Origin of the sequence: Gordonia araii NBRC 100433 (genome assembly GCF_000241265.1) — a bacterium.
In the GTDB taxonomy this organism is placed as follows: Bacteria; Actinomycetota; Actinomycetes; order Mycobacteriales; family Mycobacteriaceae; genus Gordonia; species Gordonia araii.
Genome location: NZ_BAEE01000067.1, coordinates 1 through 56724 on the forward strand (window position 1 = coordinate 1; position 56724 = coordinate 56724).

At 68.6% G+C, this 56724-nt stretch carries 53 protein-coding genes, 1 tRNA gene and 2 pseudogenes; 31 read left to right on the forward strand and 25 right to left on the reverse strand.

From position 1 onward, the window contains the following. Positions 1-209 (reverse strand): diiron oxygenase (locus tag GOARA_RS15400; protein WP_007323335.1); only part of this gene is annotated, 209 nt, incomplete at its 3' end. Positions 210-359: 150 nt separating this feature from the next. Here GOARA_RS15400 and GOARA_RS15405 point away from each other — a divergent pair. Continuing rightward, a complete protein-coding gene (locus GOARA_RS15405; RefSeq protein WP_040523657.1) occupies positions 360-2003 on the forward strand; it encodes a cation:proton antiporter in 1644 nt (547 codons plus the stop codon). 1 nt (position 2004) lies between these two features. Here the strand turns inward: GOARA_RS15405 and GOARA_RS15410 are convergent, their stop codons facing one another. After that, positions 2005-2310: a hypothetical protein gene (locus GOARA_RS15410; protein ID WP_007323337.1), complete on the reverse strand. Its 306-nt coding sequence runs from the start codon at positions 2308-2310 to the stop codon at positions 2005-2007. A 200-nt stretch (positions 2311-2510) separates the two neighbouring features. Here GOARA_RS15410 and GOARA_RS15415 point away from each other — a divergent pair, with 200 nt between their 5' ends. Both GOARA_RS15415 and GOARA_RS15420 read left to right on the forward strand, forming a co-directional pair. Next, positions 2511-3374 carry a universal stress protein gene (locus GOARA_RS15415; protein WP_007323338.1) on the forward strand — a complete coding sequence of 288 codons (864 nt, stop codon included), beginning with the start codon at positions 2511-2513 and terminating at the stop codon, positions 3372-3374. A gap of 35 nt (positions 3375-3409) precedes the next feature. Further along, complete coding sequence (locus GOARA_RS15420) at positions 3410-5131, forward strand: BCCT family transporter (RefSeq protein WP_007323339.1); 1722 nt, start codon at positions 3410-3412, stop codon at positions 5129-5131. On the opposite strand, the gene GOARA_RS15425 is transcribed toward GOARA_RS15420, so the two are convergent. Then, positions 5114-6640 (reverse strand): dolichyl-phosphate-mannose--protein mannosyltransferase, encoded by a 1527-nt coding sequence (locus tag GOARA_RS15425; protein ID WP_138947732.1) that lies wholly within the window; start codon positions 6638-6640, stop codon positions 5114-5116. The two genes, GOARA_RS15420 and GOARA_RS15425, sit on opposite strands and share 18 nt — an antisense overlap. Positions 6641-6792: 152 nt before the next feature. Here GOARA_RS15425 and rsmI point away from each other — a divergent pair, with 152 nt between their 5' ends. Then, positions 6793-7644, forward strand: coding sequence for a 16S rRNA (cytidine(1402)-2'-O)-methyltransferase (gene rsmI, locus GOARA_RS15430; RefSeq protein WP_040523659.1), 852 nt, complete (start codon positions 6793-6795; stop codon positions 7642-7644). Positions 7645-7901: 257 nt separating this feature from the next. Here rsmI and GOARA_RS15435 read toward each other — a convergent pair whose 3' ends face one another. From GOARA_RS15435 to GOARA_RS15450, 4 genes are read right to left on the reverse strand one after another with little or no spacing between them, the layout of a single operon-like run. Next, on the reverse strand, positions 7902-9056 hold the full coding sequence (locus tag GOARA_RS15435; protein ID WP_007323342.1) for an aminodeoxychorismate synthase component I: 1155 nt from the start codon (positions 9054-9056) through the stop codon (positions 7902-7904). A gap of 6 nt (positions 9057-9062) precedes the next feature. Continuing rightward, complete coding sequence (gene metG, locus GOARA_RS15440) at positions 9063-10628, reverse strand: methionine--tRNA ligase (protein ID WP_007323343.1); 1566 nt, start codon at positions 10626-10628, stop codon at positions 9063-9065. Between the two features lie 13 nt (positions 10629-10641). Continuing rightward, positions 10642-13014, reverse strand: coding sequence for a glycoside hydrolase family 65 protein (locus GOARA_RS15445; RefSeq protein ID WP_007323344.1), 2373 nt, complete (start codon positions 13012-13014; stop codon positions 10642-10644). Beyond that, entirely contained in the window at positions 13011-13772 is a 762-nt protein-coding gene (locus tag GOARA_RS15450) for a beta-phosphoglucomutase family hydrolase (protein ID WP_007323345.1), read from the reverse strand. Before GOARA_RS15450 ends, GOARA_RS15445 begins: the two co-directional genes overlap by 4 nt. Positions 13773-13860: 88 nt before the next feature. Between GOARA_RS15450 and GOARA_RS15455 the strand changes: the two genes are divergently transcribed. The 7 genes from GOARA_RS15455 to GOARA_RS15485 all read left to right on the forward strand — a co-directional run bounded on the left by GOARA_RS15455 (position 13861) and on the right by GOARA_RS15485 (position 20963). Continuing rightward, positions 13861-14700: a PhzF family phenazine biosynthesis protein gene (locus GOARA_RS15455; protein WP_040523674.1), complete on the forward strand. Its 840-nt coding sequence runs from the start codon at positions 13861-13863 to the stop codon at positions 14698-14700. A gap of 68 nt (positions 14701-14768) precedes the next feature. Continuing rightward, a complete protein-coding gene (locus GOARA_RS15460; RefSeq protein ID WP_007323347.1) occupies positions 14769-15818 on the forward strand; it encodes a PHP domain-containing protein in 1050 nt (349 codons plus the stop codon). A 50-nt stretch (positions 15819-15868) separates the two neighbouring features. Next, a complete protein-coding gene (locus GOARA_RS15465) occupies positions 15869-16714 on the forward strand; it encodes a TatD family hydrolase (RefSeq protein WP_007323348.1) in 846 nt (281 codons plus the stop codon). A gap of 112 nt (positions 16715-16826) precedes the next feature. Next, positions 16827-17981 carry a resuscitation-promoting factor gene (locus tag GOARA_RS15470; protein ID WP_007323349.1) on the forward strand — a complete coding sequence of 385 codons (1155 nt, stop codon included), beginning with the start codon at positions 16827-16829 and terminating at the stop codon, positions 17979-17981. Beyond that, a complete protein-coding gene (gene rsmA, locus GOARA_RS15475) occupies positions 17945-18844 on the forward strand; it encodes a 16S rRNA (adenine(1518)-N(6)/adenine(1519)-N(6))-dimethyltransferase RsmA (protein ID WP_040523660.1) in 900 nt (299 codons plus the stop codon). Before GOARA_RS15470 ends, rsmA begins: the two co-directional genes overlap by 37 nt. Before the next feature lie 6 nt (positions 18845-18850). Next, on the forward strand, positions 18851-19768 hold the full coding sequence (locus GOARA_RS15480) for a 4-(cytidine 5'-diphospho)-2-C-methyl-D-erythritol kinase (protein ID WP_007323351.1): 918 nt from the start codon (positions 18851-18853) through the stop codon (positions 19766-19768). A 64-nt stretch (positions 19769-19832) separates the two neighbouring features. Further along, entirely contained in the window at positions 19833-20963 is a 1131-nt protein-coding gene (locus GOARA_RS15485) for a lipase family protein (RefSeq protein ID WP_007323352.1), read from the forward strand. 12 nt (positions 20964-20975) lie between these two features. On the opposite strand, the gene GOARA_RS15490 is transcribed toward GOARA_RS15485, so the two are convergent. Beyond that, on the reverse strand, positions 20976-21797 hold the full coding sequence (locus GOARA_RS15490; protein WP_007323353.1) for an alpha/beta fold hydrolase: 822 nt from the start codon (positions 21795-21797) through the stop codon (positions 20976-20978). 142 nt (positions 21798-21939) lie between these two features. Here GOARA_RS15490 and GOARA_RS15495 point away from each other — a divergent pair, with 142 nt between their 5' ends. Continuing rightward, entirely contained in the window at positions 21940-23745 is a 1806-nt protein-coding gene (locus tag GOARA_RS15495) for an ABC-F family ATP-binding cassette domain-containing protein (protein WP_040523679.1), read from the forward strand. A gap of 234 nt (positions 23746-23979) precedes the next feature. Here the strand turns inward: GOARA_RS15495 and GOARA_RS15500 are convergent, their stop codons facing one another. Then, a complete protein-coding gene (locus tag GOARA_RS15500) occupies positions 23980-25041 on the reverse strand; it encodes a glycerate kinase family protein (RefSeq protein WP_007323355.1) in 1062 nt (353 codons plus the stop codon). Between the two features lie 14 nt (positions 25042-25055). Between GOARA_RS15500 and GOARA_RS15505 the strand changes: the two are divergent. Next, positions 25056-25514, forward strand: a pseudogene (locus GOARA_RS15505) (response regulator transcription factor); the annotation flags it as partial. A 6-nt stretch (positions 25515-25520) separates the two neighbouring features. On the opposite strand, the gene GOARA_RS15510 reads toward GOARA_RS15505, so the two are convergent. Together GOARA_RS15510 and GOARA_RS15515 are read right to left on the reverse strand one after the other, a co-directional pair. Continuing rightward, complete coding sequence (locus GOARA_RS15510; protein ID WP_007323357.1) at positions 25521-26360, reverse strand: aldo/keto reductase; 840 nt, start codon at positions 26358-26360, stop codon at positions 25521-25523. 9 nt (positions 26361-26369) lie between these two features. Continuing rightward, positions 26370-26804: a MarR family winged helix-turn-helix transcriptional regulator gene (locus tag GOARA_RS15515; RefSeq protein WP_007323358.1), complete on the reverse strand. Its 435-nt coding sequence runs from the start codon at positions 26802-26804 to the stop codon at positions 26370-26372. A 68-nt stretch (positions 26805-26872) separates the two neighbouring features. On the opposite strand from GOARA_RS15515, the gene GOARA_RS15520 reads away from it, so the two are divergent. Next, entirely contained in the window at positions 26873-27700 is an 828-nt protein-coding gene (locus GOARA_RS15520) for an amidohydrolase family protein (protein WP_007323359.1), read from the forward strand. A gap of 267 nt (positions 27701-27967) precedes the next feature. Beyond that, on the forward strand, positions 27968-29200 hold the full coding sequence (locus GOARA_RS15525) for an esterase/lipase family protein (protein WP_007323360.1): 1233 nt from the start codon (positions 27968-27970) through the stop codon (positions 29198-29200). A gap of 35 nt (positions 29201-29235) precedes the next feature. On the opposite strand, the gene GOARA_RS15530 is transcribed toward GOARA_RS15525, so the two are convergent. The 3 genes from GOARA_RS15530 to GOARA_RS15540 are packed head-to-tail and all read right to left on the reverse strand — an operon-like array spanning position 29236 to position 32684. Then, a complete protein-coding gene (locus tag GOARA_RS15530) occupies positions 29236-30507 on the reverse strand; it encodes a hypothetical protein (RefSeq protein WP_007323361.1) in 1272 nt (423 codons plus the stop codon). After that, a complete protein-coding gene (locus GOARA_RS15535) occupies positions 30504-30698 on the reverse strand; it encodes a hypothetical protein (RefSeq protein WP_007323362.1) in 195 nt (64 codons plus the stop codon). Before GOARA_RS15535 ends, GOARA_RS15530 begins: the two co-directional genes overlap by 4 nt. 9 nt (positions 30699-30707) lie before the next feature. After that, the gene (locus tag GOARA_RS15540; RefSeq protein ID WP_245548439.1) at positions 30708-32684 is read right to left on the reverse strand and encodes a hypothetical protein; all 1977 of its coding nucleotides are present in this window, start codon (positions 32682-32684) and stop codon (positions 30708-30710) included. Between the two features lie 128 nt (positions 32685-32812). On the opposite strand from GOARA_RS15540, the gene GOARA_RS15545 reads away from it, so the two are divergent. Then, positions 32813-33817, forward strand: a complete 1005-nt coding sequence (locus tag GOARA_RS15545; RefSeq protein WP_007323364.1) for an enoyl-CoA hydratase/isomerase family protein — start codon at positions 32813-32815, stop codon at positions 33815-33817. Positions 33818-33824: 7 nt separating this feature from the next. On the opposite strand, the gene GOARA_RS20285 is transcribed toward GOARA_RS15545, so the two are convergent. The 4 genes from GOARA_RS20285 to GOARA_RS15565 all read right to left on the reverse strand — a co-directional run bounded on the left by GOARA_RS20285 (position 33825) and on the right by GOARA_RS15565 (position 38361). After that, complete coding sequence (locus tag GOARA_RS20285) at positions 33825-34922, reverse strand: hypothetical protein (RefSeq protein WP_007323365.1); 1098 nt, start codon at positions 34920-34922, stop codon at positions 33825-33827. Further along, positions 34922-36550, reverse strand: a complete 1629-nt coding sequence (locus GOARA_RS15555) for a peptide chain release factor 3 (RefSeq protein ID WP_007323366.1) — start codon at positions 36548-36550, stop codon at positions 34922-34924. Before GOARA_RS15555 ends, GOARA_RS20285 begins: the two co-directional genes overlap by 1 nt. A gap of 71 nt (positions 36551-36621) precedes the next feature. Further along, a complete protein-coding gene (locus tag GOARA_RS15560) occupies positions 36622-37323 on the reverse strand; it encodes a hypothetical protein (protein WP_007323367.1) in 702 nt (233 codons plus the stop codon). Positions 37324-37341: 18 nt separating this feature from the next. Further along, on the reverse strand, positions 37342-38361 hold the full coding sequence (locus tag GOARA_RS15565; RefSeq protein ID WP_040523665.1) for a beta-ketoacyl-ACP synthase III: 1020 nt from the start codon (positions 38359-38361) through the stop codon (positions 37342-37344). 388 nt (positions 38362-38749) lie between these two features. Between GOARA_RS15565 and GOARA_RS15570 the strand changes: the two genes are divergently transcribed. The 6 genes from GOARA_RS15570 to GOARA_RS15595 all read left to right on the forward strand — a co-directional run bounded on the left by GOARA_RS15570 (position 38750) and on the right by GOARA_RS15595 (position 42856). Then, positions 38750-39079, forward strand: a complete 330-nt coding sequence (locus tag GOARA_RS15570; RefSeq protein ID WP_007323370.1) for a PadR family transcriptional regulator — start codon at positions 38750-38752, stop codon at positions 39077-39079. A 1-nt stretch (position 39080) separates the two neighbouring features. Further along, the gene (locus tag GOARA_RS15575) at positions 39081-39455 is read left to right on the forward strand and encodes a DUF1048 domain-containing protein (RefSeq protein ID WP_007323371.1); all 375 of its coding nucleotides are present in this window, start codon (positions 39081-39083) and stop codon (positions 39453-39455) included. Next, the gene (locus GOARA_RS15580; RefSeq protein WP_007323372.1) at positions 39452-40258 is read left to right on the forward strand and encodes an ABC transporter ATP-binding protein; all 807 of its coding nucleotides are present in this window, start codon (positions 39452-39454) and stop codon (positions 40256-40258) included. The genes GOARA_RS15575 and GOARA_RS15580 overlap by 4 nt, the downstream gene beginning before the upstream one ends. After that, entirely contained in the window at positions 40251-41015 is a 765-nt protein-coding gene (locus GOARA_RS15585; protein WP_007323373.1) for an ABC transporter permease, read from the forward strand. Before GOARA_RS15580 ends, GOARA_RS15585 begins: the two co-directional genes overlap by 8 nt. A gap of 73 nt (positions 41016-41088) precedes the next feature. Further along, the gene (locus GOARA_RS15590) at positions 41089-42081 is read left to right on the forward strand and encodes a daunorubicin resistance protein DrrA family ABC transporter ATP-binding protein (protein ID WP_007323374.1); all 993 of its coding nucleotides are present in this window, start codon (positions 41089-41091) and stop codon (positions 42079-42081) included. A 13-nt stretch (positions 42082-42094) separates the two neighbouring features. Continuing rightward, a complete protein-coding gene (locus GOARA_RS15595) occupies positions 42095-42856 on the forward strand; it encodes an ABC transporter permease (RefSeq protein WP_007323375.1) in 762 nt (253 codons plus the stop codon). Between the two features lie 62 nt (positions 42857-42918). On the opposite strand, the gene GOARA_RS15600 is transcribed toward GOARA_RS15595, so the two are convergent. From GOARA_RS15600 to GOARA_RS15610, 3 genes are all read right to left on the reverse strand, one after another. After that, positions 42919-43989: a beta-ketoacyl-ACP synthase 3 gene (locus GOARA_RS15600; protein ID WP_040523686.1), complete on the reverse strand. Its 1071-nt coding sequence runs from the start codon at positions 43987-43989 to the stop codon at positions 42919-42921. A gap of 112 nt (positions 43990-44101) precedes the next feature. Beyond that, complete coding sequence (gene pth / locus GOARA_RS15605) at positions 44102-44668, reverse strand: aminoacyl-tRNA hydrolase (protein WP_007323377.1); 567 nt, start codon at positions 44666-44668, stop codon at positions 44102-44104. A 19-nt stretch (positions 44669-44687) separates the two neighbouring features. Then, positions 44688-45335, reverse strand: coding sequence for a 50S ribosomal protein L25/general stress protein Ctc (locus GOARA_RS15610; protein ID WP_007323378.1), 648 nt, complete (start codon positions 45333-45335; stop codon positions 44688-44690). 268 nt (positions 45336-45603) lie between these two features. Between GOARA_RS15610 and GOARA_RS15615 the strand changes: the two genes are divergently transcribed. The 3 genes from GOARA_RS15615 to GOARA_RS15625 are packed head-to-tail and all read left to right on the forward strand — an operon-like array spanning position 45604 to position 47635. Further along, positions 45604-46494 (forward strand): hypothetical protein, encoded by an 891-nt coding sequence (locus GOARA_RS15615; protein ID WP_211599512.1) that lies wholly within the window; start codon positions 45604-45606, stop codon positions 46492-46494. Positions 46495-46505: 11 nt separating this feature from the next. Continuing rightward, positions 46506-47123, forward strand: coding sequence for an ABC transporter permease (locus GOARA_RS15620; RefSeq protein ID WP_007323380.1), 618 nt, complete (start codon positions 46506-46508; stop codon positions 47121-47123). Between the two features lie 50 nt (positions 47124-47173). Continuing rightward, on the forward strand, positions 47174-47635 hold the full coding sequence (locus GOARA_RS15625; protein ID WP_007323381.1) for a limonene-1,2-epoxide hydrolase family protein: 462 nt from the start codon (positions 47174-47176) through the stop codon (positions 47633-47635). A gap of 51 nt (positions 47636-47686) precedes the next feature. Here the strand turns inward: GOARA_RS15625 and arsC are convergent, their stop codons facing one another. From arsC to glmU, 3 genes are read right to left on the reverse strand one after another with little or no spacing between them, the layout of a single operon-like run. Beyond that, complete coding sequence (gene arsC / locus GOARA_RS15630; RefSeq protein WP_007323382.1) at positions 47687-48025, reverse strand: arsenate reductase (glutaredoxin); 339 nt, start codon at positions 48023-48025, stop codon at positions 47687-47689. Positions 48026-48027: 2 nt separating this feature from the next. Next, positions 48028-49005 carry a ribose-phosphate diphosphokinase gene (locus tag GOARA_RS15635; protein ID WP_007323383.1) on the reverse strand — a complete coding sequence of 326 codons (978 nt, stop codon included), beginning with the start codon at positions 49003-49005 and terminating at the stop codon, positions 48028-48030. A 34-nt stretch (positions 49006-49039) separates the two neighbouring features. Further along, positions 49040-50527 (reverse strand): bifunctional UDP-N-acetylglucosamine diphosphorylase/glucosamine-1-phosphate N-acetyltransferase GlmU, encoded by a 1488-nt coding sequence (glmU, locus tag GOARA_RS15640; protein WP_007323384.1) that lies wholly within the window; start codon positions 50525-50527, stop codon positions 49040-49042. 113 nt (positions 50528-50640) lie between these two features. Here glmU and GOARA_RS15645 point away from each other — a divergent pair, with 113 nt between their 5' ends. The 3 genes from GOARA_RS15645 to GOARA_RS19960 all read left to right on the forward strand — a co-directional run bounded on the left by GOARA_RS15645 (position 50641) and on the right by GOARA_RS19960 (position 52914). Beyond that, complete coding sequence (locus GOARA_RS15645; protein ID WP_007323385.1) at positions 50641-51396, forward strand: SDR family oxidoreductase; 756 nt, start codon at positions 50641-50643, stop codon at positions 51394-51396. Between the two features lie 73 nt (positions 51397-51469). Next, positions 51470-51541: transfer RNA gene (locus tag GOARA_RS15650), tRNA-Gln, on the forward strand. A gap of 485 nt (positions 51542-52026) precedes the next feature. Then, a complete protein-coding gene (locus tag GOARA_RS19960) occupies positions 52027-52914 on the forward strand; it encodes a hypothetical protein (protein WP_007323386.1) in 888 nt (295 codons plus the stop codon). A 90-nt stretch (positions 52915-53004) separates the two neighbouring features. Here the strand turns inward: GOARA_RS19960 and GOARA_RS15660 are convergent, their stop codons facing one another. After that, positions 53005-53454, reverse strand: coding sequence for an Hsp20/alpha crystallin family protein (locus GOARA_RS15660; protein WP_007323387.1), 450 nt, complete (start codon positions 53452-53454; stop codon positions 53005-53007). Positions 53455-53708: 254 nt separating this feature from the next. On the opposite strand from GOARA_RS15660, the gene GOARA_RS20765 reads away from it, so the two are divergent. The 3 genes and pseudogenes from GOARA_RS20765 (at position 53709) to GOARA_RS15670 (ending at position 56655) form a co-directional block, all read left to right on the forward strand. Continuing rightward, positions 53709-54476 (forward strand): DUF222 domain-containing protein, encoded by a 768-nt coding sequence (locus GOARA_RS20765; protein WP_280985247.1) that lies wholly within the window; start codon positions 53709-53711, stop codon positions 54474-54476. Further along, positions 54430-55356 (forward strand): annotated as a pseudogene (locus GOARA_RS20770) (DUF222 domain-containing protein). The gene GOARA_RS20765 and the pseudogene GOARA_RS20770 overlap by 47 nt, the downstream one beginning before the upstream one ends. Before the next feature lie 63 nt (positions 55357-55419). Then, positions 55420-56655 (forward strand): oxygenase MpaB family protein, encoded by a 1236-nt coding sequence (locus tag GOARA_RS15670; RefSeq protein ID WP_050947315.1) that lies wholly within the window; start codon positions 55420-55422, stop codon positions 56653-56655. The last annotated feature ends 69 nt before the right edge of the window (positions 56656-56724 follow it).

Consider the following 56724-nt stretch of genomic DNA (forward strand, 5'->3'; position numbering starts at 1 on the left):
GGGTCGTGCTTCGACATGATCCAGCGCTTGTCGTTCGGGACGACGGCCATGTGCGGCGCGTCCCAGTCGATGTCGATGTAGGGATCGAAGTTGCGGTGCACCGAAGCGTCCGACAGATCGTCGAGCACCTGGTGGTAATCCTCGTCGGCGTTCGCCTTGGATACGGGGACGTACTCGTGGACGTCCTTGGGGTTGAGCGTGCTGGTCATCGTCGACCTCCGGGATGCGGGCCTGCGGCTGCGCAAGGGTTGGCGGAACGGGCTATATCTCAATATCCATTGTAACGGTTATCGGTGGCAACGGGAACCTCTGCCACCGACGCCCGGCCTGACCAGGACAGACCGGGCAGAATTGGGCGCGTGGAAGCGATCCTCATCATCACCGCCGGAATTCTGGTCGTCGCCGCCGCTAACGCGCTCGGTCCCCGCGTCGCGATCGCACCCCCGCTGATACTGGTCGCGGTCGGCGTCCTGGTGACGATGATCCCGGCCGTGCCGAACTTGATGGTCGACCCGGAGTGGATCCTCGTCGGCGTGCTCCCGCCGTTGCTGTACTCGGCGGCGGTGTCCATGCCGACGATGGAGTTCCGGCGCAACCTTGCCGCGATCGGCGGGCTGTCGATCACCCTGGTGGTGCTGAGCGCTCTCGTGGTGGGCGTCGTCGTGCACGCGATCATCCCCGAGATCCCGCTGTGGACCGGAATCGCCGTCGGCGCCATCGTCTCGCCGACGGACGCCGTCGCCACCCAGATGGTCAAGAAGCTCGGCGCACCCAGCCGGGTCGTCGCCATCTTGGAAGGGGAGAGTCTCCTCAACGACGCGAGCGCGCTGGTGCTGTTGCGCACGGCGGTCGCGGCGACGGCGATATCGGTGTCGCTGGGCAGCGCGGTCGGCAGCTTCGTATGGGCGATCCTCGCCGCCGTCGGCATCGGCTTCGTCGTCGGCAAGGCGAATCTGCTCATCGCCTCGCGGCTCAGCAATTCGACGGTCGCGACCGCGGTGTCGTTCACCGTGCCCTACCTCGCCTATCTGCCCGCCGAGCATGTCGACGCCTCCGGTCTGGTCGCCTCGGTCACCGCGGGCATCGTCACCGGCGTCGGCGCCGCCCGTCATCTGACCGCCGCGCACCGCATGTCGGAGATGCAGAATTGGCGCACCGTCGAACTGCTGCTCGAGGGCGGCGTCTTCCTTCTCATGGGACTGGAGCTGTCGTCGCTGATCGCCGACGTGCACCGCGACGGCGGGCGGCTCTACACGGCGCTGGGAGTGGCCGCGCTGGTCCTGGTCGTCGTGCTGGCGGTGCGTGCGGCGTTCGTCGGCCCGATGGCCGGCCTCCTGCACCGCCGCGCGCGCCGGGCCGACCTGTTGGCGCCGAGACTCCGCGAGATCGGCGACCAGCTGCCCGACGACGTCTCCCCGAAGGTGTCGCGCCGGATCAACCGCAAGATCGCCGATCTCGACTACTTCATGTCGTCGCCGCTGGGCTGGCGGGAATCGACGATCGTGGTGTGGGCCGGAATGCGGGGCGCGGTGACGGTCGCTGCCGCTCAGACGCTGCCCATCGACACCACGTCGCGATCACTGCTCGTCCTGGTCGCGTTCCTGGTGGCGCTGGGGTCGCTGGGACTGCAGGGGCTGACGCTCGCGCCGCTCGTCCGGCTGCTCGGCGTCACGCCCGACGAGGGTGAGATCGAGGCCGAGCGCCGTGCGCTGCACGAGCGGTTGCGCGGGGTGATCGAGGACGACCTGTCCGACCGTTTCGCCGCGGATCCCGAACGGTACCGGCGGGTGCGCGACGCGGTGGTGACCTCCGAGGACTCCGAGGACGGCACCGTGCGCCACGTCGGGCGCGCCGAATTCGTCGCACTCCGGCAGGCGATGATCGACGCTCAGCGCGGCGAGTTGCTCGCGTTGCGCGACGAGGGGCAGTTCAGCTCCCAGGTGCTCACCGAGGCGCTGGCCCGCCTCGACGCCGAGCAGATCACCGTGAACCTCTATCGGTGAGTCACTCCCGGAAGCCGAGGGCGGCGGGCCCGACCGTCATGAACATCACCAGGGTCGTCATGAGCAGGAACCACACCACCCCGTACCACAGGCGCCAGCGGCCGTTGCTCTTCCACGCCCGATAGGTGCGGGCCACCGCGACGAGCATCCCGACGAGCGTGATCGTCGGGCAGAGAGCGAGCAGCACGGTCCTGGCGGTGCCGTGCACCGCGACCCCGGCGGCCATCGCGGCGAACGCGAGCGCGACGATGACGGCGCCGTAGACGACGGCGTGCCGCATCGTCGGATCGGGCTGGTCGGAAGTCACGTGCGCTCCTCGAATCGGGACCCGTGGAGGGGTCGCCGGTGTGAACAGCCGATGAATTCGGCCTGCTGCGGTGGGCAATTCGTCCCGAACCAGCCTACGCCAGACCCCTTCGATTGACGGTGGTCGCGGCGACGACAACGATGGGACCAAGGGCCGTTCCGCCACCGGGATCGCCGCCGCGCCGTTCGAGGAGAAGCATCATGTCCACAGTCGTCGTAGGGGTCGACAACACCGACACGTCGCTGCACGCGACCCGCTGGGCGGCTTCCCTCGCCGCGCGCGAGGAGTCCGAGCTGCACATCGTCGGCGCGTACGACGCCAGTACGAGTAACTACGCCCCGGGTCTGGTCATCCCGCAGGACGTGGTGGAGGCCATCGCGAACGAGGCCAAGGAAGCCGTGCAGAAGGCGGCGGCCACCGCCCTGGAGGCGGAGCCCGACGTGCGCGTGCGCACCAGCGTCGGCGAGGGCGATGCCGCGCGAACCCTGCTGGAGGTCGGGAAGGATGCGACGGCGATCGTCATCGGCACCCGTCGCCTCGGGAGTGTGAAGGGCCTGCTGCTCGGGTCGGTCGGCGTGACCATCGCCGCGCACTACCACGGACGGGTCGTCGTGATCGGCGACGAAGGCGGCACCGGGCCGGTCGTCGTTGGCGTCGGCGACACCCCGATCAGCGACCCGGCGGTGAAAGAGGCCTACCGGCAGGCGGATTCGTTGCGCGTTCCGCTGCTCGCGGTGCACACCTGGGCGCAGTTGGACGCCGATGCGCTGCACGGTTTCGGGATCGAGCCGGACGCCATCGAGCGCATGAGTTCGGAGGCGACCGAAGCGGTGGCCGAGCGGCTGGCCGGCTACTCCCAAGACTATCCGGACGTCGAAGTGCGGCGCGTCGTGGTTCCCGATGACCCGGGCAAGGCCATCATCGACGCGGCCACCGACGCCAACGCGTCACTCATCGTCGTCGGCAGCCGCGGGCGCGGCGGGTTCAAGGGTCTCCTGCTGGGCTCCACCAGCCAGAAGGTGCTGCAGCACGCCGGGTGCCCGGTGATGATCGTGCGCGAGTAGGCCACGGCTGAGGGATCTGTGCCTATGGTGAGTCGGTGGAAACCGGCCATTTGCAGAACTCGAACACAGACAGCAACGAACTAGACGCCCCGTCGGGCGACCTCGAACCAGACGGGTCGGAGACCTCGAAACCGAGGCTGGACCGCACGGTCTTCGGCGCGACCGCGGCGGTCATCGCGGCCTTCGTCGCCTGGGGCATCATCTCGCCCGGCACTATGCGCAGCGTCACGACCGACGCCATGGAGTGGGTCACCGTCAACGTCGGCTGGCTCTACATCGCCGCGGCGAGCGGATTCGTCGTCTTCGCGCTGGTCATCGCCTTCACCCGCTACGGCCGCATCCCGCTGGGCCGCGACGGCGAACAGCCCGAGTACCGCACGATTAGCTGGATCGCGATGATGTTCGCCGCGGGCATGGGCATCGGGCTGATGTTCTTCGGCGCCTACGAACCACTGTTGCACTACCTGCAGGAACCGCCCGGGACCAACCTGAAGGCGCCGCCGGGGACGTTCGCCAACCACCTGCCGGCCGCCATGGCGACCACCATGTTCCACTGGGGATTCCACCCCTGGGCGATGTACGCGGTCGTCGGTATGGCACTGGGCTACTCGACCTACCGGATGGGACGCGGCCAGCTGTTGTCGGCGGCGTTCGCCCCGCTGCTCGGCACGCGGCGCGCCAACGGGCCGGCCGGCAAGGTCATCGACGGTCTGGCGATCTTCGCGACGCTGTTCGGCACGGTCGCGTCGCTCGGTTTGGGCGCGCTGCAGATCGGTTCGGGACTGGAGGCCGTCGAATGGGTGTCGAACCCGTCGAAGATGCTGCTGGTCGCCATCATCGCCGTGCTGACCGCCTGTTTCGTCGCCTCGGCGGTGTCGGGGGTGGCCAAGGGCATCCAGTGGCTCTCCAACACCAACATGGTGCTGGCACTCGTACTGGCCGTGTTCGTGTTCGTCGTCGGCCCGACGGTCTTCCTGCTCAACGTCATGCCGACGACCCTCGGCGCCTACTTCGACCAGATCATGGCGATCGCGGCCCGCTCGTCGGCGACCGTCGACGAGGCCGGCCAGAAATGGCTCGCGGCGCAAACCATCTTCTACTGGGCGTGGTGGGTTTCGTGGACGCCGTTCGTCGGCATGTTCCTGGCCAAGATCAGCAAAGGACGCACGATCCGCGAGTTCGTCGTCGGTGTGATGGTCGTGCCGACGACGGTGTCGCTGGTGTGGTTCTCGATCTTCGGCGGCACCGCGATCCGGCAAGAGAACGAGGGGGCGAACTATCGGGTGGGCTCGCCGGGCGACGAGGAGGCCCTGTTGTTCCAAGTCCTCGAGCACCTGCCGTGGACCGGATTCGCCTCGCTGCTCGTGATGGTCCTGGTGGCCATCTTCTTCGTCTCCGGCGCCGACTCCGCCTCGCTGGTCATGGGCACGCTGTCACAGCGCGGCGCCCACGAACCGAGCCGGCTGGTCACCGTCTTCTGGGGTGTGCTGACCGGCGGGGTCGCGATCCTGCTGCTGCTCGTCGGGGGCGGCGACGCCGGGAGCGCCGACGCGCTGACCGGCGTCAAACAGATGGCGATCCTCGCGGCGCTGCCGTTCGTGATCGTGATGATCGCGTTGTGCGTGTCCTTCGTGCGCGACATCCGGCGCGATCCTCTGATCCGCCGCCGCGGCGAGCGCATTGCCGCATCGCGTCTCGACGAGGAGGACGACGACCAGCCCGACGGCGCGGAGCCCGCGTCAACCCCAGCTGGGTAACCAGATCTCGCGGTGCCAGTGGATCTTCGAGATCGGCACCCCGGTCAGCACCGGCCACAGCCAGGCGAAGTTGATCACGACCAGCGCGAGATAGCAGGCGACGAAACCGACGAGCAGGAACTGCCGGTCGGGCGGGGAGCCGTCGGCGCGTTTGGGGATCGATCCGGCGTAGCGGAGGATGTCGCCGAGACACAGCGCCAGCAAGATCATCAGGAAGGGCGCCATCGCGGTGGCGTAGAAGAAGTACATCTGCCGGTCGATGTTCGCGAACCACGGCGCGAAGGCGGCGAAGTAGCCGACGAGTGCGACGCCGTAGCGCCAGTCGCGGCGACCGGCGAATGCCCACAGCGACCAGGCGAGTACCGGCAGCGCCAGCCACCAGATCGCCGGTGTCCCGATGAGCATCTGGACTCGTGCGCATTCGTCGGCCCCGCAGCGCTCGGGGCCCATCTGCACCGAGTACAGCATCGGCCGCAACCCCATCGGCCACGTCCACGGCTTCGACTCCCACGGATGGTGGTTGCCCGCGGCGTTGGTCAGCCCCTCGTGGAAGTGCAGAATGCCCGATTGGTAATGCCACAACGACCGCCACGCCAATGGCACCCAGCTCAGGGGGCCGGTGCCCGGATCGTTGACCTCGTAGCGATGCACCGCGGTCTCCGAGGCGAACCACGGTCCGAAGCAACCCAGATAGATCGCGATCGGCATGACGGCCAGGCTCAGCGACGAGGGGATGACATCGCGGCGCAGCACGCCCAGCCACGGCCGCCGGATCCCGTAGGCCCGCCGCGCGGCTACGTCGAACGCCAGCGACATGAGCGTGAACGCGACGACGAAGTAGATCCCCGACCACTTGGTCCCGCAGGCCAGGCCGAGCATGACGCCCGCGGTGAAGCGGTACCACCGGAAGCCGAATCGGGGGCCGAAGGCCGAGGCGGCGGTCACGCCGTCCAGGTAGGCCGCGTGCATCCGGCGCCGCATCTGGTCGCGGTCGGCGATCAAGGCGGCGAAGGCGGCGACGACGAAGCAGGCCTGGAAGATGTCGAGCATGCCCATGCGCGACTGGACGAACAGGACGCCGTCGCAGATGGCGAGCAGTCCGGCGATCGCACCGACCAGCGTGGAACGGGAGATGCGGCGGGCGACGCAATAGATCATCACGACGATGGCGATGCCGCACAGGGCCGGCATGATCCGCCAGCCCATCGGGCCGTAGCCGAAGACGGCCTGGCCGAGGGCGAGCATCCATTTGCCCACCGGCGGGTGGACGACCAGGCCGTAGGCGGGGTTGTCCTCGATCCAGTTGCCGCCGGTCAAGACCTGCCAGCCCTGCGGCACGTAGTGCTTCTCGTCGAAGACGGGGGTGCCCTTGTCGGTCGGATGCGTCAGATCCCACAGCCGGGTCACCGCGGCGATCAGAGCGACGACGATGCCCACCTGAATGCCGAACCGGCGGTCGGGAGCGCCGAAGACCGGATCGGGGATCGCCTTGCCCGGGCGCCTCCCCATCTCCTCGGCGCCGCCGCTCGGTCCGGCGACCGCCTTCGGGGATCGTCTCGACGGGCCGACGACCAGCCAGCTGCCCGTGGCGGAGTCGTCGGCGGTCGTCACCCGGTCGATGGTAGTGGTCGATGGCGGGTCTGCGCCTAGGCTGGTCAACCATGAGTGCCGGTCGGAGATCAGACGAGGGCGCAGGCATGCTGGTGCTGGCCGCGACGCCGATGGGTCAATACGGCGACGCGTCGCCGAGGCTGCGCGAGGCGTTGGGTTCCGCCGATATCGTGGCCGCCGAGGACACCCGCAGGACGAAGGCACTGGCCGCTGCGCTCGACGTCACGATGAGCGGCAAGGTCATCAGCTACTACGACCAGGTCGAGGCGGCGCGCACGCCCGGCCTGGTCGAGGCGATCGAGGGCGGGCAGACCGTCCTCGTCGTCACCGACGCCGGCATGCCGTCGGTCAGCGATCCGGGCTTCCGGCTGGTGGCGGCGTGCGCCGAGCGGGATCTGCCGATCACCTGCCTGCCCGGTCCGTCGGCCGTCACGACCGCCCTGGCCGTCTCCGGTCTGCCGTGCGAGCGGTTCTGCTTCGACGGGTTCGCCCCGCGCAAACCCGGGGCGCGGCGCAAGTGGCTGGCCGAGCTGGCGGAGGAGCCGCGGACAGTCGTGTTCTTCGAGTCACCGCACCGGCTGGCCGAGACACTCGCCGACGCGGTCGGCGTACTTGGCCCCGACCGTCGGGTCGCGGTGTGCCGGGAGCTGACGAAGACCTACGAGGAGGTTCGGCGCGGAACCCTCGCCGACGTCGCGCAGTGGGCCGCGGGCGGAGTGAAGGGGGAGATCACCGTCGTGCTCGCGCCGGGCGTGGTAACCGCGCCGCGGGTCGAGGATCTCGTCGAGCGGGTGCAGGCCCTCGTTCAGGACGGCATGCGTCTGAAGGAAGCGTGCGCGCAGGTCGCCGAGCAGACAGGGGTGTCCAAGCGCGAGCTCTACGAGGCGGCGCACAACGTGTGACTGCTCGCGAGCATGGCATGGCCGCGCGATAGATCGTCGAGATCCGCGTTCGCCGGGGCTGAGACCGTGGGATCTCGATACACCGGTTCGCCTAGCGGCTCACCGGCACTCGACCACCATCGATACACCGGTTCGCCTAGCGGCTCACCGGCACTCGACCACCATCGATACACCGGTTCGCCTAGCGGCTCACCGGCACTCGACCACCACTCACACTGGGCCACCATTGGCGGCGTTGGGTTGCATCGGCATCGAGATCAGCGCACGATGGCCGCGGCCTTGTCCAGGCATTCCTGCCATTCGCGGCTCGGATCGGAGTCGACGGTGATACCGCCGCCGACTCCCAATCGCATCGCGCCGTCGGGGTCGATCTCCACCGTGCGGATCGCCACCGAGAGGTCGAGCGCGTGGTCGGGGCCGGCGAGCCCGATGGCACCGCAGTAGACGCCGCGCGGCAACGTCTCCCACTGCCCGATCAGCTCGGCGGCCCGGATCTTGGGGGTGCCGGTCACCGACGCCGGGGGGAAAGTGGCGTCGAGTAGGGCGTCGTTGCCGACCTCGTCGTCGAGTTCGGCGCGCACGGTCGACACCAGATGCCACACCCCGGGTGCGCCGACGACGGTCAGCAGTTCGGGGACCGTCACCGTACCGATCCGCGCGACGCGGCCGAGGTCGTTGCGAACGAGGTCGACGATCATCACGTTCTCCGCGACGTCCTTGACCGACATCGCCAGGTCGCGGGGATCGGCGTCGGCGGGGATCGTGCCCTTGATGGGTGACGACGTCACGGCGCTGCCGCGCCGCCGCAGGAAGGACTCGGGGGAGAAGCTGGCGAGCGTCCCCCAATCACCTTGCAGGAAAGCCGATTTCACCGGCGCGGTAGCGGCCGCGACCATGCCGAAGAAGTCCAGTGGGGCACCGTCGAGGCGACCGTCGAGCCGCGTGCAGATGCACACCTGGTAGATCTCGCCCGCGGCGATGGCTTCCAGCGCGGAGGCGACGGCGGCGCGATGCGCGTCGTGCCGCTCCCGCGTCGGCGGGTGCCATCGCGCGACGACCGGCCCGGGTGCCGCGGCCGTTTGCAAAGCCTCGGCGACCCAGTCGGGGCGCGCGGCGCCGGTGACGCTCACGTAGGACCATCGCCCGTCGCGCAGCAGCAGCACCGCGTCGGTGAGTCCTCCGGCGACGGCGGGGAACGGCGAGTCGTCGACGCCGACCGGAAACCCGAGGTGGCCGAGCCAGAACCGGTCCGGATCGTCCGGCGGGGCAAGGCCGGCCACGAGCTCCAGCGACGGCGCGATCACCGCGTCGGCATCGAGCCACGACCCGATCAGAGCGGCCGGCGGCGGTAGGCCGGCCCGGCGCGCGCCGTGGTGCAGCGACCGCAGCACGTCGAGCGCGCTGGGGCTCATCGCCGCTCAGTCCTGCGCGGGCGCTTCGAGGCGCGGGAAGACGGGCGTGGGCTTCGGCAGCGCGGTGCCGGGGGAGAGCGGCTTGTCGACGGCGCTGAAGTCGCGGTCGTCGGCGGCGACGGCCAGCTGATCGAGGATGCGGCCACAGGACGTGGGCATCACCGGCTGGGTCAGCAGCGCGACGATGCGCACCACCTCGGCGCAGACGTAGAGCACCGTGCCGGTGCGCGCCAGGTCCGTCTTGGCCAGCTTCCACGGTTCCTGGGCCGAGATGTAGCGGTTGGCCTCGGCAAGTGCCTGCCAGAGGACCTCGAGGCCGAGGTGGATCGCCTGGACGTCGAAGTGGTCGCGCACCTTCGGCAACAGCTGCGCCGCCTGCGCGAGCAATGCCCGGTCGGCCTCGGTGAACTCGTCAGGCTCGGGGATCGCGCCGTCGAAGTACTTCGCGATCATCGACGAGGTGCGCTGCGCGAGGTTGCCGAACTCGTTGGCCAGGTCGGCGTTGATGCGGGCGAACATCGAATCCGCCGAGTAGGAACCGTCCTGCCCGTAGGACACCTCGCGAAGGAAGAAGTAGCGGACCGGGTCGAGGCCGAACGCCTCGATCAACTCGATCGGGTCGACGACGTTGCCGACCGACTTGCTCATCTTCTCGCCGTTGTTGAACAGGAAGCCGTGCGCGAACACGCGCTTGGGCAGCGGGATCCCCGCACTCATCAGGAACGCCGGCCAATAGATGCAGTGGAACCGGATGATGTCCTTGCCGATGACGTGGAGGTCGGCCGGCCAGTACCGGTCGAACAGTTCCGGTTCGTCGGGGAAGCCCGCGCCGGTCAGATAGTTGGTCAGGGCGTCGACCCACACGTACATGACGTGGTCGGGGTTGTCCGGAACGGAAACACCCCAGTCGAAGGTGGTTCGCGAGATCGACAGGTCGGTCAGCCCGCCGCGCAGGAAGCTGACGATCTCGTTGCGACGCGTATCGGGCCCGAGGAACTGCGGGTCCCGTTCGTACAAGTCCAGCAGCTTGTCGGTGTAGGCCGAGAGGCGGAAGAAGTAGGTCTGCTCCTCGGTCCAGGTCAGCACGTGCCCGGTGTCGGCCGCCACCCGCTGACCCTCCTCGTCGACGGTGGTGTCGCCTTCTGCGTAGAAGGTCTCGTCGCGGACGTCGTACCAGCCGGAGTACTTGTCCAGGTAGATGTCGCCGTTGGCCGACATCCGGTTCCAGATCTCGCGCGAGGCGCGCTTGTGGTCCTCGTCGGAGGTGCGGATGAAGCGGTCGAAACTGGAGCCGAGCCGTTCCTGCATCGCCTGGAACTCGTCGGAGTTGCGCTGCGCCAGCTCGGCGGTGGGCACGCCCTGCGCCTGTGCGGTCTGCTGCATCTTCTGCCCGTGGACGTCGGTACCGGTGAGGAACCGGACGTCGAAGCCGTCGAGGCGCTTGAAGCGCGCCAGGGCGTCGGAGGAAATGTACTCGTACGCGTGCCCGATGTGCGGGGCGCCGTTGGGGTAGGCGATCGCCGTCGTCAGGTAGAACGGGCGGTTGTCGCCATGCGAGGGGTGGCTGGCCATAGTGCCAGCCAGATTACTCGGGACGGTTGTACGGTGCGCAGCCCGGCGGTGCCTGCGGCGCGGCCAGCGCCGGCCGGTCCGGGATCGGTTTGGTGATTGGCGCGCCGTCGAGCACGAACTCTTCGCCGTGGTGGGCCAGCGTGATCGGCGGTCCGGATAGCAGCCGGTACGTCGCCGAATCACGGTCCACCGCAACGACGATCGACGAGTCGCGGATGATCATGCGGAACGACATGTAGTTCAGCCGCTTGGGCAGTCGCGGCGCGAACGTGATGTTGCCGCCGAAGTCGCGCATACCGCCGAACCCGGCGACGCAGTCCATCCACGCGCCGGCCAGGGCGGCGATGTGCAGTCCCGATCCGACGTTGGCGTGCAGGTCGTGCAGGTCGGTGAACACCGACTCGCACATCAGGTCGTAGGCGAGATCGAGATAGCCGACCTCGGCGGCGACGACCGCCTCGCAGCACGCCGAGAGCGACGAATCCCGCACGGTCAGCGGGTAGTAGTAGTCGAAGTTGCGCTTCTTGGCCGCGTCGTCGAAGGCGTAGCCGTGCGTATACATCGCGAATACCAGGTCGGCCTGCTTGACCACCTGTTTGCGGTACAGGTCGTAGTACGGGTAGTTGAGTAGCAGCGGATAGCGGTTCTTGGATCCTTCGAAATCCCATTGCCCGAGCAGCGTGAACGACTCGCACTGCTGGTGCACGTTGAGCTTCGTGTCGTACGGGATGGTCATCGCGTCCGCACACGCTTCCCAGCGCACGGTTTCCTCGCCGGTCACGCCCAATCGCCGTGCGACATCGGGCTGGCGACGGGTGGCCGCGACGGCGTCGCGCAGGTTCTGCTGGACGGCCAGGTTGGTGAAGACGTTGTTGTTGACGATGGCGGTGTACTCGTCGGGACCGGTCACCCCGTCGATCCGGAACTCCCCGTTCATGTCGAAGTGGCCGGTGCCGGAGAACAGCCGCGCGGTCTCGACGAGCAGTTCCACGCCGCATTCGACGTCGAACTGTTCGTCGTTCGTGGCGTTGAGATAGCGGGCGACGGCGTTGGCGATGTCGGCGCTGACGTGTACTCCCGCGGTACCGGCGGGCCAGTAGCCGGAACACTCGTCGCCGTTGATGGAGCGCCACGGGAACATGGCGCCCTTCTGCCCGAGCTCGGCTGCGCGGGACTTCGCCTTGTCCATCGTCGCGTGCCGCCACCGCAGTTCCTCGCCGGCCGCCGCGGGCAGCGTGTAGGTCAGCATCGGCAGCACGAAGCTCTCGGTGTCCCAGAACGCGTGACCGTCGTAACCCGGTCCGGTCAGCCCCTTGGCCGGGATGGCTCGCGATTCACCACGGGCGCCCGCCTGGAGAACGTGGAAGAGGGCGAAGCGCACGGCCTGCTGCAGTTCGGGATCGCCGTCGAGCTCGATGTCGGCGTCATGCCAGAAGTCATCGAGGAACGCGGTCTGGTCGGCGACCAGCTCCTGCCACCCGGTGTCGACGGCCAGCGCGAGCGCCGCCTCGACCTGGGCCCGCAGGGCCGGCACGGATCGGCGGGCCGACCATCCGTAGCCGATGTACTTGGTCAGCGTGATCTTCTGCCCGCGCGGGACGGTCGTGGAGATCGTCAGGCGCGCCAGATCGCCGTCGGCGCGGATCGAGGTCTGCGCGTCCGACGGCAGGTCCAGGGTGTGATCCATGCCGGCCGCCATGTGCAGCTGCGAATTGCGGGTGTGGTGCACCAGGACCGCGGAATGCTTGTGGCAATCGGCCAGATCCGCGACCAGCGGCGATTCGAGCGCCGCGGCGAGCCGGGGGTCGTTGCCGGGCAAGGGGATCGGCTCGTTGGCGAGCAAGTCGGACTGCAGGACGATCGTCATGTCCTCGCTGAGCGGCTCCACCTCGTAGTGGATGGCCGCGACGGCGCGTTTGGTGAACGACACCAGCCGTTCGGAGCGGATCCGCACCGTCCGCCCGGTCGGCGAGGTCCACACTGTCTCCCGCCGCAGCGTGCCGGTGCGGAAGTCCAGGGTCCGCGAGTGCGACTCGGTGGTGCCGTAGCGCAGATCCATCGGCTCGTCCTCGACGAGCAACCGGATGATCTTGCCGTCGGTCACGTTGACGACGGTCTGTCCCGACTCCGGATAGCCGTAGCCCGACTCGGCGTAGGGGAGGCCGCGCAGCTCGTAGAACCCGTTGAGGTAGGAGCCGGGCAGCTCGGTCGGCTCGCCTTCCTCGAAGGTGCCGCGCAGCCCGATGTGGCCGTTGGACAGGGCGAACAGCGACTCGGTGCGCGAGAGCATATCGACGCGCAGGCCGTTCCACGTGAGCTGCCACGGGTGGACCTCGAAACCCATTTCGCGCACGGGGCCGTGCGGGTCAGGATGCGGGTGGCTCATTGCGGTGCTCCTTCCGGCGAATCTGCGGTACCCGTGCGCAACTGGTCGAGGCTGGTCACGACCACGGTCGCGCCCGCGCCGGCCAGTGCGGCGGCGTGTGCGCTCGGCTGCGTCTCACCGGCGGTCCGGTCGACGCCGACGACCGTCGCGAAGTCACCGGCGGCACCGGCCGCGACACCGGACACCGCGTCCTCGAAGACGGCCGCCTGGGCGGGGCCCACGCCCATCAGCTCGGCGCCGAGCAGAAAGGAGTCCGGCGCCGGTTTGCCCGCGAGCCCGCGTTCGACGATGACATTGCCGTCGACGCGAACCGCGACGAACTCGCTCAGCCCGGCCGCCTCAAGAACCGGGCCGCCGTTGCGCGACGAGGTCACGACGGCGATGCCGAGCCCCGCATCGCGCGCCGCGTGCAGGTAGGCGACGGCGTCGGGGTAGGGCGTCACTCCGTCGCGGTCGAGGATGGCCAGGAATCGGGCGTTCTTGTCGGCGGCCAGCCGGTCGACGGTCTCGCGGTCGACGGTGAGGTGGCGTGCGCCGAGGAAGCCGTTGATCCCGTCCTCGCGCGGCCGCCCGTCGACGTGGGCGAGGTAGTCGGCAGGGGTGAACGGCGCCGGCGCGTCCCCGTTGTCGTCGACCGCGCCGGCGAGGAACTCGTTGAACGTCTCGGTCCACGCGGTCATGTGCACCGACGCGGTGTCGGTCAGGACGCCGTCCAGGTCGAACAGTGCGACGGTGATGGAATCGTCGAGCCCCAGCATTGGCATCACGCTACGCGAATCTCAGATGCCGCGCGCGCCGGGCACGGGTGACGAAAGTGTGATCTTCGCGCATGTCAAGATTGCAGTCATGCAGCGCGCTTTCGCCCAAGTCGACGTGTTCACCTCGGTCCCGGCCGGCGGGAACCCGGTAGCGGTCGTCTGCGACGGCGACGGGCTCGACGACCAGACGATGGCCGCCTTCGCGCGCTGGACGAATCTGTCCGAGACGACGTTCGTCCAGACCGCGGACGACCCGGCGGCCGACTACCGGCTGCGGATCTTCACCCCCGGAGGCGAACTGCCGTTCGCCGGGCACCCGACGCTGGGATCGGCGCACGCGTGGCTGGAACGCGGCGGCGCGCCGAAGGGTGAGCGCATCGTCCAGCAGTGCGGCATCGGGCTCGTCTCGATTCGCCGCGACGGCGGGCGGCTGGCGTTCGCCGCTCCACCGCTGCGCCGCACCGGCCCGGTGGACGGGGTCGTCGTGGAACAGATCCGGACCGCGCTCGGGCTCACGGCCGACGACATCGTCGACGTCCGGTGGGTCGATAACGGTCCGCCGTGGATCGGCGTGCTGCTGCGGTCGGGGCGCCGCGTCCTCGACGTGACGCCGAACCTCGCGGCGCTCGGCGAGCACATGGTCGGGCTGGTCGGGCTTTACGAGCCCGGCTCCGGTCCCGACGGAGTCGCGGCCGAGGTCCGTGCCTTCGCGCCGGGCGTCGGAGTGCCGGAAGACCCGGTCACCGGGAGTCTCAACGCGGGCCTGGCGGTGTGGCTGCGCGAGACGCATCGTCTGCCCGCGGCCTACGTCGCCGCCCAGGGCACGGCGCTGGGCCGCACCGGGCGGGTGTCGGTCGTCGACGAGGGCGACGAGATTTGGGTCGGCGGCGACACGGTGACCGTGATCGAGGGCACGGTCGCGCTATGAGCACTCGGGCGGATTTCGCCAGCCTCGCCGACCGGTGCGCCGGCTGACCGTCACTGCCGGGAGCTGCGATGCGCACATTGCGCCCACTCGAGAGGGACGTCGACCCGGTCCAGGCGCTGCGGCGGATCGCGTGGCTGCTGGAGATCCGCCGGGAGAGCACCTATCGCGTCGAAGCGTTTCGCAAGGCGGCCGACGCGATCGCCGGCCTCGACGAGCGGGAGCTGACCGACCGGGCCGCGGCGCACACCCTGACCGAGGTGCCGTCGGTGGGAAAGACGACGGCCGAGGTCGTCGCCGAGGCGCTGCGGGGCGAGGTGCCCGAGTACCTCGCGCGGCTGCAGGGCGAACCCGATCCGTACCCGGCCCAGGGCGCCGCCGCGCTGATCGCCGGCTTGCGCGGCGACCTGCACGCCCACACCTACTGGAGCGATGGCGGCGCCTCGATCGACGAGATGGCCACCGCCGCGGCGGCGTTCGGCTACGAGTGGATGGCGATCACCGATCATTCGCCGCGGCTGACCGTCGCGCACGGGCTCAGCGCGGAACGCCTCGTCGAGCAGATCGAGGAGATCGACCGCCGGAACGCGCGTCACGGCGACGTGCGGTTGCTACGGGGCATCGAGGTCGACATCCTCGACGACGGTGCGCTCGACCATCGCGACGACGTGCTCGCCCGGCTCGACGTCGTCACGGCATCGGTGCACTCGAAGTTGCGCATGGAGCGCGACCCGATGACCGCGCGGATGCTCGCTGCCGCCACCGATCCACGCGTCGACGTGCTCGGGCACTGCACCGGTCGCCGCGTCGTTTCGGGCAGGGGGCATCGGCCGCCCTCGGTCTTCGACGCCGAGGCGGTGTTCCGGGCGTGCGCCGACCACGGCACCGCCGTCGAGATCAACTCGCGGCCCGAACGGGTCGACCCGCCCGACGAACTGATCGAGACGGCACGCGACCTCGGCTGCCTCTTCGCCATCGACTCCGACGCCCACGCGCCGGGACAATTGGCGTTCACCCGTCTCGGCGCCGAACGCGCGGTCGCGCTGGGCATCGACGCCGATCGGGTGGTGAACACCTGGCCGGTCGATCGGCTGCTGGCGTGGACCGGGGCCGATGGCTGAGGGAACCGGCCGGCCACGTCGGCGCCGGTTCCCTGTGAGACGGTGAACGGGTGAGCAAGAAGGACAAGCGCCGCGAACCGCCGCCCGATCCGGCGCGGTTGCCCGGGCTCGTCGACGCGCATACGCACCTGGCCGCCTGCGGTGGACGATCGGCGACGGCGGTCGCACAGATCCTCGACCATGCCGCGGCCGTCGGCGTCGATGCGGTGGTGACGGTCGCCGACGACATGGTGGACGCGCGGTGGGCGGTAGCCGCAGCCGAATGGGACGGTCGTTGCTATGCGGCGGTTGCCCTGCACCCGATGCATGCAGGGGAACTGACCGAGGACGCCAAGGCGGAGCTGGAGCAGATGGTGCGGCACGATCGTGTCGTGGCCGTCGGCGAGACCGGTCTGGACTATTACTGGCCGTCGCGATCGGAGGAGTGCGCGTCGCCGCAGGTGCAGGCGGAGGCGTTCGCCTGGCACATCGACCTGGCCAAGCGCGTCGGCAAGCCCCTGATGATTCACAATCGGGAAGCCGATCGGGCCCTGCTGGACATCCTCGCGGCCGAAGGCGCGCCGGACACGGTGATCATGCACTGCTTCTCCGGCGACGCGGAGGTGGCGCGCGAATGCGTCGGCCGCGGCTACGTGCTGAGTTTCTCGGGCACGGTGACCTTCACCAACGCCGCGTCTCTCCAGGAGGCGGCGGTGCTGGTGCCCGACGAGCAGATCCTGGTCGAAACCGACGCCCCGTTCCTGACGCCGCACCCGTACCGCGGCCGCCGGAACGAGTCGTACTGCCTGCCCTACACGGCGCGGTTCCTGGCCGGATTGCGCGGGGTATCCGATACGGTGATGGCCCACACGCTCGGCGGTAACGCCCAGCGTGTGTACGGGATTCCGGCCGGATAATTCGCCGGTCGGTGGCCGATTAGTCGCCGCTTCGATATCATTTCGTGACATGCCCATGTTCGGTGGGCCGCCCGCTGACCCGTCGGCGGGCGAGGAACGACCAGGAATCCCGATGACTCAGAACGTAGAACCGCACGAGCGTGCGGTGGAAAAGCCGAATGTGCTCGCCGCGGTGAACCGATCTACTTCGCTGCGTCCCCGGATCGCCGTGGGCGCCGTGCTGGCGACCCTCGCCGCGGGCGGGATCGTCGGCCTCGCCTCGCACAAGACGGTGACCCTGGAGGTCGACGGCGAGTCGCGCACGGTGTCGACGATGGCTCTCTCGGTCGATTCGGTGCTCCGCTCGCAGGGCTATTCGCCGGTCCAGTCCGACCTGGTGATCCCGGCGGCCTCGTCGAAGCTGCGGGACGGCCAGACGGTGACCTTCAAGCGGAACAAGAAGGTCACCCTCGACGTCGAGGGCGAGAAGCGCACGGTGAATACGACGGCCTCGACCGTCGATGAACTGCTCGCCGAGCAGAAACTGGCCAACGCGTCGACCCCGTCGGATCTCGATGCCCTCCCGCTGGGCGGCGCGGTCATCCCGGTGAGCCTGCCCGTCCCGGTCAGCCTCACCGACGGCGCCGTCAAGTGGCGCCCGGTCATCGGTGCGCAGACCGTCGGCGAGCTGCTCGCCCGTACCGGCAAGCCGCTCGCGCCGACCGACAAGGTCGTGCCGGCCGCCGACACCCCGGTGACCAAGGACATGAAGATCAAGGTGACCCGGATCCGCACCGCGGAGTCGACCCGCGTCGAGACCGTGTCGGCACCGGAGATCGCGAAGAAGGACCCCAATCTGATCCGCGACCGCAAGGTCGTCGAGAAGCCGGGCAAGCCGGGCCAGGCACGCGTCACCTACACGGTGACCGTCGTCAACGGCAAAGAGACCAAGCGCACCAAACGGGCGTCGCAAACGCTGGTGAAGCCGGTGGCGGCCACCGTGCGCGTCGGCACCAAGCCCGGCGCGCCGTACGTGCCGCCTGGGTCGGTGTGGGACGCCCTCGCGCAGTGCGAGGCCACTGGCAACTGGGCGATCAACACCGGTAACGGCTTCTACGGCGGCGTGCAGTTCGACTACGGAACCTGGCTGCGCCACGGCGGCGGCAAGTACGCCCCGCGCGCCGACCTCGCCACGCGTGAAGAGCAGATCGACATCGCGAAGAAGACCCAGGCCGCACAGGGCTGGGGTGCCTGGCCGTCGTGCTCGTCGAAGTTGGGTCTGCGCTGAGCACCGATGTCCCGCCGCGACTGCTGGGCCCGGCCCAGATTCGCGAACTCGCCGCCGAACTGGGCGTGCGGCCCACCAAGACGCTAGGGCAGAACTTCGTCCACGATGCGAATACCGTCCGCCGGATCGTCGCCACCGCCGGAGTCGGCGCCGACGATCACGTGCTGGAGGTGGGGCCGGGTCTCGGCTCGCTGACGCTGGCGCTCCTCGGTGCCGCTGGATCGGTGACGGCCGTCGAGATCGACCCGGTGCTCGCCGCCCGGCTCCCGGAGACCGTCGCTGAATACGCGCCTTCGCAACAGGATTCGTTCACGGTCGTCACCGCGGACGCGCTGCGGATCGACGCCGGCGACCTGGCCGGCGAGCCGACCGCGCTGGTGGCCAATCTGCCCTACAACGTCGCTGTCCCGGTGCTGCTGCACCTGATGTCGGAGATCGACTCGATCCGCACCGCCCTGGTGATGGTGCAGGCCGAGGTCGCCGACCGGCTCGCGGCCGAACCGGGGAGCCGGGTGTACGGCGTGCCCAGCGTCAAAGCCCGGTACTTCGGGCGGGTCTCCCGGGCCGGTGCGGTGGGGCGCAACGTGTTCTGGCCCGAGCCGAAGGTGGAATCGGGTCTGGTGCGCATCGATCGCACCGACGACTACCCCCGCGACGAGGCTTCGCGCAAACAGGTCTTCGCGGTGGTCGATGCCGCCTTCGCCCAGCGGCGCAAGACGCTGCGCGCGGCGCTGGCCGGCTGGGCGGGTTCTCCCGCGGAGGCCGAGCGGCGGCTGCGGGCGGCTGGGATCGACCCGTCGGCCCGCGGCGAGCGCCTCGACGTCGCCGACTACGTCGCGCTGGCGGCGACTGCACTACCCTGACGATTCGTGACCTCCCAACCTCGTGCGCACCCCGGTGCGATCACCGCTCGCGCCGCGGCGAAGATCAACCTGTACCTGGGCGTCGGCGAGGCGCGCGCCGACGGGTATCACGATCTGACCACGGTGTTCCAGGCGGTGTCGCTGTTCGACGACGTGACCGTGTCGCCGTCGACGGAACTCTCGGTGCGCACGTCCGGAGAGGGCGCGGCCGATGTCCCCGACGATCCGGCGCAGAACCTGGCGGCCCGTGCCGCGCGTCGCGTCGATCCGGATGCCCGCGTCGCCATCGAGATTGACAAGTCAATTCCGGTGGCCGGCGGGATGGCCGGTGGCAGCGCCGACGCGGCGGCGGCCCTGGTGGCGTGCACGCGGTTGCTGCGCGTCGACTGGGATCGGGCCGAGCTGATGGCTGCCGCGGCGGAGCTGGGCTCGGATGTCCCGTTCTCGGTGCACGGCGGGACCGCGCTGGGCGTCGGGCGAGGCGAACGGCTGTCCCCGGTCCTGTCGCGCGGCGAGTACCACTGGGTGATCGCGGTCGCCAAGTCCGGACTCTCCACGCCGACCGTCTTCGCCGAACTCGACCGGCTGCGCGCGAAAGCCGATCTCGACGATCCCGCGGTCGGGGAGCCGGAGGAACTCCTGCGCGCGCTGGCGTCCGGCGACGTCGAACGGGTCGCCGGTCTGCTGCACAACGACCTGCAGCCGGCGGCGCTGTCGCTGCAGCCCGTGCTGCGCCGCACGCTGCGCGCCGGCGCCGATGCGGGAGCGCTGGCCGGGATCGTGTCCGGATCGGGTCCTACCTGCGTATTCCTGTGTTCCGACGGGGATTCGGCTGTGCGCGTCGCGGCCGAACTGGCGGGTCGCGGCGTGGCGAAATCGGTCCGCACGGCACACGGGCCGGTGTCCGGCGCACATGTGCTGTGACCCGCGCAGGGGCTTCTGGGGTAACCCCGACTGATCGTTCGGTCATTGACGTAATGTGACGCGAATGCGAACGCTCACACTCTCCGTCGGCGCAGCCCTCGCCGTCGCCGGTTCTCTGCTGACCGCACCGCCCGCATCGTCGGCTCCCGCGACCGGGACGGTCCTGGCGCAGTCGGCGGTGCCGACGGCGAACCTGCCGTCGGGCGCCGCGCGCGGCGTGAAGGTGCTGTACGCGACCCGCGATCAGCGCGGACGTCCGGCGCAGAGCACGGGCGTCGTCTACTACCCGCGCGGCGCTGCTCCAGCGGGCGGCTGGAAGGTGGTTTCGTGGGCCCACGGCACCATCGGTATCTCCGCGAAGTGTGCGCCGAGCGGCCAGCCGGGAAAGCTGCACGACCGCGACCAGCCCGATATCGGTGCCGCGCTGCGGCGCGGGTACGTGGTGACCGCCAGTGACTACATCGGGCTGGGCAGCAACGGGACCGCCGAATACCTCGGTGGCCGGTCCGTCGCCTACAACGTGATCGACATGGTGCGCGCCGCCCGCCGGGTCGATCCGGCGATCGGCAAGCGCTGGGTGTCGCTGGGCCATTCGCAGGGCGGACACGCCGCCATCTGGGCCGCCCGGATGGCACCGCGATACGCTCCCGAACTGCCGATGCTCGGGACCGTCGCCATCGCGCCCGCCAACCAGATCGAAACCCTGATTCCGGCCCTCCAACGGCCGGGCGTGCCCAACCTCGGCTCGTTCAACGCGATGTACGGGTTCGGGCTCTACCTGATGAGCGGACTCGACCACGCGCGCCCGGGTATGCGCATCCTGGACTACCTGACGCCGCAGGGCCGCGCCTGGGTGGCCAGGGCCCGCGGTATGTGCGTCAAGGATCTGGCTCGGGCGCTGAAGCACGTGCTCCCCGGCGACCTGTACCGCCGATCGACCGATGATCCGCGCTTCCTCGCGGCCGTGCGCGACTACGCCGGTTATCCGGCGACGGGATGGCACGGCCGGATCCGGATCCAGCAGGGGCTCGCCGACGTCATCGTCTTCCCGGCGGGAACGGCACTGCTGTCGAGCCAGCTGCGCGCGGGCGGGGCCGACGCGTCGCTCGTCACCTACCCCGGCGCCGACCACATGGCGGTCCCCCGCCGGTCGATGCGGGACACCTACGCGACAGTGGCCGGCTATTTCCGCTAGGTCCGTGCGACGTTAGACGCCCGGCGCCTTGTCCCGCGTGGCGATGCGTGCGTGCGCGGCCGCGATGAACGGTCGCACGCGTTCCAGGAACGCCGAGGGGGCCGAGGCGAAGACGATGTGACCGGTGGGCAGCGCGACGAACTCGGCGCCGGGTATCACGCGGGTGGCCGTACGCCCCCACCGCGCCGCTGCGACGCGGTCGCGCGTGCCCCACACGACCAGCGTCGGCGCGGTGATCGTGCCGGCGCGTCGTCGCAGGTCGTGTTCGGGGTCGGCGAAGCTCCGCCACAGCGAGGTGAACGTCTCCAGACCGGCGTCGGTGCGGATTCGCGACAGTGCGCGGCTGGCGATCGCGCGATCCTCGTCAGAGGCCGCCCGCATGTAGGAGGACACGACCGCGGGGGCGAGCCGGCTGGCGATCGCCGGGCTGCCGAGGAGCCGGCACACGAGGTTGGAAAGTCGATCCTGCGGGGAGAAGCCGCCCGTGTTGACCAGCACCAGACCGGCGACGGCATCGGGCCGCTCGATGGCGAGCCGCGCTGCCGCGTAGCCGCCGACCGAGTTGCCGATGAACACCGCCGGCCCGATGTCGAGTGCGGTGACGATCTCGTCGAGGGCCTTTGCCAGCGATGGTGCGGTGACACCCGCTGCCGGGCCCGCGTCGCCGTGCCCCGGCCAGTCGACGGTGATCACCCGGTAGTCGGCGGCCAGCGGCCCGACGATCTGGTCGAAGTCGTGCCGGTCGTGCAGCGTTGCGTGCAGCAGCACCAGGGGTGGTCCGGACCCTCGGGAATCGTAGGCGGCACGGCCAGCGCTCGTCTCGATCGTCGTCATCGTTTCCTCCTATGACCGACCGGTCGGTCATATTGTTGCACGGCGGTTGTCGCGGCGGCAAGGGCGTTCCGCTCCGCGGATGGACGCGAAGTACAGTGGCGTCCATGTCTTTCGTCGCGTCCCCACGGATCAGGTGCATCGGGTGACCGCGGCCAATCCCGTCCTCATCAACGCCGAGAAGATCAGCAAGAGCTTCGGCATCAAGCCGCTGCTGGAATCGGTGAGCGTCGGCGTGCACGCCGGTCAGCGGATCGGCGTCGTCGGGCTCAACGGGGGAGGCAAGACGACGCTGCTCGAGATCCTCGCCGGCATCGTCGAACCCGATGACGGACGGGTGTCGCGCGCCAGCGACGCGCGTCTCGCAACGGTCACGCAGCGCGGCGAGCTGCCACCCGAGGCGACCGTGGCCGAGGTGGTCGTCGGCTCGCTGGGCGTCGCCGAACACGAATGGGCCGGTGACCCGCGCATCCGCGACGTGCTCTCGGGGATCGGCGTGGCCGGCCTGCTGGACCGCAGGACCTCGGAGCTGTCCGGCGGGCAGCGGCGGCGGGTCGCGCTGGCGGCCGCGCTGGTGTCCGACGCGAACGTGCTGATCCTCGACGAGCCGACCAACCATCTCGACATCGAGGGCGTCGAATGGCTCGCGGCGCATCTCGTCGCACGTGGCGACGCGGTGGTGGTCGTCACCCACGACCGCTGGTTCCTCGACACGGTCGCGCAACGGACGTGGGAGGTGCATTCGGGTCGGGTCGACGAGTACGAGGGTGGCTACAACGACTGGGTGTTCGCCCGGGCGGAGCGATCGCGGTTGGCCGACGCGGCCGAGGAACGTCGCCGCAATCTCGCCCGCAAGGAGCTGGCCTGGTTGCGTCGGGGACCGCCGGCGAGGACGTCGAAGCCCAAGTACCGCATCGACGCGGCGGAGCGGCTGATCGCCGATGTGCCGCCGCCGCGCGACACCGTCACGCTGTCGGCCTTTGCCAAACGGCGGTTGGGGCGCGTCGCCATCGAACTGGAGGATGCGCACCTGACGACTCCGCCGTCGGCCGACGGAACGTCGCAGGTGTTGCTCGACGGCCTGACGTGGCGGCTGGCCCCTGGTGAACGTATCGGCCTGGTCGGGGTGAACGGCTCGGGCAAGACGACCTTGCTGCGCGCCCTTGCGGGAGAGGTTCCGGTGTCGCCCGGTCGGCGGATCGAGGGCAAGACGGTGTCGATCGGATGGCTGCGGCAGGAACTCGACGATCTCGACCCCGACCAGCGCGTACTGGACACGGTGGAGTCCGTCGCGACGCGAATGATGGTGGGGGACAAGGAACTCTCGGCCAGTCAGCTCGCCGAACGGCTGGGATTCTCGCCCGCCCGCCAGCGCACCCCGGTGGGCGATCTGTCCGGAGGTGAGCGACGCCGGCTCCAGCTGACGCGCGTGCTGATGGCCGAGCCGAACGTACTGCTGCTCGACGAGCCGACCAACGACCTCGACATCGACACGCTGCAGCAGGTGGAGGATCTGCTCGACGGGTGGGCCGGGACGCTCGTCGTCATCAGCCACGACCGGTACCTCATCGAGCGGATCTGCGATTCCACCTGGGCGCTGTTCGGCGACGGCAAGCTGACCAACCTGCCGCGCGGGATCGAGCAGTATTTGGAGCGCCGAAAAGCGTTGGCGATTTCGGACGCCCGGCCGGCGAAGAGCGACCAGGCCAGCCCGCCTGCGCCGGTGAAGACGTCGGCCGCCGAGCACCGCGACGCGCGCAAGGCGATGGGGCGGCTCGAGCGCCAGATCGACAAGCTGGCGGCGCGCGAGGAACAGTTGCACGCCGATCTCGTCGACGCGGCCACCGACCCCGCGCGCCTGGTCGAACTCGACGCCGAGCTGAAGCGAGTCGTCAGCGAGAAGACGCAGGCCGAGGCCGACTGGTTGGCCGCCGCCGAACTGGCGGAGTAACCGCGCCCGGGTGGACGCTTCCGTCGGTGGTCGAGTGGCGGTGATCAGATGGAGCGGTTCCCCTTTGGGTGGTTGTGTGGCGGTGATCAGATGGAGCGGTTCCCCTTTGGGTGGTTGTGTGGCGGTGGTCAGATGGAGCGGTTCCCCTTTGGGTGGTCGAGTGAATCCCGAGCCTGCGAGGGATTTGTATCGAGACCCATCGCGAGCCGGCGTCGTCAGCGTTCCCGCCGACCCTCAGGCGAGACCGCGACCGATCTGCACGAGCCGCATCACGCGTTCGGCGGCGTCGCACAGGAACTCGGGCCCTCGGTCGATCGCGTCCTCCAGCGTCGTCGGGCCGGGCAGGATCGACGCGACTCCGCCGATCCCCGCGTCGTAGCTGACATCCGCATCGGGACCGATGGTGCCCGCAAGAGCGACGACCGGTTTGCCATACCCGGCGGCGACGCGGGCGACCTCGCCGGGGACCTTTCCACGCGTCGTCTGACCGTCGACAGACCCTTCCGCGGTGATGACGAGGTCGGCCCGTGAGATGGCCTCGTCGAGATGAACGCTGCCGATCATCACCTCGAAGCGCGGCAGCAGCCGTGCCCCCAATGCTGCGGCGAGTCCGGCGCCGAGCCCGCCCGACGCGCCGGAGCCGGGCACCGCGCGCAGGTCGACGTGCAGATCGCGTTCGAGGACTTTCGCCCAGCGCTCCATCGCGGCCGACAACTGCTCCACCTGGTCGGGCGTGGCGCCCTTCTGCGGTCCGAAGACGCGGGCGACACCGCTCTCACCGCACAGCACGTTGTAGGGGTTGACGGCGACGAGCACATCGACGCCGGCGATTCTCGGGTCCAGCCCGGAGACGTCGATCGATTCGACCTCGGACAGTGCCGCACCGCCGCGGCCGAGCTCGTCGCCCATGGCGTCGATGACGCGCACGCCCAGTGCCTGGAGCGCGCCGACTCCGCCGTCGCAGATCCCGGAGTCACCGCAGCCGACGAGGATCCGCGTGGCGCCGGCATCGAGTGCGGCCGAGATCAGCTGTCCCACACCGAAACTGGTGGTGACGGTCGGATCCCGGGAATCTCGCGGAACCAGCGAAAGGCCGGCGGCCGCCGCCATCTCGACCACGGCGGTGCGTGGTCCGGTTCCGCCGAAGAGCGCGAAGTGCGAGTCGACGGGAAGGCCGACCGGCCCGGTGACCGTGACCGGGACCAGCCGTCCACCGGTGGCCGCGGCCAGTGCCGCAGCCGACCCCTCGCCCCCGTCGACGAGCGGAATCTCGTCGACGACGACGTCGGGGAGCACGCGGCGGACGCCGGCGCCAGGAAGGCGTGGCGACGCCGGTCATCATCTTGACGGCTCGGGACACGATCAACGACACGGTCGCCGGTTTGGAAGGCGGCGCCGACGACTACATGACGAAGCCGTTCCGGTTCGAGGAACTCCTCGCGCGCGTGCGGTTGCGGCTGCGGTCCGGCGGTGTACCGCACGACGAGGGCGTGCTCGTGTCCGGCGCGGTGTCGCTCGACCTGCGGACGAGACGGGCCACCGCCGCTGGCGGGGTCGTCGACCTCACCGCCCGGGAGTTCCTGCTCCTCGAACTGTTCCTCCGGCATCCCGGCCAGGTGCTGACCCGCGAGCAGATCCTGTCCCACGTGTGGGGTTACGACTTCGACCCCGGGTCGAACATCGTCGACGTGTACGTCCGCGCGCTGCGCAAGAAGCTCGGCGCCGACAGCATCGGCACGGTGCGGGGAGTGGGGTATCGGCTCGGCTGAGCCGTGTCATACCTCGTCGTTCGGCACCCAGTCGAAGGTCGCGGGATCCGGACCGATGCGGCGGCCCTCGTCGAGGGTGTCGATCGCCGCGATGTCCGCCTCGTCCAGGCGCAGATCCTGCGCCTGGAAGTTCTCGCGGATCCGGGCGGCGCTCGAGGCCTTCGGGAACACGATGTCGCCGCGCTGGAGGTGCCAGGCCAGCACCACCTGGGAGACCGGCCTGCCAACGCGCTCGGCGATCGCGAGGAGCTTCGGATCGTCGAAGACCTGCCCCTGGGCGAGCGGCGACCATGCCTCGGTGGCGACGCCTAGTTGAGCGTCGAGCGCGCGTAGTTCGTTCTGGGCGAAGTAGGGATGCACCTCGATCTGATTCACCACCGGGACGACCGACCCCGCGTCCACGATGCGGCGCAGGTCCTCGGCGGTGAAGTTCGAGACGCCGATCGATCGCGCCTTGCCGGTACCGCGGATCTCTTCCATGGCGTGCCAGGTGTCGACGAAATCAATGTCGATCGTGGGCAGCGGCCAGTGAATGAGGAACAGGTCGACGTAGTCCAGGCCGAGCCGGTTGAGTGAATCGTCGATCGAGGCGATGGCCCGGTCGGGGGCGTGGTTGTTGTTGTTCAGCTTGGTCGTCACGTAGAGCTCGTCGCGCGCGATGCCGCTTTCGGCGATGGCCTGGCCGACGCCGTTCTCGTTGCCGTACATCTGCGCGGTGTCGATGTGGCGGTACCCGGCCTCGAGGGCTTCGGCGACCCGCGGCCGGGCGTCCTCGTCGGGGATCTGCCAGGTGCCGAAGCCGAACTGGGGGATGGTCGTTCCGTCGTTGAGGGTGATCGCAGTCATTCCTCAACCCTAGGTGTCGGGCCCGAAGTCTGCCGCCAGCAAGCGGTCGAGGCCGTCGGCGATCGGCGCGAGGTCGTCGCCGAGCACATCCCTGATCCGCTCGTTGAATCGCTTCATCTCCTCGCCGCCCGACGACAGTGCCGACGAGCCGGCCGGCGTGAGCGCCAGGCTCATGGCCCGATGTTCGCTGGGATTCGGTGTGCGCGTGACCAATCCGGCCGACTGGAGGCGGGCGAGCATCGTCATCGTGGCCGATTCGGTCTGCGCCAGGACGGAGGCGACGCGGCGCTGCGTGCATCCGGGCTCCTGGTCGATCACCATCAGAACCGCGAGTTGCGCGGTTGTCACACCTGCTGCTGCCGCGCTGGTGCGGTCGGCGGCGCGTTTGAGCCGGTGCGCGGCGCGCTGGAGCAGGAAATAGACCTTCGGGTCGCCGTCTGTCATGAAACGATCTTGACAATCAAGCGCTGCGGAGTCACCCTCACTTCATATACGAAGTGAGGTGGTGGACGATGGAGATCATTGATGTCTGGGCTCAGCATCCGACGCGGCGATTCATCGAGCAGCCCTTCTTGGCGACCTTGGCCAGGTGGACCGGGCAGGATTTCGCAGCGACCGAATTCCCCTACGAGCTGACCGCGAGTGCCATGACCGACGGCGGAGTCAGCCGGGCACTGCTCTCCGCGTGGGAGGGGCCCCAAGGCTCGCTCGTGGCCAACGACGAGGTCGCCGAGGCGATCGACGGTCTGGCCGGCGCAGAGCGGCCGGGTGCCTATCGCGGTCTCGCGTCGGTCGATATCCGGAACCCCGTCGCCGCCGTGCGGGAGATCAGGCGCTGCGTCGACGAACTGGGATTCGTCGGCGTGCGCATCGTGCCGTGGCTGTGGAATCTGCCGCCGAACGACCGTCGGTTCTACCCGGTTTACGTCGCCTGCGTCGAACTGGGAGTCCCGCTGTGCACCCAGATCGGGCACACCGGGCCGCTCTGCCCGTCTGAGCCCGGTCGGCCGATTCCCTACCTCGACGAGGTTCTGCTGGACTTTCCGGACCTCGTCGTCGTGGGCGGCCACGTCGGTTATCCGTGGATCGACGAGGTGCTGTCGCTGGCGCACAAGTATCCCAACTTCTACGTCGACACCTCGGCGTACGCGGTGCATCGATTGCCGGCGGCCCTCGTCGAGTACATGAGAGGAAGCGGCCGGTCGCGAGTCATGTTCGGGACGAACTGGCCGATGATGACGCCGGCGAGGGCGCTCGCGCGATTCGACGAACTGGGGCTCGACGACGAGGCGGCCGCGTTGTTCCTGGGCGGGAACGCCGCCCGCGTCTTCGGTCTCTGAAGGCACGGTCGGCGAGATTCTGGGCACGGTCGGCGAGATTCTGGGCACGGTCGGCGAGATATTGGGCACGGTCGGCGAGAAAGTGGGCACGGTCGGCGAGATATTGGGCACAGTCGCGGGATGATTGAGTGAACGAATGTACACTCAGTTCTCATGACCACAGTTGATCGCCGAGTCGGTGCTGTTGAGCGCCGCACCGAGGTTGTCGAACGCCGTGCCGAGGTTGTCGGACATCGCACCGAGGTTTTCGAACGTCGCACCGAGGTCGTGGAACGTCGCACCGAGGTGCGTGCGCTCTCCGAGCTCGGGCTGACCGAGCTCGGCAAGGCGTCGACCGGGATCCACGAGACCCACCGCGCCGTGTCCGATCGGATCTTCGGCGCCGTGCGCTGGGGCGTCGGTCCCGCGGTGGCCCCGGTCAAGGCCGTGCACGACGCCATCACCGACGGCGTCTACCTGGTCGTCGCCGAATCAATGGCCACCGCGGGCAAGGTCGGCGGACTGGCCGGCGACCTGCCGCTGAAGCGGTCGCCGTCGACGACGAAAGCGGGTGCGGCGATCATCGCCGCGCTCAACGGCCTCATCGGCGACGAACTCGACGCGCGCCAATCACCGCTCGCCGACCCGATGTCGGTCCGCGTCGGCGGACGGCCGGTCCCGCTGACCGGCGACGGCATCGCCGCGGCGTTCCCCGGGGCGACGGGCCGGATCGTCGTCGCGCTGCACGGCCTGGTCGAGACCGAGTACTCGTGGTCGATCGGTGAGGCGGAACCCTATGCCCCGCGACTCGCGCGCGAGGGCGTCACCACCGTCTTCCTCCGCTACAACACCGGGCGCCGCATCTCCACCAACGGCCGCGACCTCGCCGAACTGCTCGACGAACTCGTCCGCCGATGGCCGGTCCCGGTCGAGAGCATCGGCCTGCTCGGGCACTCGATGGGCGGTCTGGTCGCGCGCAGCGCGGCGCACTACGGGCGGCAGGCCGGTCACGGCTGGGTCGCCAAGGTGACCGCCAGCGTCTCGCTGGGCACCCCGCACCTCGGCGCTCCGCTGGAGAGCCTCGCGCACCACGGCAGTGCCGGGCTGATGCGCCTGCCCGAGACCAAGGCGTTCGGCCGGCTGCTGCGGCGCCGCAGCGGTGGTATCCGCGACCTGCGTGCCGGGTCGATCGTCGACGAGGACTGGACCGGCCGCGATCCCGACGACCTGGCCCGGGCCGCGGCGTCGGAGGTCGAACTGCTGCCCGGCGCCGAGCACTACTTCGTCTCGGCGACGGTCACCCGCAGTCCCCGGAATCCGCTGGCGCGGATCATCGGCGACGGCCTCGTGCTCCACCACAGTGCGAGCGGCGAGAACTCCACGCGGCGCATCGGCTTCGATCCGGCCAACGGGCTGCACCTGAACAAGTCGAACCACTTCACGCTGCTCAACGATCCGCGCGTCGCCGAACGGCTGGTCGCCTGGTTCGCGAATCCCGAGCGCGAAGTGCCGAGGCCCTGATCCACCGGGCGACACCTGCGCTCGGCACTTTCGAGTCAGCCGCCGAATAGCAGGTACAGCCCGGTGAACGTGTAGCCGACCATCAGCAGCATCAGCGCGAGCTGACCGGTCAGGTGGTGCCGGCGCGGAAGGATGCGCAGCGCCGCGTCGTGAGCGGCCACGACGGCCAGCAGGTGCCCGACGATGATGGCGGCGACGGCGGTGACCGACAGCGCCGTCGGGTGGTCGGTGAACGGCGTCCAGGTGGCGGGTTCGCTCAGTCCGAGCGCTCGCAGCCAGGCGTGCAGCGTCGCCTGCCCGTCCTCGACGAAGTACTTCGCGTAGTGCGCGATCAGATAGCCGACGGCAATCGGGATCAGCGTGTGCGCCATCTTGCCCGGGATCGCGAGGCGCTGGGTACGAGTCACCCCGCCGGTCGCCATCGTCGCCGCGCAGAACGTCGCCCCGACGAGCAGGATGAACCCGAGCATGATCGCGCTGCGAACCGCGACGCCGTCGGCGTCGTGGGTGGCCGACCAGGCGTCGAAGGCGGTGGAGCCCAGCAGCACGGCGATCACCGCGACGGCGCCGGGTCCGGTGGCGTAAGTCGAGAGTCCGCGCAACGGGTTGCGCAGCACCAGCTGGCGCGACGACGCGTCACGGGCGAGCGGGCTCATCGTCGCGATCACCGTGCTGTACACCTCGAACGGCTCGGCCTGGGCGAACCAGCGCGAGCCGAACACCACGGCGCCCGCCCCGGTGATCGCGAGATAGACCGCGCACCACCAGAAGACCGCGGCGAACCCCTTCTCGACGACCGCGAGTTCCAGCCAGACGAAGGCGAACAGCCCGATCGCGGCGGGCCATCGACCGAGCGCCCGCGGATAGTCGAGCAATCCTCGCTCGGGCGGGCGGCCCAGCGCCGCGCACGCCCAGCGATGCAGCGTGCGCACCGGTGAGAGGTAGCGGCCGACGGGGCCGAACAGCAGAGACGCCGGGACGAGTCCCACCCACAGCCAGATGAAGAACGTTCCGACGAGGGGATTCTCGTGCTCGTCGCGGGCGAGGAACCCCACCAGCAGTGACGCGACGGTCAAGATGACGCCGATGGCTCCGAGGAGTTCGCGCAGCCCCCGCGAGTCGGCGAATCGCGTCAACCGGGGGAGAACCGCGATGTGCTTATCCGGACTCAGCCGGGGGGTCTTCCAGGCGAAGGCCAGGACCAGGAAGGAGATGGCCAGCGCCCAGGAGCCGCCGATGAGCGCGTACGTGATGTCGACCGGGAACGCGGCCGCCTCACCGGTCCCGTGTGCGAGAACGATCGTCATCGCGGGCCGGTGTCCTCGTCGCCGTCGAGGAATTCGTCGTCGGCCAGGAAGGCCTCTTCCTCGTCATCGTGGTCGTCGCGCCGACGGTCGCGCACGACCATCGCCACGATCACTCCGACGACGATGAACGCCGGGACGAAGGCGGGCACCGCGGTGATCAGTGGGTGATCGGCCAGGTAGACAGTCGTCATGCCCGGCCGCTACGCGTCGACGGATTCCGGCTCGGACGTGCCGGCCGCCTTGCGCTTGCCCTGGAACTTCAGCGGAGCCTGGTCCTCCCGAGGGAAGTAGGCCGCGTTGATGCGCGCCGCGCCCCAGCTGAGAATCCAGACCAAGGCGATCGTCATCGCCGCGACGAGCCAGGTGGCGGCCGAGAACAGCCAATCCGGATGGTCGAACTTGCGCTCCCGCTGCAGCACCTCGATCTCACGTCCGAACGGACGGACGATGTGCGGTGTCGCACTCACCTCGGGAGCGCCGATGCCGGGGTCGGCGGCCATGAAGACCGGGATGGCCGTCATGGTCTTGCCGTCCTGCACGCGCAGCACCGTCTTCCAGGTGCCGTCGACGGGCACCGGCTTGGTGGACCGGTATTGGCCGGGCCCGACCTTCTCCAGACGGTCGATGACCAGGCCGCGCAACGTGTCGCCGCCGCCCTGCCAGGCGAGGATGGTGACCCAGTCGGGGTCGTCGCTGACCAGGGTGGCCGGCTGGATCTGCACGTCGGCGGTCACCATGCGGAAACCGTCGACCTTCGGCGCCTCGGTGAGGTGGATGGTCGCCGATGCGTTCTGCGGCACGTTAATGCTCAGGCTCCACAACGCCGAGCCGGCGATGACGAGGATCATCGCGACGACGATGGAGCGTCGCACGGCCGGGCGGGGCAGCGGCCGCGGTTGCAGCGCGCGGACGAAGAGCCCGGCGGTGAGACCGACGGCGACACCGACCGGAATGCCGACCGCGAGCAACGACGGCCACAGGCTCGACGGCCACGGGATGACGAACATCGACCCGACCCACAGCGACTCGCCATAGACGCCGACGGTTGCGCCGGCCAATCCGGCGACGGCGCCGAACGCGAGGGCGTTCTCCCGCAGGCGGGGGATCAGCGCCAGCAGCTCGACGACGACGGCGATGGCGAGGTAGAGCGGGAAGGTGTTGGTCGGCTCGCCCAGGATGGGGCCGACGAAGACCGCGACGATGGTGCGGATGAGCGCGGCGAAGGCCACGGCGATGAACGTCGCACCCACGCCGGCCCAGAGGCGGGCGACGACGCAGCCGAAGACACCGGCCGCGATGATGAGCATCGGCTGGAAGACGAGGCGGAACTGCTCGACGCCGAAGTCGAACTCCACCTGGAACACCGAAAGGCCGATGAGCAGCCCGCCGCAGGCGATGCCCTGGGCCACCTTCGTCATGAACGGGCCCGAGATCCACGCGGGGATCTGCCAGCCGAACAGTTTCGCGGGCTCGCCGGTCGGCACCTGGTTGCGTTGCTTGCTCCGGGTAGCGGCCAGGTAGCCCTCGTGCATGAGGAGGATGACGGCGATCAGGGAGAAGCCGGCACCGCCGATCAGCATGAGATGCGTCGGACCCCACAGCGTGACGTCCTGGCCGAAGATGCGGTGCCAGATGTCGTCGAGCGGGAACCCGACCAGGGCGTAGACGCCGCAGGCGGCCAGCAGGATGCCGGCGGTCGGGCTGTACCAGTCACGGGTGATCCGGACCGCGGCCATGCCCGGTTTGGCGACGGAGCGGTCGTCGTTGCGCGGCAGGATCATCGCCAGCGCGCCCGCGATGAACAGGAAGAACAGGCCGACGAGGATGAAGTAGTGCGCCGGGTTGGCCAGCGGTCCGTCGTCGCGACCGCGACCGATGTGCAGGCTGACATCCCAGATGAAGCCGAGGAAGGCGGTCAGGATGGTGGTCACGAAGAGGAACAACGGGATCACCGACCAGGTCGGGCGCTCGCCGATGCGGCCGAGCCAGCCGGCCCAGTTCTGCAGCCAGTCCGACTTGTAGGTGCGGTGCCGGTACGCGATCCACAACAGCACGACCGAGATGACGGCGGTCGCGGCGGTCATGGCGAAGACTTGGTCCAATGCTGCGCCGCCGCCCTCGTCGGCGGCAAGGTTCGCCGCCTGGGCGATCGCCGTGTTCATCTCGGTAGTCTGCATTGGCAGAGTATGGCACGCGGCCGACTCGTATGACAATGAGCATTGTAAAGGTCCGTTGGCCGTCACTGACGTCAACGCGTCGCTACGCATCGGAAGGCCTATGCCGCATGGTCGGTAGGGTGTGCTCCATGTCTTCCATCATGACCTCGGTCGCCAACGGTGTAGGCGAAATCGTGCTGAATCGTCCGAAAGCCCTCAACGCCCTCGACCAAGCGATGATCGACGACATGACTCCCGTGCTGCGGGACTGGGCCGACGATCCCGCCGTCGAGACGGTGCTGGTCACCTCGGGCATCGACCGGGCCTTCTGCGCCGGCGGAGACATCCGCGCGATCCGCGAGGCGGCCCTGGCCGGCGACGACGCGGCGATCACGCGCTACTTCAGCTCGGAGTACAAGCTCGACCAGCTCATCGCGAACTACCCGAAGCCATACATCGCCCTGATCGACGGCGCGGCCATGGGCGGCGGACTGGGCATCAGCGTTCACGGCGAGGTGCGGGTGGTGACCGAGAAGGCGCTCATCGCCATGCCGGAAACGGCGATCGGCTTCTTCCCCGACATCGGATCGACCTACTTCCTGCCGCGCTTGCCGGTCGGTGTGGGCATGTGGCTGGGCCTCACCGGTGCGCGCATCCGCGGCACCCAGGCGGTCGACGTCGGGCTGGCCACGCACTCGGTGTCGTCGGCGTCGGTCGGCGACCTGGCCGCGGCGATCCGCGCCGGGACGCCGCTGGGCGAGGCGCTCTCGGCCGCCGAGCCGGCCCCGCCCGCAGAGGACCTGCCGCTGCGTGCCGTCGCCGACTACTTCGGGGGCGACAACCCGGTGCCGGCGATCGTCGGCGGTCTGCGCGGCGGCGACGAATGGGCCAAGGCGATGGCCGAACTGATCGACAACTGCTCGCCGACGAGCCTGTTCGTGACGGCTGAGATGATCGCGCGCGGGGCCCAGAGTTCTCTCGACGAGTGCTTCGACCGCGAGCTGCACGCCGCCGAACAGATCACCGCGACCCCCGACTTCGCCGAAGGCGTGCGCGCGGTCCTCGTCGACAAGGACCGCGACCCGTCCTTCTCCCCGGCGTCGATCGACGACGTCGACCCGGCCGTGGTCCGGCGCATCGTCGGCGACAGCTGAGTGCGCGTCAGGGTTTGACCTCGAACCATCCCGAGATGTGCGTCGCGTCGGGGTTCGCCGGTGCCGGCGGCGCGGGCCGCCCCGGAGCGGGTGGCGCCGGCTGACCGGGAGCGGGTGGCGCCGGCTGACCGGGAGCGGGTGGCGCCGGCTGACCGGGGGCAGGCGGTCCGGGCCGTTGCGGCGGAGGCGGCGGATCTTCGGCCTCGTCGTCGGGATTGCGGTTGGCGTCATTGGGGGCGAGCGGGTTCTCCCGCATCGGGATCGCGCTTGGGCACGCGAAGTGCCCGGCGGCCCGGGTCGGGGACATCGCGACGATCTTGAGCGGACACCCGGTCGCCAGGTAGTACTTGCCGCCCAGCGAGACACCGATGTCGGCGGGGATCGTCTCGACCAGCGGACCGACGCGGGGCTTCTCCTGCCCGATCGGGGGCAACACCCCGCCGGTCAGTGCGACCGCCGGGAAAGATATCTGTCCGCCCTCGGTCCCGGTGCCGCGGAAGGTGAACAGCAGGCCGTCGGGCGGAACCTCGGGGGAGGCCGGACCCCACCGTGTCAGTGACACGCATTCGTCGGTGTCCGAGCTCGGCGCTTCCGGGCCCTTAGTCACCGGGACCACGGCCCCGCCGTGCCGTGGACTGTGGTGTGCGGGCGGGTAATTGGGGTACTGGGGTGCGAGCGGCGGGTATTGCGGCGCCGGCGGTGCCTGCGGTGCGGGCGGATACTGCGGGGCAGGCGGAACCTGCGGCGCGGGCGGGTACTGGGGGGCTGGCGCCGGGGGCGGCAGCACGTTCGGCGGCGGGGCGGGCGGCGCGACCGGACCCGCTGGCGGCGGTGAACTCGGCGTCGGCTTGGGCTTGGCGCTGCGGTCCTTCGGAATGGCGACGAGCATGGATCCGCGGCTGAAAGTGAGGCGCGAACCGGACCGGTAGATCCGGCCGTCGCCGGGGATCTCCTGGCATTCGTGCATGGCGACGCGCGGTGAGCCCGCGTTGGCCGCCGACGGCGCGGAACTGGGCGCCGACGCGTTCTCGTCGGATGAACACGCGGCCACCGTGACGAGCAGCGCGACGGTCAACGCGCCGAGCGCGATCCGAGTCCTGCGCATCAGTCCGCCGCCGCGACGAGGGGTTCGAGGGTCAAGTCGGGATGCTCCTTCTCGATGAACTGCAGCCGCCACTTGTCGCTGAACAACGCGAGCAGCGCGCCGTCGGTGCGGGTGAAGACCTCCACGCCGCGCTGACGGTCGAGTTCGGCCGAACTCACGTCGTCGGTGCGCCGCGCCAGCGAGTAGCCGAGCGGTTCGAGGTCGGTCTCGACGGTGAATTCCGCGAGCATGCGGGCCGTGACGACCTCGAACTGCATCGGTCCGACCGCGGCGAGCACGGGCGACGCGTCGCCGCGCGTGTCGTTGCGCAAGACCTGGACGACGCCCTCCGATTCGAGCTGGTCCATCGCCTTGCGGAACTGTTTGTACTTGCCCGCAGTGCGCGCGCGCAGTGTCGCGAAGTGCTCGGGGGCGAAGGAGCCGATCGGTGGGAACTCGACGCGCGGTCCGTCGAACAGGGTATCGCCGGGGGCGAGGGCGGTCGCGTTGACCAACCCCACGACATCGCCGGGGTAGGCGGTGTCGACCGTGGACCGGTCGCGCCCGAACACCGCCTGCGCGTACTTCGTCGCGAAGGGCCGTCCGGTCTGGGCGTGAGTCACGACCATGCCGCGCTCGAATTCGCCGGAGACGATGCGCATGTAGGCGAGCCGGTCGCGATGACTGGAATCCATGCCCGCCTGCACCTTGAACACGACCGCGGAGAACGGATCGGTGACGTCACGGACGTTCCCGTCGACATCCTCGCGCCCGGCGGGCGGCGGGGCGAGTTCGACGAGCGCTTCGAGCAGCTGGCGGACGCCGAAGTTCAGCATCGCCGAGGTGAAGATCATCGGCGAGGTCTCCCCGGCGAGGAACAGCTCCTGGTCGTGGTCCTGCCCCATCTCGCTCAGCAGCTCGCTCTCCTCGACCGCCGCGGTCCAGGCGTCGCCCTCGATCCCGGCCGCGGCCCCGGCGTCGAGCAATTCCTCCGGCGCGATCTTGGCGCCGCCCGCCGTGCGGGAGAACTTGACGTAGGAGCCGCTGCGCCGGTCATAGAGGCCGCGGAAGTCTCCGGCGATGCCCACCGGGACGTACAGCGGGGTCGGGGTGAGCCCGATGCGCTCGGAGATCTCGTCGATCAGCTCCAGCGGGGCCTGCCCGGGCCGGTCCCACTTGTTGACGACGGTGATGACCGGGATGCCGCGGTGGCGACACACCTGGAAGAGCTTGAGGGTCTGCGGCTCCAGTCCCTTCGCCGCGTCGATGAGCATGACCGCGGCGTCGACGGCGGTCAGGACGCGGTAGGTGTCCTCGGAGAAATCGGCGTGCCCCGGGGTGTCGACGAGGTTGATGACGTGGGGCTCGACGTCGCCGGGATCGTCGTTGGCCAGCCCGGTCGGCGTGTAGTTGAACTGCAGCGCCGTCGAACTCACCGAGATGCCGCGCGCCTTCTCCATCTCCATCCAGTCCGAGACGGTCGCCTTGCGGCCCGCTTTGCCGTGTACCGCGCCGGCCTCGCTGATCATCCGCGCGTGCAACGCCAGCGCCTCGGTCATCGTGGACTTGCCCGCGTCGGGGTGGGAGATGATCGCGAAGGTGCGCCGCCGACGAACCTCGCGCGCAACGGTGTCGGGGCTAGAACTCACTCATCGAGAATAGCCGCCGCCGTACGGCGGGGGCCGCGCTGGCCCGGCGCGGAAGGACGCGGTGCCGGAGGTCAATCGGCCGCATGCAGGCGGCGCAGGTAGTAGAGCATCACCAGCGACGCGAGCGGCATGGTGATGAGCAGGCCGACCATGACGACGATGGTGCCGAGGATCAACGCGGCGATGATTACCAGCACGACGGCGATCGTGGCGAGGGGATGGGCCACGACGAGCAATGTCGACCGGCGTAGAGCGTCAAACCCGGTGGCGCCCTCATCGGCGGCGATCAACGTCGACCACAGGAACAGCACACTGAAGACCACAGACACGACGAGCGGGACGTTGCTGTTGTCGAACAGTGCGAGCGGTCCGTCCACGGTCCCGAAGAGCAGGTCGGCGAGAAAGACCACGGCCGTGATCGTGACCGAGATGACCAACTGCGCGGGGAGCGAGGGGAAGCGGAAGAAGTCGGCAAATCGCACGTCCTCCCGGTCGGCCAGGGTCAGGAGTCCGTTCCAGCATCCGGCGGCCAGGAACGCCAGTGGGAGGGCGAGGATAGGGCCGAGATAGGCGGAGAAGGCGTCCGTTTCGGCAGTGTCCTCGAAGTCGGTCCCGGCAGCGGCGGCGGCGATCATGCTCACCGCGATGATGGCGACGAGCGCGGCCCCCCAGGCCAACACGGCGAGCAGCACCGGTCCTGGGCGCCGCCACAGCGTGCGCCAGGACCAGGTGATCGCGCCGGGCAGGATCGCCCCGCCCCTGGGTTGCGTCATCGTCGGTGCTTCGAGTCGCTACTCGAAGGGAACCGGCGGCATCTTGATGACCTGGGCCGCGTAGCTCAGGCCGGCGCCGTAGCCGAGTAGCAGCGCGGTGTCGCCGGGCTTCGCCTTGCCGGTGGAGAGCAGGTCTTCCATGGCGAGCGGGATCGATGCGGCCGACGTGTTGCCGGTGTGCTCGATGTCGTTGGCGATCACGGCGTCCTCGTTCAGGTTGAGGCTGCGCGCCAGCAGTTCGTTGATGCGGGAGTTCGCCTGGTGGGGCACGAACACGTCCAGGTCGCTGACGTCGACCTTCGCCACATCCAGTGCCCGCTGGGCGGCCTTGCCCATCTCGAAGGCGGCCCAGCGGAAGACGCTGGTCCCTTCCATGCGGAGGTACGGGCGCTTGGCGTGGTCGTCGCTGTCGATGTAGTCGATCCAGTTGATGTCCTGGCGGATGGCGTCGAACTGGGAACCGTCGCTGCCCCACACCACCGGGCCGAGCTGCTGGTCTTCGGTCGGACCGACCACGACTGCGCCCGCGCCGTCGCCGAAGATGAAGCAGATGCTGCGGTCGGTGGGGTCCATCGTGATCGAGAGCTGCTCGGAACCGATGACCAGGACGTTGGTGGCACTGCCGCCGCGGACCATGTCGGAGGCCAAGGCCATGCCGTAGCCGAAACCGGCGCAGCCGACGGTGATGTCGAAGGACGGAACGCCGTTGGCGCCCAGTGCGGTGGCGACGGCGGTCGCGGCGGCCGGGGTCAGCAGCAGGTGCGTGTTCGTGGCGACGATGACGGCGTCGATGTCGGAGCCCGACAGCAACGCATTGGCGATCGCCTTGCGCCCGGCGTCGATGGCCATGTCCATCGCGCTCTCGTCGTGCCGCGCGAAGCGCCGCGTCTTGATGCCGGTGCGGGTGTAGATCCACTCGTCGGAGGAGTCGATGTTCTCGCAGATCTCGTCGTTGGTGACGACTCGTTCGGGCCGGTAGGCGCCGATACCGAGAATCCCGATGTTGCGCGTGCCGGTGACTTCGGCGAGTTCGACCATGAGTTGTGTGCCTTCCGTGTTCCCCATATATCCGGTTCAACGGTCTCATAAGCAGGTGGCTACTGGGAAGTACGCGGGCCGTGTCGAGGTCGAGCCGGTGCCGAGGGACAACGCCGACCGTGCCCACTTTTCCGCCGACCGTGCCCACTTTTCCGCCGACCGTGCCCACTTTTCCGCCGACCGTGCCCACTTTTCCGCCGAGTGTGCCCGGGACCTGCACGGGCGGTGCCCACTCGGCGGGGGTGGGGTGCCCAGTCGGCTGGGATGGGGTGCCCAGTCGGCGGGGGTGGGGTGCCCACTCGGCAAGTTGGTAACTAGCAATGCTAACTACCAGTACTTAGTGTTACCGTCTAGTGGTATTCAGTTCTACTAGGTAGCGGAGGCAGTCGTGGGCAGACAGATGACCGAGATGCTCAAGGGCACGCTCGAGGGCATCGTCCTTGCGGTCCTCGGTGAGCGATCGGCCTACGGGTACGAGATCACCGCGTGGCTGCGCGAGCAGGGGTTCACCGAGATCGCCGAGGGCACCGTCTACGCGTTGCTCGTGCGCATCGAGCAACGCGGCCTCGTGGACGTCGAGAAGGTGCCGTCCGAGAAGGGACCACCGCGCAAGGTCTACTCCCTCAACGCCGACGGCCGCGCCTACCTGGACGAGTTCTGGACGACGTGGGACTTCCTGACCGAACGGCTCGATCGACTTCACAAAGGAGGAGAGTGACATGGCTGAACAATGGAAGAAATGGATCGAAGTGGTGACCGGGCCACTCGAACAAAAAAAGGTCTACCGGCAGGCGAAAGCACGCATCGACGCGCTGCCCGAGCCGTACCACTCGGCCGCGAACGCCTTCAACCGGTACGTGACCTACTCCGCCGGTATCACCGACGGCGACACGATCGTGCAGATGTGGTCCGATCTCGCCGACATGTGGGAGCGCGCGGCACTGGACGGCACCCCGGTGCGCGAGGTTGTGACTGACGACCCCGTGGAGTTCGCCGAGAGCTACGTCGATGCCTATGGCGGCAAGCGCTGGATCGACAAGGAACGCGATCGCCTCACCGCGGCGATCGATGAAGCAGAAGGGAAGCAGCGATGAGCGCGCCGGCCCAACCCGCGATCCACGTGCGGGGACTGACGAAGTCCTACGGATCCCGGGAGGTGCTGCGCGCCGTCGATTTCGACGTCGAGCGCGCCAGCGTCTTCGCCCTGCTCGGCTCCAACGGGGCCGGCAAGACGACGATTGTCAAGATCCTCTCCACCCTCGTCGCCGCCGACGGCGGATCGGCGGCAGTCGACGGGTACGACGTCACCGACGATGCGCGGGAGGTGCGCGCATCGATCAGTCTGACCGGGCAGTTCGCCGCGGTCGACGAGATCCTCACCGGGCGCGAAAACCTCGTGCTGATCGCTCGCCTGCGCCACCTCGACGACCCCGGCGCGGTCGCCGACGATCTGCTGGCCCGGTTCGACCTCGTCGACGCCGGAGCCCGTCCGGTATCCACCTACTCCGGCGGCATGCGGCGCCGTCTCGACATCGCGATGAGCCTGATCGGGGACCCGCCGGTGATCTTCCTCGACGAGCCGACGACCGGCCTCGACCCGCAGGCGCGTCTTGCGGTGTGGTCCACCGTCGAAGGGCTCGCCGAGCGGGGCACCACGGTCCTGCTCACCACCCAGTACCTCGACGAGGCCGAGCAGCTCGCCGACCGCATCGCGATCCTGCACGGCGGCCGGATCATCGCCAACGGCTCGTTCGACGAACTCAAGCGCGTGCTCCCGCCGGTCAAGGTCGAGTACGTGGAGAAACAGCCAACGCTCGAGGAGGTGTTCTTCGCCATCGTCGGCGCGGACGCCGAGTCGGCCCACCAGCCAGAAGACAGAGGAGATCACCATGTCTGAGAACCGCTTCGCCGGTGACACGGCCGTATTGACCGGCCGCTCGCTGCGCCACATCCTGCGCAGCCCGGACACGATCATCACCACGGCGATCATGCCGATCGCGATGCTGCTGCTGTTCGTCTACGTCTTCGGCGGCATGATCAAGACCGGCTCGGGCAGCTACGTCGACTACCTGCTGCCCGGCATCCTCGTCATCACCATCGCGTCGGGGATCTCCTACACCGCATTCCGCCTCTTCCTCGACGTGAAGAGCGGATTCGTCGAACGCCTCGGGTCCATGCCGATCGCCCGCTCGTCGGTGCTGTGGGCACACGTCGTGACATCGATGGTCGCCAACGTCATCGCAGTCGTCATCGTCGTCGCCGTCGCCCTGCTCATCGGCTTCCGGTCGAGCGCGGGAATCGGCGCGTGGCTGGCGATCGCCGGAATCCTCCTGCTGCTCACCCTCGCGCTGACGTGGGTCGCGGTGATTCCCGGTCTGCTCGCGAAGTCGCCCGACGGAGCCACCGCCTTCTCCTACCCGCTCATCTTCTTGCCGTTCATCAGCTCGGCCTTCGTGCCGACCGAGTCGATGCCCGGGCCGCTGCGGGCGTTCGCCGACAACCAGCCGGTGACCGCGATCGTCAACACGATCCGCAGCCTGCTGGATCAACAGCCCGTCAGCGCCGACATCTGGGTCGCCCTGCTGTGGTGCGTCGGCATCCTCGTCGTCGCGGCCGCGGTTTCCATGACCGTGTACCGGCGGGCCGGGTCGTGAGCCGAACCGCTGTCGGGCGACGCCGCTACTCTGGTGCGCGCAGGCCACCCTCCAACCGAACGGAAGTCACTCGATGATTCATGCGCGCGGCCTCGCCCAGACCTTTCACACGGGGTCGGGCAAACGGAAGAAGGAGATCGTCGCCGTCGACGGGGTCGATCTGGACGTCGCCGAGGGAGAGGTGGTCGGATTCCTCGGCCCCAACGGGGCGGGCAAGACGACGACCCTGCGCATGCTCACAACCCTCCTGCGGCCCACCGCCGGGACCGCGACCGTCAACGGCTTCGACGTCGTCCGCGAGTCGGTGCAGGTGCGGCGCAGCATCGGGTACGTCTCGCAGTCCGGCTCGGCGGGCAGCCAGGCGCTGGCCGGCGACGAGGTGACCGACCACGGCATGCTCTACGGGATGTCGCGCGCCGACGCCGTCGCGCGCGGACGCGAGCTGTTCGGCCAGTTGCAGCTCGACGGGTTGTGGGACCGGATGCCCAAGAGCATGTCCGGCGGACAGAAGCGCCGTCTCGACATCGCGATGGGGCTGATCCACGATCCGACACTGGTGTTCCTCGACGAGCCGACGACCGGCCTGGACCCGCAGGCGCGGGCGAACCTGTGGGATCACATCTCCCGCTTGCGCGACGAGCACGGCGCGACGGTGTTCCTGACCACCCACTACCTCGACGAGGCCGACGCGCTGTCGGACCGGATCATCATCATCGACAACGGACGGATCGTCGCCACCGATACCGCCGACAACCTCAAGGCGCAGGTGAGCGGTGATCTCGTCGCACTAGGGTTCGCCGACCGAGCCCACGTCGCCATCGCCGCGGAGCGGTTGGGCTCGATCGGAGCGGACCTCGTCGTCGACGACGCGTCGGTGCGCGCACGCGTAACCGGGTCGGCGCGTCAGGTGCCCGGCCTGCTGCGCGACCTCGACGCCCAGGGAGTCGAACTCACGAGCATCGAGATCATCCGCCCTACCCTCGACGACGTATTCCTCACCTTGACCGGCCGGTCGCTGCGCGACGCCGAGGCCGCCGAACCGACGACCGCTGACGACGCCGCCTGAGAGGGCTGACCACATGAATTTCGCGCGTGAATCCCTAATCGTCTTCCGCCGCCAGATCCGGATGAATCTGCGCAATCCGGCGTGGGTGTTGATCGGCATCATGCAGCCGGTGCTGTACCTGACCCTGTTCGGCCCGCTGCTCAAGCCGCTGATGGAGTCGATGCCCGGCGTCGGCGACAACCCGTACACCTTCCTGGTGCCCGGCCTGCTCGTCCAGCTGGGAATCTTCGGCGCTATGTTCGCCGGCTTCAGCCTGATCGGCGAATGGCGCGAGGGCGTCATCGAGGCCGAGCGCGTGACACCGGCGAGCCGCACGGCACTGCTCGTCGGACGGCTGATGCGCGACCTGCTGCAACTGCTGGTCCAGGCGCTCATCCTCGTCGGGCTCGGCTACGCGATGGGGATGCGCGGCTCGGTGACCGGGGTCGTCGTGGGCATCGCGATCACCCTGCTGATCGGCGGCGCATGTGCCGCGGCGTCGAATGCCGTCGCGCTGACCACCAAGAGCGAGGACGTGATGGCGCCGCTCATCAACATGGTGATGATGCCGGTGCTGTTGCTGTCGGGGATCATGCTGCCGATGACCCTCGGCCCGGCGTGGCTGCAGAAGGCCAGCGACTTCATGCCTTTCCGCTGGGTGGTCGACGGCGTGCGCCAGTCCTTCCTCGGCAACCTCGGCGATTCGAAGATCTTCTGGGCGCTGCTGATCTCGGTCGTGCTCAGCGCTCTCGGTACCTGGTGGGGCACCGCGGTGTTCCGCCGCGAGAACGCCTGAGGCCCACCCGTCGCGGGGGCGGAGAACGTGCACGGTCGTGCCGCACCGACGCGGCACCCGGATCAGTCCAGGTCGTCGAAACTGGTGATCTGCGGCGTGGGCGGCAGGGTGACCACGGCACCGGCGTAGCTGAGTCCGGCGCCGAAGCCGAGCAGCAGTGCGGTTTGGCCGCCCTTCGCCTTGCCGGTCGCGAGCATTTCCTCCATGGCCAGCGGGATCGACGCGGCCGACGTGTTGCCGGTGTTCTCGATATCGTTGGCCATCGGAAGGTCGTCGGGGAAGCCGAGGTTCTTCTTCATCAGCTCGCTGATCCGGGCGTTGGCCTGATGGGGGATGAAGACCTCGATGTCGGAGGTGTCGACACCGGCGAGTTCCATCGTCGAAGTTAGCGCCTTGGGCAGGGTGATAGCGGCCCAGCGGAAGACGCTGGGGCCTTCCATCGTCACGACCATCCGTCCGACCGGGTCGGTCTCCGGATCCTTGCCCTGGTACTCCTGGGCCCGGTCCATGTATTCGGGGATGTCCCAGTTCTGCGAGATCGCGTTCGCGTGCTCGCCGTCGGAACCCCACACGGTCGGCGAGATCCCGTTCTCCTCGCTGGGACCGACGACGACGGCACCGGCGCCGTCGCCGAAGATGAAGGCGGTACCGCGATCGGTCGGATCCATCACGACCGACATGGTCTCGACCCCGACGACCAGGACGTACTCGGCGGTACCGGAGCGCACGGTGTCCGCCGCGATGCCCAGCCCGTAGCCGAAGCCGCCGCAACCCGCGGCCACATCGTAGGCGGGGATGCCGTTGAGGCCGATGTCGTAGGCGACGATGGGACCGCCGTGCGGGATCTTCGTCTTCCAGCTACCGGTGGCCAGAATGATCGCACCGATCTTCTCTTTGTCGACGCCGGAGTTGGCGATGGCGCGCTCGGCCGCCGTCGCGGCCAGGGTCCGGGCCGACTCGTCGCCGGAGATCCAGCGGCGGTTGCGGATTCCGCTGCGCTCGTAGATCCATTCGTCGGAGGAATCGAGGATCTGGCACACCTCGTCGTTGCTGACCAACCGCTTGGGCCGGCACGCGCCGATGCCGAGCATCGCCACATTGGTCCGACCGGGATTCACTGCCAGATTCGCCACGTTGCACTCCATCTTTCGTCTTGGCCGGGGTCACCCGACGAGGCGCCAATAGTTTACGGACCGTCGGTGCGCCGAGGACCGGTCCGAGGGCCAAAGGGCCCGGTTGTCTGCTTCACCACGCGTGCACGGCGTTCTGCGCCGCTTCCAGACCGTGGCCGATCAGTAGTTCGGTGGCGTCCGCACCGTTGCCGATGAGCAATTCGACGGCATCGCGGTCGCGTGACGGAAAAGGTTTGAGGACGAACTCGGCGGGATCTTGCCGTCCGGGAGGACGGCCGATGCCGAGTCGGACTCGTGCATAGTCGCGCGTGCCCAGTGCTGCCGACAGCGAGCGCAGGCCGTTGTGCCCGCCCTCACCGCCGCCGCGCTTCAGCCGCACCTGACCGAAGTCGATGTCGAGTTCGTCGTGTGCGACCACGATGTCGGCCGGGTCGATCGAGTAGAACTTCGCCAGCGGACCGAGGTGCCGTCCGCAGTCGTTCATGTAGGTGCGCGACTTGCCCAGCAGGACTGGCTCGCCGGCCAGGTTGATCGATGCGGTCTCGGCGCCGGAACGCTTGTGCGTCGACCACCTCGCGCCGTGTGCGGCGGCGAGGCGGTCGACGACCATGGCACCGATGTTGTGGCGGGTCTTCTCGTAGCGCGGACCCGGATTGCCCAGCCCGATGACGAGTTTCACGCCCAACGCCTTGCCGGTGTTACTCGGCGGACTCGTCGGATGCTGCCTCGGCGGCGCCCTCGCCGGCCTCGGCTGCTTCTTCACCCTCGGCGGCCTCGTCCTCGGGCTCGGCAGCGGTCTTCGCCTCGTGCACGGCGACCACGAGGGTCTCCGGAGCCGCGATCAGGGTGACGCCGGCGGGGAGTTCGATGTCGGAGGCGTGGACCATCGTGCCCGGCACCGCGCCCTCGACCGAAACGACGATCTGCTCGGGGATCGACAGGGCGTCGGCCTCGACCTGCAGCGCGTTGGCGTCCTGGGTGACGACGCTGCCGCTCTGGGCATCGCCCTCGACGACGATGAGGACGTCGACGGTCACCTTCTCGCCGCGGCGGACGATGAGGAAGTCGGCGTGCTCGATGTAGCTCTTGATCGGGTGAACGTCGACCTGCTTGGTCAGGGCCAGCTGGCTCTTACCGTCGATGTCCAGATCGATGACGGCGTTGGTGCCGTTCGCGCGCAGGATGGCCGCGAAGTCACGGGCCGGCACCGAGAGGTGCTGGGGGTCCGAGCCGTGGCCGTAGATGACGGCGGGGACGTTGCCGGCGCGGCGGGCGCGACGGGCGGCGCCCTTGCCCTTTTCCTCGCGCAGGGTGGCGGTGAGCTTCGGTGCGGACGATGCGGCCATGGTGTTCTCCTCGTGTTGAACGATCGGTTTCGCGGGCACGGCCGACACCACCGAGGAGCACCTGCGACGACGCGCAGGGCACTGACTCAGTCGCGCCGATAACGGTGATCGCGCGGATCACCCTCGCCGTGACAACCCGTACAGCGTAGCGGGCCGATTAGCGTCTTGGCGAATCTAACCTTGTCCGATCCGACCGCCGATCAGCACACTTGCCCGAATTGGTAGGCGCCCGGCCTTGGGCGCCGCCGTGGAGCGAGGAGTGGTTGCAGTGAATTCAGTCCGACGGACGGCCGCGGTGATCGCGGTGGTCGGGGCGCTGGCCGGCTCGGGGTGGATCCCGGCCGCCGATGCCGCGCCGACACGGATCGACGGGCTCTTCGCGATCACCCCGGGCTCCTGCTCGGGTGGTTCGGTGAGCGGCTCGTACTTTCGCATGATCCTCCCCGAGGGGAACACTTCTGGGCCCTTCCTCGCCAACGGCGACTCCGCCTGCTCGGATAAGACGATCACCCCGTTGGCCCCCGGATCCGCCGGCGGCCTGCGCAGCGGCGGATTCCAGCCGCAGCCGGCCGCGGCATTCGATGCGGCGGGCAACGCACTGTCGGGGAGCGTGACCAGGCCGGTGAAGTTCTACGGCGTCGGCTTCGCCACCGCTACCAACCAGGTCGACCCGCAAACACGCCGTTCGGCATCGGTACCGGTGCTCTACCACAACAACGGCGAGGTCAGCGGAAACCTGAGTGCGTTCGGCGTGACCTGGAACAAGCAGGTGTTCAACCAGGGATCGCCCAAACCGGGCGGCGGAATGCCGGGGAAGACGTCGCCGGTGCGCGGCAAGTACAACCCGCAGACCGGTGACTACGCCATCGAGTGGACCAGTCAGATCGTCGGCGGGCCGTTCAACAACTTCACCGGACTGTGGCGGTTGACCGGCCGTGCGGCGGCCACCGCGGCCGCGGCTCCCGGCGCGCCGGCGCGCCCCGGAGCCCCCGCGGCGCCGGGGGCTGCGCCCGGAGCCGTCGGCGTCCCAGTGGCGCCCGGCGCGCCGGTCACCGTGACCGCGGCGCCGCCCGTCGTGAACAGCATCACCGTGGCGCCGACCGACCGGAGCTTCTGGCAGAGCACCGGCGGGATCGCGACCCTGTCGTCACACCGCTGACCGCGCTGGTCGTGCTCAGCCGCACGGATGCGCTGGAGTCGACGTCAGCGGTCCGGGTCGCGGTGTCGACGGCCATGATCCCGATCCTCGTCTTCGCGCTGTGGGGTGCGTATGCGACGACCAGCGAGTACGACCGGGGCGCGATCGTGTCCAGCCTGCTCATCGTGCCCCGGCGGTCGACGTTCTACACGGCCAAACTCCTGGCCGTCGCCGCTGTCGCCGCGACGGCGATGACGGTGTCGGCCCTCGCGGCGCTGATCGTCGTGGTACTCGCCGCGCCGCCCTCCGGTGTGGATGCCGGTCCGCTGTGGGCGGTCGCCGCCGTCGGCGTCGTGGGCGGAGGCGTCGCCGTCGCCGGGGCATCGGCCGGGTTCGTTCTGCGCGGGCCGATCACGACGGCTGTCGCTCTCATCGTCGCGCTGCTGGGACCCCAGGCACTCGGCCCGGCGCTCGGCGGCGCGCAGCGCTGGGTCGTCGGATCCGGACCGGGAACGCTGGTCGCGCGGGCCGCCGGCAGCGATCAGGTCGACACGACGCTGGGATGGCCCGTCGGTGCGCTGGGATTCGTGATCGTCGTCGCGGTGGCGGCACTCGCCGGGTGGCGGGTGTTCGCGCGAGCCGACCACTGATTCCGGTCCACCCGTTGCCCGCGGCTGATGTCCCGTAGTTAGGTGGACACATGGCCACCACCGATCCAGTCGAGCTGACCACCGAGTTTCTGCGCGATCTCGCGTCGGGCCGCATCGACGGCGCACTCGCCGTCGTCGGCGACGACATCCTGTACGAGAACGTGGGTTTTCCCGCCGTGCGCGGCAAGCAGTTGTTCTCGCGGGTCATGCGCGCGCTCAACGGGCGGCTCGTCCACTTCGACGCGGAGATTCTCACGGCGGCCGCCGACGGGGACAAGGTCCTCAATGAGCGGATCGATCTCCTGAGCCTTGGACCGTTGCGCCTGCGGTTCTGGGTGTGCGGGCACTTCGAGATCCGCGACGGCCGGATCGTCGTCTGGCGCGACTACTTCGACTTCTTCGACTGCACCAAGGCGATGGTCCGGGCCCTCGTCGGGCTGGTGGTCCCCGGAGCGGTCAAGCCGATCCGGTCGCTGACCGACGACGGCGACCACCAACTTCGTCCGGTGTAGCCCGCGTCGAGCGGGTATCTCGCCGACGCCGCGGCGACGTCGGCGAACGGCTCAGAGGATCTCGTCGACGCTGTCGATCGGACGGGCGAGGCGGGTGCCCTTGCCGGTGACCACGAACGGGCGCTCCACCAGTACCGGCTGCTCGACCATCGCGTCGAGGATCTCGTCGTCGGAGGCCTCGGCCAGGTTCAGTTCCTTGTAGAGCGCCTCGCGCTTGCGCGCGGCCTGCCCGGGGGTGAGCCCGGCGTCGGCGAAGAGCTTCACCAGTTGCTCGCGGGTCCAGCCCTCGTCCAGGTACTTCACGACCGTCGGCTCGATGCCGGCTTCGCGTAGCTTGTCGAGTGTCTTGCGCGAGGTCGAGCAGCGCGGGTTGTGGTAAACGGTGGCCATCGCTACGCGCTGCCGTTGAACAGGCTGGTGACCGAGCCGTTCTCGAAGACCTCGCGGATGGTCTGGGCGAGCAGCGGGGCGATCGAGAGGACCGTCAGGTTCGCGAAGCGCTTCTCCGGCGGGATCGGCAGCGTGTCGGTCGCGATGACCTCTTTGGCGCCGCAGTTGGCCAGGCGCTCGGCGGCGGGGTCGGAGAAGACGCCGTGGGTGGTCGCGATGATGACATCGCCGGCGCCGGCGTCCTTGAGGACCTTGACCGCCCCGGCGATGGTGCCGCCGGTGTCGATCATGTCGTCGATCAGCACGCAGGTGCGGCCCTCGACCTCACCGACGACCCGGTTGGACTTCACCTGGTTGGGCACCAGCGGATCGCGCGTCTTGTGGATGAAGGCCAGCGGTGCGCCGTTGAGCGCGTCGGCCCACTTCTCGGCCACGCGCACGCGGCCCGAGTCGGGGGAGACGACGCAGATGTTGTCGGTGCCGTACTGCTCGCGGACGTACTCGGCGAGCTGGCCCTGCGCGTGCATGTGGTCGACAGGGCCGTCGAAGAAGCCCTGGATCTGGTCGGTGTGCAGGTCGACGGTGATGATGCGGTCGGCGCCGGCGGTCTTCATCAGGTCGGCGATGAGGCGTGCGGAGATCGGCTCGCGGCCGCGGTGCTTCTTGTCCTGACGGGCGTAGGGGTAGAACGGCAAGATCACGCTGATCCGCTTGGCCGAACCGCGCTTGAGGGCGTCGATCATGATGAGCGCCTCCATCACCCACTCGTTGAGCTGGGCCGGGCAGCTCTGCAGGACGAAGGCATCCGATCCGCGCACCGACTCCTCGAACCGGACGAAGATCTCGCCGTTGGCGAAGTTGCGCGCGACCTGCGGCGTGACTTTGATACCCAGCTCGCTCGCGACGGTGTCGGCGAGTTCGGGGTGCGCGCGCCCGGAGAACAGCATCAGGTTCTTGCGGTTGTCGACGGTCCAGGTCATGGCATTCTCAATCTGGCTAGAGGGGTGGGGCTGGCTATTCGGTTGTGGTCGAGGCGTTCGGGTCGGCTTCCGCCTCGGCAGCGGCACGGGCAGCGGCCGAGTCGGGTCGCTTCTTGGCCACCCAACCGCGGATGATGCGCTGCTCGCCTGCGGAGACGGCGAGCGCCCCCGGGGGAACATCTTGCCGCACGACGGTCCCGGCCCCGGTGTAGGCCCCGTCGCCGACGGTCACCGGCGCGACGAACATGTTGTCCGAGCCGGTCCGGCAGTGCGATCCGATGACGGTCCGGTGCTTGTTCTCGCCGTCGTAGTTCACGAAGACGCTCGACGCGCCGACGTTGCTGTGGTCACCGATGGTCGCGTCACCGACGTAGGTGAGGTGGGGGACCTTGGAGCCGATGCCGATCTGCGTGTTCTTCGTTTCGACGAAGGTGCCGATCTTGCCGTCGGCACCCAGTTCGGTGCCCGGGCGCAGGTAGGCGAACGGGCCCACGGTCGCACCCGCACCGATCCGGGCGTCCGAACCGTGCGTGCGGATCACCGTGGCGCCTTCGCCGATTGCGACGTCGGTGAGGGTGGAATCCGGTCCGATGACGGCGTCGGTCTCGACGCTGGTCCGGCCGTGCAACTGGACACCGGGCTCGATGCGCACGTCGGGCGCGATCGTCACATCGACGTCGATCCATGTCGAGGCCGGGTCCACGATGGTCACCCCGGCCAGCTGGTGGCGGCGAAGGGTGCGCCTGTTCAGCTCGGCGCCGAGGTCGGCGAGCTGGGCGCGGTCGTTGCAGCCGGCGACGACCGCCGGGTCGTCGACGATGTGGGCCCGCACCGGTTTGCCGGCGTTGTTCGCGATTTCCACGACATCGGTCAGGTAGTACTCGCCCTGGACGTTGTCGGTGGACAGCGCGCCGAGCGCGTCGCGCAGCGTCGCTGCGTCGAAGGCGTAGATCCCGGCGTTGACCTCGGTGATGGCGCGCTGCTCGTCGTCGGCGTCCTTGTGCTCGACGATGGCGGTGACCCGACCGGAGTCGTCGCGGACGATGCGGCCGTAGCCCGTCGGGTCGGCGGCGATGAAGCTCGTGAGCGTGACCGAGGCCGGTCGAAGCCGTCCGCCCGCGGCGCTGCCGTCATGTTCGTCGAGAAGTGCCGAGAGCGTCGGTCCGTCCAGCAGCGGTGCGTCGGCGACGGTGATCACCACCGTGCCGGTGAAGTCGTCGGGGAGTGCGCTCAGCCCGGCCCGGGCGGCGTCTCCGGTGCCGAGCGGTTCGTCCTGTTCGGCGATAAGGACTTCGCGCCCCATTCCGGCCGCGATCTCGGCGATGGCCGTCCTCACGCGTTCGCGCTCGTGGCTGACCACGGCGACCAGACGAGCGGGGTTGATTTCGGCCGCGCCGGTGAGCGCGTGTCCGACAAGTGATCGGCCACCGATCTCGTGCAGGATCTTGGGGGTCTTCGACTTCATGCGGGTACCCGCACCCGCGGCGAGCACGATAATCGCGCGTTGGCCGGTTTCGGTCATCAGCGTCCTCAATGTCGGTGAATGGACGACGAACAAATCCTACGCAACCCGATAACGTGGTGGCCGCACGGTTCGCAGGACCGTGTCGGAGAAGACATAGATGGAGGAGCTCGATGAGCGGACAGAAGGTAGCGATCGTCACCGGTGCGGCGCGGGGCATCGGAGCGGGGGTCGCCAAGCGGCTGGCAGCCGACGGCCTCGCGGTCGCGGTGCTCGACCTCGACGCGGACGCGTGCGCGGACACCGTAGCGGCGATCACCGAGGCGGGCGGCAAGGCCATCGCCGTCGGTGCCGATGTTTCGAACGAGGACTCGGTCGCGGCGGCGGTCGACAAGATCGCCGAAGAACTCGGACCGCCCGTCGTGCTCATCAACAACGCCGGCATCATCCGCGACAACATGCTGTTCAAGATGACGGTCGACGACTGGGACGCGGTCATGGCGGTGCACCTGCGCGGGGCCTTCCTGATGAGCCGCGCGTGTCAGAAGCACATGGTCGACGCTGGCTGGGGCCGTATCGTGAACCTGTCGAGCACGTCGGCGCTGGGGAATCGCGGTCAGGCGAACTACTCCGCGGCGAAGGCCGGCATGCAGGGCTTCACGAAGACGCTGGCGATCGAGCTGGGCAAGTTCGGCGTCACCGCGAACGCGATCGCGCCCGGGTTCATCGAGACTGAGATGACGCAGGCGACCGCCGCGCGAATGGGAGTCGATTTCGACGACTTCAAGAAGATGAGCGCTGCGGCGATCCCGGTGAACCGCGTCGGCGCGCCCGAGGACATCGCGCACACCGCTTCGTTCTTCGCCAGCGAGGGGGCCGGCTTCGTCTCCGGCCAGGTCATCTACGTCGCGGGCGGTCCCAAGGACTAACCCGAATCTCTCACGACCCCGCCGGTGCCGCTGTGGCAGAATCTCCACGGCGGCATCTTCGGGGCCGTTTCAATCCGCCGTGGTGTAATTGGCAACACTCCTGATTTTGGTTCAGGCATTTCAGGTTCGAGTCCTGGCGGCGGAGCAACCCAACTCGATCTCTCGCGTCCTGGCTCATGCCCTCCCGTTCTCTGGCGAGCGGACGATCGCCACAAGCATTGCAAGACAGGCGACCGCGTGTGATTTAGCTCACAGTTGCCGGTCCGGTGTCGTGTTCGGGTTCCGGGATCTGCGTTACGGCCTTGTTTCGCAGTGCTACGTACCCGTTTCTATTTCGTTCTTGTTATGGCGAAATCGGTCATCGATGACCGAATGCGTTACATGACGTAAACAATCACTCGAATCGCACGTTTGATCGTTCCGCAACGCTTGGTTTGCCCGTCTAATCACAGCTTGGTAAACCATCATGAGACGGCGCTGAAGGCAAGCTGACAGCATCTGGCAGATGCGGCCAGCGATCACCGCTCGGACGACGTCGATAAACAGGTATCTGGCAATGGCGCTGGTTCCAACCCGCATCGTCATCGACTCTATTGTCGTGGCGGCAACGTATATGAAGAGAAGGTTGAAATGAACGCATTGACTAAAGGCGTCGCGGCTACGGTTCTAGCTGGTACGGCGGTCACTATCGGTGCATCGATGGCCGAAGCCGCACCCGCAAAGAAGGCGCCGAAGAACCCCGACGCTATTAGTGCTGGAATTGCGCCGGGCGTGACATATACCGGAAATGCGAAGGCTGGCGCCGCTGAGATCAAGACCCCCTGGGGCACGTTCAGCACCTCGCCTGGTCAGGTGGCGGTGAAAGACGCCAACGGGCGTGCGGTATTCGGTAACCCGTCCAAGGTTGCCTCGCCTAACGCTCCGGTGATACCCAAGGCGTCGGTTTCGAGTGCCAAGACTCCGTCGGCAGCATGGACGCCACCGACCCCGGTGGCCGATATGGTGCCGCCGAATGTGCGAAGCATGATTCCGCGTGAATTCGCCAATATGGTGCCGGGCGACGTTGCCGGAATGCTGCCGCGCGACGCCGGAAAGATGATCCCGCGGGAAGTCGCCAGCGCGATCACCCCGATGCTCATGGCCGCCTCGCAGCAGCCGGCCTTCCGTGTCCCGGCGGCCGCCGAAGGGCCCAAGAAGCCGCTGACCGCCGAGGAGAAGGAAGAGGCGATCTACGGTGCCATTGGCAACGTAGCGACCCACTTCGGTTTCGCCTACGGAGTCGGCGCCATGGTCGGCGGCGTGGCCGGCGCGGTGGTCGGTTGCCCGGTCGGTGCTGTGATGGGGATGGGTGCTGCCTTCCCGATTGCGCCGCTCGCCGCGCCCGTCGGGTGCTTTATCGGCATTGGCACCTTAGGCACGTCGGGCGCCATTATCGGCGGTGCCGTCGCCGCTACCCCGGTCGGCATCGCCTCGGCGTCGTATGAGATCTCCAAGCTGCAGAAGGCCGGAGCCCTGTAGTCACTGGTGAACGCGAAGGAAGCGGGGCCGTCGACACTCGACGGCCCCGCTTCCTTGCTATCGGGTTGGTTGGCAGATCATTTTCGGCCGTCAGGTGACCGTCGAGGTCGTCTCGATCGCCTGCTGGCCACCTTTGTGGGATACCTCGATCCTGCGCGGCTTGGCTTCCTCGGCCATCGGGATCGTGACGGTCAGGACGCCGTTGTCGTAACTCGCGGAGATGCGGGAGCTGTCGATGTCGTCGCCGAGGGAGAGTTGACGGCGGTAGGCGCCGGAGAACCGCTCACTGGCGAGCCACTGGACGCCGTCCTCGGACGGCGTGCTGCGCTGTGCGGACAGCGTCAGGACCCCGTTGTCGACGTTGACGTCGATCGAGCCGGGGTCCGCGCCGGGGAGATCGGCGATCAGGACATAGTGGTCATCGACCTTGTAGAGATCCAGCGGCATGAATCGGGGCGCGCGCCGGGTTCCGGTCGGCGTGCCGGTCATCAGCTCACGAGCAAGCGCATCGACATCGCTGAATGGATCAAAACGAAGCACAGCAACTCACCTCCTGAATCCGAGGCTGCCCGCCACCCTGACGGGCAGCACACGTGCTGTACACCAACAAAGATACCAATGCGGAGATCGGATGTCTAGCACTCTGGGGCATAGAGTGCTAGACACCTTGATGCCAGATCCGACCTTCGTGTTGCGTGGGTCACCATGATGCGATAGCATGAACGTATGTTCGAGGAGAGGGTCTGACGCAGGAGGGGGTGGATATAGTGGCTGACGCCGATATGCACAACACGATGGCAGATAAGCTGCCGGATTCCCCGTTGGAACTCGCCAGGGTGGTCGACGCGGCAGTGGAGAAGCTGGCCGCGTTGCGTCTGAGTCTGACCGCAGACGCCGAAGTACTCGACGCGGTCGAGGTGCTGGAGGGGGCGTGGCGTCGCGCGGACGGGGCGAATGCCGCTCTGTTGGTCGAAGTATCGGACCGGGAGCTGTTTCGGACGGTTGGCCACACGTCTGTCAAGCGGTTCTACGCCCAACATCATCGCCTGGGGAACGGTGAGGCGAAGCGACGAGTAACGGTGGCCGAGGCGATCGGCGTATTCACTTCGATGACGGGCGACAAGCTTCCGTCTAAGAGGGAGCCGATCGCCGTCGCGGTGGCGCGGGGCGAGATCTCCGGCAACCATGTGCATGAGGTCGAGGAGATCGTGACCAAGATCCCGCGCAGTGCATCGCCGGACGAGGTAGCCACCGCGGTGGAGATCATGGCGACGGCTGCCCGCGAGTTGGCGCCGACTGACCTGCGGCCGGTGGGGCAACGGTTGTTGGCGCACCTGGATCCCGACGGCACGTTGACCGACGACACCGACCGGCAGCGGCAGCGAGGGCTGATCATCGCCCGCCAGGACGCACAATTGATGTCTAAGGTTTCCGGGTGGCTCCCGCCGGCCACCCGCGCCAAATTAGAAGTCCTGCTGCACAACTGGGCGGCGCCGGGGATGAACAATCCCGATGATGCCGGAGAGCCTCGCCGGGTCGGCCTCGGAACTCTGCGAGCATGATCGTGACGCATTGGCCGAGGCGGTCAAGCGCGATACCCGTAGTCCGGCGCAGCGCAATCTCGATGCGTTGGACCGTGCCTTGGACTGAGTGTTGGGACACGGGGCGCTGGGTCGTCCGGATCGGTTGCCCGCCGAATTGGTGATCACCGTCGAAGAGCGGGATCTGGCGCGTCGGGCCGGGGTCGGGCTGACCGCTACCGGCGCGATGGTGCCTGTCGCCGATCTCGTCGAGTTGGCCGCCGATGCGGCGCCGTGGCTGGAAGTGTTCAAAGATCACAGCCGCGAGATCCTCGACTTCGGGCGCGGGAAGCGATTCGCGACCAAGGCGCAGCGCGTCGCACTATTCGGTCGTGATCGCGGCTGCACCCGACCGGGATGCTCGGAGCCGTTCTGCCGCACCCAGGCGCACCCGGTGGGTCGAGTGGTCGCGACGAAGGAGCGACTGTATCGAGACCATGCCGCGGCCGATTTCGCTGACGGCGGGATGACCGACGTCGCCGACCTGGCCGGGGCTTGCGGGCCAGACAATCGCAACGTCGGTACCAAGCCGGGGCAATGGGAGACGGCGATCATTGCCGACGGGCCCGATCAAGGCCGCATCGGCTGGCGACCAGCCGGAACCGATCTGCCCTACCGCACCAATCCGGTTCATCACCCTGAGAAGTTCCTGCGGGGCCACCCGGTAAGGGGCAGCACCACGACCGAAACCGGTTCGGCGGCAGCGGAACCCGGCCAAGAGGCTCCCGATTCAGGCGCCGAGTCGCGTCCGCCGCCGAAGATGATGCGCATCCATCCCGATCTATTCGACGTTGGCGTTGCCGGCAGGCCGTGTTCGCGGATCGAAGCTGCCATCGAAGAGATGCTGGGCCTTACGGCCTGACCACACGCGAAGTTCGACATGGAAGGCATCGACGTATCTGAGACGAATTTCTATATTCGTCTCATGGCATCCGTGGAAACCATCGCCGAACAGTCGTTCTCGTCGCGTCCGCGGCGATACGGCGCCGCGCCGCATCGGGGACGCCGCATCGGCCGGATGCTGAAGACCTATTGGCGTCTCGACGAGCCTTCCGATGGGCAACTGGCCATGATCGGCGAGCGACTGATGCGGCGTGACGAGCCCGCCGCGGCTCTGGTCGCCGCGATGCGCTTGCCCGCGGGCGACCGGGGGCGCGTCAGCATGCGCGACTTCCACACCGCGCTCGAACACGGTGTCGCCGACGATGCTCCGGTCGCGCTGCGCGAGTTCTTCGCCACCGTCGAGGACACGCCTGACTGGGTGGATCTCGAACTGTGCAACCGCGGCGCGCGGGTGAATCGGCGCTTCGGGCGCAATGCCAGCGATGTCCTCCTGCAACTCGGACTGATCGGCGGCTATCGTTTCGGCGGCCCGGTCGATCTGCTGGCCGAAACCGGTGGATTGCGCGCATCGACGGCCAAGCGCCGACTCGGTGAGACTCAGACGTGGGCGATCGCCGTCGCACAAGACGGCGGTATGAGCAGGTTCGGCGAGGGGTGGAAGCTGACCGTCCACGTGCGCTTGATGCATGCGCTCGTCAACGAGTCCTTCGAGCGCAACGGCCGGTGGGATACCCAGCAGTGGGGGTTGCCGATCAATCAGGCAGACCTCGCGGCGACGCTCAACCTGTTCTCGGGCGCTCTCCTGATGGGCGTTCGAGCACTCGGCGTCCCGGTCGGCCGGGAGGACTCCCGCGCGTTGATGCACCTGTGGAAATACGTGGGCTGGCTCATCGGCGTCGACGACGACTGGCTGTTCGACGACGAGCGCAGCCAGCACGCCCTCAGTTACGCGGTACTGCTGGTGCAGTCCGACGTCACTGCTGCCGGCGGCCAACTCGCCAACGCGCTTGTCGATGTCCAGTCCGACCTCGACTATCACCGGTTCCCGAAGCTGGCCGCCCGCTATGAGCGTGAGCGGCTGCTCAGCATGCTGGAGGGCTTCCTCGGACCGCGCGGCATGCGCGATCTGCGCCTGCCGCAGCGGCTGCCCTGGGCCTTCGGGTCCGCGCTGCTCCGCAACACCGTCAACTATCGCGTCATCGGGCGGACACCGTTGGGTGACCGCTACCTCGAGTGGCGCGGCAAAGCTGCGGCGGATCTCGCGATGCGCCGGCACTTCGGCCGCGACGCTGCCGAGATCGGAAAGCTGCCGGTCTGAGCGACCTCGATCCGCCGCGGTCGCCCGCTCGCGGCACCCTTGATCCTGCAGCGAAGCGTTGCCACTCTG

Coding starts and splice junctions, on each gene's coding strand:
- GOARA_RS15560 (WP_007323367.1), bottom strand. CDS start 37,323: ATGACGCAACCCAGGGGCGGGGCGATCCTGCCCGGCGCGATCACCTGG.
- GOARA_RS15415 (WP_007323338.1), top strand. CDS start 2,511: ATGTCCACAGTCGTCGTAGGGGTCGACAACACCGACACGTCGCTGCAC.
- GOARA_RS15450 (WP_007323345.1), bottom strand. CDS start 13,772: ATGCTGGGGCTCGACGATTCCATCACCGTCGCACTGTTCGACCTGGAC.
- GOARA_RS15470 (WP_007323349.1), top strand. CDS start 16,827: ATGACTCAGAACGTAGAACCGCACGAGCGTGCGGTGGAAAAGCCGAAT.
- GOARA_RS15635 (WP_007323383.1), bottom strand. CDS start 49,005: ATGACCTGGACCGTCGACAACCGCAAGAACCTGATGCTGTTCTCCGGG.
- GOARA_RS20285 (WP_007323365.1), bottom strand. CDS start 34,922: ATGCGCAGGACTCGGATCGCGCTCGGCGCGTTGACCGTCGCGCTGCTC.
- GOARA_RS15425 (WP_138947732.1), bottom strand. CDS start 6,640: ATGGGGAGGCGCCCGGGCAAGGCGATCCCCGATCCGGTCTTCGGCGCT.
- arsC (WP_007323382.1), bottom strand. CDS start 48,025: ATGGCCACCGTTTACCACAACCCGCGCTGCTCGACCTCGCGCAAGACA.
- rsmI (WP_040523659.1), top strand. CDS start 6,793: ATGAGTGCCGGTCGGAGATCAGACGAGGGCGCAGGCATGCTGGTGCTG.
- GOARA_RS15435 (WP_007323342.1), bottom strand. CDS start 9,056: ATGAGCCCCAGCGCGCTCGACGTGCTGCGGTCGCTGCACCACGGCGCG.
- GOARA_RS15485 (WP_007323352.1), top strand. CDS start 19,833: ATGCGAACGCTCACACTCTCCGTCGGCGCAGCCCTCGCCGTCGCCGGT.
- GOARA_RS15540 (WP_245548439.1), bottom strand. CDS start 32,684: ATGCAGACTACCGAGATGAACACGGCGATCGCCCAGGCGGCGAACCTT.
- GOARA_RS15595 (WP_007323375.1), top strand. CDS start 42,095: ATGAATTTCGCGCGTGAATCCCTAATCGTCTTCCGCCGCCAGATCCGG.
- GOARA_RS15565 (WP_040523665.1), bottom strand. CDS start 38,361: ATGGTCGAACTCGCCGAAGTCACCGGCACGCGCAACATCGGGATTCTC.
- GOARA_RS15510 (WP_007323357.1), bottom strand. CDS start 26,360: ATGACTGCGATCACCCTCAACGACGGAACGACCATCCCCCAGTTCGGC.
- GOARA_RS15590 (WP_007323374.1), top strand. CDS start 41,089: ATGATTCATGCGCGCGGCCTCGCCCAGACCTTTCACACGGGGTCGGGC.
- GOARA_RS15670 (WP_050947315.1), top strand. CDS start 55,420: ATGGCATCCGTGGAAACCATCGCCGAACAGTCGTTCTCGTCGCGTCCG.
- GOARA_RS15515 (WP_007323358.1), bottom strand. CDS start 26,804: ATGACAGACGGCGACCCGAAGGTCTATTTCCTGCTCCAGCGCGCCGCG.
- GOARA_RS15575 (WP_007323371.1), top strand. CDS start 39,081: ATGGCTGAACAATGGAAGAAATGGATCGAAGTGGTGACCGGGCCACTC.
- GOARA_RS15580 (WP_007323372.1), top strand. CDS start 39,452: ATGAGCGCGCCGGCCCAACCCGCGATCCACGTGCGGGGACTGACGAAG.
- metG (WP_007323343.1), bottom strand. CDS start 10,628: ATGGCCAGCCACCCCTCGCATGGCGACAACCGCCCGTTCTACCTGACG.
- GOARA_RS15645 (WP_007323385.1), top strand. CDS start 50,641: ATGAGCGGACAGAAGGTAGCGATCGTCACCGGTGCGGCGCGGGGCATC.
- GOARA_RS15610 (WP_007323378.1), bottom strand. CDS start 45,335: ATGGCCGCATCGTCCGCACCGAAGCTCACCGCCACCCTGCGCGAGGAA.
- GOARA_RS20765 (WP_280985247.1), top strand. CDS start 53,709: ATGGCAGATAAGCTGCCGGATTCCCCGTTGGAACTCGCCAGGGTGGTC.
- GOARA_RS15545 (WP_007323364.1), top strand. CDS start 32,813: ATGTCTTCCATCATGACCTCGGTCGCCAACGGTGTAGGCGAAATCGTG.
- GOARA_RS15455 (WP_040523674.1), top strand. CDS start 13,861: ATGCAGCGCGCTTTCGCCCAAGTCGACGTGTTCACCTCGGTCCCGGCC.
- GOARA_RS15445 (WP_007323344.1), bottom strand. CDS start 13,014: ATGAGCCACCCGCATCCTGACCCGCACGGCCCCGTGCGCGAAATGGGT.
- GOARA_RS15535 (WP_007323362.1), bottom strand. CDS start 30,698: ATGACGACTGTCTACCTGGCCGATCACCCACTGATCACCGCGGTGCCC.
- GOARA_RS15625 (WP_007323381.1), top strand. CDS start 47,174: ATGGCCACCACCGATCCAGTCGAGCTGACCACCGAGTTTCTGCGCGAT.
- GOARA_RS15520 (WP_007323359.1), top strand. CDS start 26,873: ATGGAGATCATTGATGTCTGGGCTCAGCATCCGACGCGGCGATTCATC.
- GOARA_RS15585 (WP_007323373.1), top strand. CDS start 40,251: ATGTCTGAGAACCGCTTCGCCGGTGACACGGCCGTATTGACCGGCCGC.
- GOARA_RS19960 (WP_007323386.1), top strand. CDS start 52,027: ATGAACGCATTGACTAAAGGCGTCGCGGCTACGGTTCTAGCTGGTACG.
- GOARA_RS15490 (WP_007323353.1), bottom strand. CDS start 21,797: ATGACGACGATCGAGACGAGCGCTGGCCGTGCCGCCTACGATTCCCGA.
- GOARA_RS15530 (WP_007323361.1), bottom strand. CDS start 30,507: ATGACGATCGTTCTCGCACACGGGACCGGTGAGGCGGCCGCGTTCCCG.
- glmU (WP_007323384.1), bottom strand. CDS start 50,527: ATGACCGAAACCGGCCAACGCGCGATTATCGTGCTCGCCGCGGGTGCG.
- GOARA_RS15460 (WP_007323347.1), top strand. CDS start 14,769: ATGCGCACATTGCGCCCACTCGAGAGGGACGTCGACCCGGTCCAGGCG.